This is a genomic window from Pseudomonas sp. 3HC3, from assembly GCF_044904505.1.
In the GTDB taxonomy this organism is placed as follows: Bacteria; Pseudomonadota; Gammaproteobacteria; order Pseudomonadales; family Pseudomonadaceae; genus Aquipseudomonas; species Aquipseudomonas putida_Y.
This window is the reverse complement of record NZ_JADDRH010000017.1, coordinates 1-57,671: the sequence shown is the minus strand read 5'-3', so window position 1 is coordinate 57,671 and position 57,671 is coordinate 1. Positions and strand designations below refer to the sequence as shown.

Below are 57,671 nucleotides of genomic sequence, written 5' to 3'. Positions count from 1 at the left end.
GCAACTACGTGCTCTACCTGATCGGTCTCAAGCTGCTTAGCCCGGGTACCGCGCAACTGGTGGTACAGATCGGCCCGGTGCTGTTGCTGGTGGCGAGCGTGTTCGTATTCCGCGAGCGCTTCAGTGTGGGGCAGGGCATGGGGCTGTTGGTGCTGCTGGCAGGGTTCGGCCTGTTCTTCAACCAGCGCCTGGAAGAGCTGCTGACTTCACTGGGTGCCTATACCACCGGCGTGTTGACCATCTTGCTGGCGACCAGCATCTGGGTGTTCTACGCCCTGAGCCAGAAGCAGTTGCTGACCGTGTGGCATTCGCAGCAGGTGATGATGGTGATCTACCTCAGCTGCGCTGGGTTGCTGACACCTTGGGTGTACCCGCTGGAGGCCTTGCAACTGACCCCGGTGCAAGGCTGGCTGCTGCTGGCCTGCTGCCTGAACACCCTGGTGGCGTACGGCGCGTTCGCCGAAGCGCTGGCGCACTGGGAGGCGTCGCGGGTAAGTGCCACGCTGGCGCTGACCCCGCTGGTGACCTTCGTTGCGGTGGCGCTGGCTGCATTGGTGTGGCCTGACTATGTGCATGCCGAGGACATCAACGCCCTGGGCTATGTGGGGGCGGTCACAGTGGTGTTCGGTTCGGCGCTGGTGGCGCTGGGGCCCTCGCTGGTGGCGGGTTGGCGGGCCCGCAGGGCGCGGTTGGCCTAGGTCTGTCGATTGCCTGTACCAGCCCTTTCGCGGGTGAACCCGCACCTACAATAGATCGCCTCTCGTCGTAGGAGCGGGTTCACCCGCGAAAGGGCCGGTACAGGCTACAGAGCAGTCAGCCCTTGCCCCCCGGCGCCAGCATGTTCTCCGGCCGCACCCACTGGTCGAACTGCTCATTGGTCAGGTACTTCAACGCCAAGGCCGCCTCGCGCAAGGTCTTGCCCTCGCTGTAAGCCTTCTTGGCAATTTCCGCCGCCTTGTCATAGCCAATATGCGGGTTCAGCGCCGTCACCAGCATCAACCCGCGCTCCAGGTGCGCGGCCATCTGCTCGGCATCCGGCTCGATACCCGCCACGCAATGCTGCTGGAAGTTGCGGCAACCATCGGCCAGCAACTCGATGGACTGCAGCAGGTTATGAATGATCACTGGCTTGAATACATTCAGTTGCAAATGCCCCTGGCTGGCGGCAAAGCCGATGGCCGCGTCGTTGCCCAGTACCTGGCAGGCCAGCATCGACAGCGCCTCGCACTGGGTGGGGTTGACCTTGCCCGGCATGATCGAGCTGCCCGGCTCGTTGGCGGGCAGGCGCACCTCGGCCAGCCCGGCGCGCGGACCGGATCCCAGCAGGCGCAAGTCGTTGGCGATTTTCATCAGTGCCACGGCCAGGGTCTTCAGGGCCCCCGCCAGGCTGGTCAGCGGTTCGTGGCCGGCGAGGGCGGCGAACTTGTTGGGCGCGGTGATGAGCGGCAGGCCGGACAGCGCCGCCAACTCGGCAGCGATGGCTTCAGCAAAACCCTGCGGGGCGTTGAGCCCGGTACCCACGGCAGTACCGCCCTGGGCCAGTTCGCACACCGCCGGCAGGGTGGCGCGTATGGCGCGCTGGGCGTAATCGAGCTGGGCGACGAAGGCCGACACTTCCTGGCCGAAGGTAATCGGCGTGGCGTCCATCATGTGCGTGCGGCCGGTTTTCACCAGCTTGTGGTGACGCATCGACAGCTCGGCCAGCCCCGAAGACAATTCGGTGACGGCCGGCAGCAGCTTTTCATGCACCGCCAGGGCTGCCGCAATGTGCATGGCGGTGGGGAAGCAGTCGTTGGAGCTCTGCGAGCGGTTGACGTGGTCATTGGGATGTACTGGCGCCTTGCCGCCACGGCCTTTGCCAGCCAGTTCGTTGGCGCGCCCGGCGATCACCTCGTTGACGTTCATGTTGCTCTGGGTGCCGCTGCCCGTCTGCCAGACGACGAGCGGGAACTGATCGTCGTGCTGGCCATCCAGCACTTCATCGGTGGCCTGTTCGATCAGCCGGGCGATGTCGGCCGGCAGGTCGCCATTGCGGTCGTTGACGCGCGCAGCGGCCTTCTTGATCAGTGCCAGGGCGTGCAATACCGCGAGGGGCATGCGTTCCTTGCCAATGGCGAAGTTGATCAGCGAACGCTGGGTCTGCGCACCCCAGTAGGCGTCCTCCGGAACTTCGACCGGGCCCAGGCTGTCTGTCTCGATACGGCTCATTCTGTACTCACTCCTGTGTAGTTCGAAATCGCAGTTTAGGCCCTGATTCGACCGAGCGGTTCCGTCGCTCGTCGTGCCACTTGAGCACATCGCCACCACGGCGCAGAATGCTCTACTCTGAGGTGCCCGCCTCCCTCTCTTTGAAGGAAATGCAATGACCCGTCTCCGTGTCCTTTGTGCCGCCGTCGCCCTGGTTTGCGCCAGCGGCCAGGTACTCGCTGCCACCGCCAGTCACAACGCTGCTGCCGAGAAATTCCTGACCCTGGCCAACGCCGACAAGCTGGGCACCCCGGTGTACATGCAAGTGCAGCAGATGTTCGCCCAGCGTTTCGCCCAGACCAAGGCCCCGTCCGCCAAGCAGCCCGTACTGGAAAGCTACCAGGCCAAGGCCAATGCCGCGCTGGACAACGCCATCGGCTGGAACAAGCTGAAGCCGAAGATGGTCGACCTGTACACCCGCACCTTCACCGAGCAGGAGCTGAAGGACCTGGTCAAGTTCTACGAATCGCCGCTGGGCAAGAAAGTGCTGCGTGAAATGCCCAAGGTCACTCAGCAGTCGGCACAGCTGACCCAGCAGAGCCTGGAGCCAGCCGTGCCGGTGGTGAACAAGCTGCTGGAAGACATGACCAAAGAGCTGGACCCGAACGCAGGCAAGGCCGCCGCCCCAGCGAAGAAGTGAGTACGCCGCAATGACCATGCAACATCGTATCGAACAGCAACTGGCCGCCCTGGCGCCGCAACACCTGGAAGTGCTCAACGAAAGTCACATGCACAGTCGTGGTCAGGAGACCCACTACAAGGCCGTGATCGTCAGCGAGCAGTTTGCCGGGCTGAACAGCGTCAAGCGCCACCAGAAGGTGTACGCCACCATGGGTGAGCTGATGGGCGAGATCCACGCCCTGGCCATCCACACCTACACCGCCGAAGAGTGGGCCAAAGTCGGCGTTGCACCGGCCTCGCCCGTGTGTGCGGGCGGCGGGCACTGAAACCGTTTTGTTGTTCTGGTAGAATCTGCATCACCCAAAGGGGGCCGCTTAGCGGCCCCCTGCTTTTTATGCAACTGTCAAACCCGGTCCGCCCCTTACGAGGGCAACCACCTGGAGATTCCGTTACATGTCTCAAGCCATCGTCGTCGCGGCGCTGTACAAGTTCGTCACCCTGGAAGACTACGTCGAGCTGCGCGAGCCGCTGCTCAAGGCCATGCTCGACAACAACGTCAAAGGCACCCTGCTGCTGGCCCAGGAGGGCATCAACGGCACCGTGTCAGGCACCCGGGAAGGCATTGATGGCCTGCTGGCCTGGTTGCGCAGCGACCCGCGTCTGGTCGATATCGACCACAAAGAATCGTACTGCGACGAACAGCCGTTCTACCGCACCAAGGTCAAGCTCAAGAAAGAAATCGTCACCCTCGGCGTGCCGGGCGTAGACCCCAACCAGGCCGTTGGCACCTATGTCGAGCCCAAGGACTGGAACGCCCTGATCAGCGACCCGGAAGTGCTGCTGATCGACACCCGTAACGACTACGAGGTGGCCATCGGTACGTTCAAGGGCGCCATCGACCCTAAGACCGAAACCTTCCGTGAGTTCCCGGAGTACATCAAGGCCAATTTCGACCCGAGCAAGCACAAGAAGGTCGCCATGTTCTGCACCGGCGGCATCCGTTGCGAAAAAGCCTCCAGCTACATGCTCGGTGAAGGCTTCGAGTCGGTCTATCATCTTAAGGGCGGCATCCTGAAATACTTCGAGGAAGTGCCTCAGGAAGAAAGCCTGTGGGACGGCGACTGCTTCGTCTTCGACAACCGGGTCACGGTGCGCCATGACCTGAGCGAAGGCGAGTACGACCAGTGCCACGCCTGCCGCCACCCGATCAATGCAGAGGAGCGCGCGTCCGAGCACTATTCGCCAGGTGTCAGCTGCCCGCATTGCTGGGACAGCCTGAGCGAGAAGACCCGGCGCAGTGCCATCGACCGGCAGAAGCAGATCGAGCTGGCCAAGGCCCGCAACCTGCCGCACCCGATCGGTTACAACTACAAAGCCGAGGCTTGAAGCATGTCTGCACGCCTGATCTATGTGATGGACCCGATGTGCTCCTGGTGCTGGGGTTTTGCGCCAGTGGCCGCGGCCCTGATCGCCCAGGCGCGTGAGGCAGGCGTGCCCACCCACTTGGTACCGGGCGGGCTGCGCACTGGCGGCAGCGCCCTGGACAGCTCCACTCGCAAGTACATCCTGGAACACTGGCAGGCGGTGGCTGATGCTACCGGCCAGCCGTTCCGCTTCGAGGGGGCCATGCCTGACGGCTTCGTCTACGACACCGAGCCGGCCTGCCGCGCCCTGGTCACGGCCTGCGAGCTGGATGCCGAGCGCGTCTGGCCGCTGCTGGCGTTGATCCAGCGTTCGTTCTACGAGCAGGGCGTCGATGTGACCACCGCGCCGCAGCTGGTCGAGCTAGCCTCGCAGTGTGGCTTCGACCGTGCCACGTTCGCCGAAACCTTCGCCCGTGCCGATACCCGCGCCGCCACCGCAGCCGACTTCGCCTGGGCCCAGGACCTGGGTATTGCCGGTTTCCCGACCCTGCTGGCCGAGCGCAATGGCCAACTGGCCTTGCTGACCAACGGCTATCAGCCGCTGGAGCGCCTGCAACCCTTGCTCGGCCGCTGGCTGCAGCAGGCCACCTGTGCTTGATGTGCCTGGGTCACCCGACCCGGTACCGGGCAAGCCTTACACTGCGGGCGATCGACTAAGCTGGGCGGAAATCCGCCGCCTGGCCCTGCATCACAAGAAAAACCTCTGGTCCGCCAACCTCATTGCGTTACTGGCGGCGTGTTGCAGCGTGCCCATTCCGCTGCTGCTGCCGCTGTTGGTGGACGAAGTGCTGCTCGGCCATGGTGACGCCGCACTGAAGTGGATGAACCACCTGCTGCCGTCCGGCTGGCAGGTGGCAGCCGGCTACATCGGCCTGATGCTGGCGCTCACCTTGTGCCTGCGCCTGGCTGCGCTGGCGTTCAACGTCATCCAGTCCAAGCTGTTCGCCGGGCTGGCCAAGGACATTGTCTACCGCCTGCGCATCCGCCTGATCGAGCGGCTCAAGCGTATTTCGCTGAAGGAATACGAAAGCCTGGGCAGCGGCACGGTGACCACCCACCTGGTCACCGACCTGGACACCCTCGACAAGTTCGTTGGCGAAACCCTCAGCCGCTTCCTGGTGGCCATGCTGACCTTGACCGGCACCGCGGCCATCCTGATCTGGATGCACTGGCAGCTGGCCTTGCTGATCTTGCTGTTCAACCCGCTGGTGATCTACTTCACGGTGCAGTTGGGCAAGCGCGTCAAACACCTGAAAAAGCTCGAAAACGACAGCACCGCGCGCTTTACCCAGGCGCTGGCGGAAACCCTCGATGCCATCCAGGAAATTCGCGCCGGTAACCGCCAGGGCTACTTCCTTGGCCGCCTGGGCCTGCGTGCCCGCGAGGTGCGCGATTACGCCGTGGACTCGCAATGGAAAAGCGATGCCAGTGGCCGTGCCAGTGGCCTGTTGTTCCAGTTCGGCATCGACATTTTCCGCGCGGCGGCCATGCTGACCGTGCTGTTTTCCGATCTGTCGATCGGCCAGATGCTGGCGGTGTTCAGCTACCTGTGGTTCATGATCGGCCCGGTGGAGCAACTGCTTAATCTGCAGTATGCGTACTACGCCGCAGGCGGTGCGCTGAGCCGCCTCAACGAACTGCTGGCGCGTGCCGACGAGCCGCAATACCCGGCCGCCAGCAACCCGTTCGCCGGGCGCGAAACGGTGAGTATTGAAGTGCGCGACCTGCGCTTTGCCTATGCCGACGAGCCGGTGCTCGATCACCTCGACCTGTCTATCGCTGCGGGTGAGAAGGTGGCGATTGTCGGTGCCAGCGGCGGTGGCAAAAGTACGTTGGTGCAGCTGTTGCTGGGCCTTTATAGCGCCCAGGCCGGGACCATTCGCTTTGGCGGTGCCAGCCTGCAGGAAATCGGCCTGGAAACCCTGCGCGAGAACGTCGCGGTGGTGTTGCAGCACCCGTCGCTGTTCAACGACAGCGTGCGTGCCAACCTGACCATGGGCCGTGACTGCAGCGATGATGCGTGCTGGCAGGCGCTGCGCATCGCCCAGCTGGATGCCACCATCGCCGCCTTGCCGCAGGGCCTGGACAGTGTGGTGGGGCGTTCAGGTGTGCGCTTGTCCGGTGGCCAGCGCCAGCGCCTGGCCATTGCCCGCATGGTGCTGGCTGAGCCCAAGGTGGTGATCCTCGACGAGGCCACTTCCGCCCTGGATGCTGCCACCGAGTACAACCTGCACCAGGCCTTGGCGCGCTTCCTCAGCGGCCGCACCACGCTGATCATCGCCCATCGGTTGTCGGCGGTGAAACAGGCCGACCGGGTGCTGGTGTTCGATGGCGGGCACGTGGCCGAAGACGGCGACCATCAGCAGCTGATTGCCGAGGGTGGGTTATATGCCAAGCTTTATGGGCATTTGCAGCAGAGCTGATTATCTGGCTGCCTTCACCGGGCTTGTGGGAGCAACTGTCTTGCTCAATTTCTAAAAGCTGGTGCGATCCCTGTGGGAGCGGGCTTGCCCGCGAACACGGGCGAAGCCCGTGCCATCCACCGCGGTGTCTTCTTCGCGGGTAAACCCGCTCCTACAATGGCCAGCGCATACGCTGTGCAAATTACCCGATTCTCTGTCATAAAAATCCCCTCCACAGCAATGGCAAATGGCCTACGCTGTGCTTGTCTGGGTCGATTTACGCCTTATCTGCTCTGTGACAGGGACTCCATGAAGGGAAATCGCACACTCGAAGCGCCAAAGTTGCTCGGCATCACATGGCCTTTCATCGCCGTAGTGGTCCTTCAGGTGGCGTTGGGCAGCCTCAGCCTTTACACGCTCTCGGCCGTGCGCGCCTATGTCGCGGGCGAAAGCCTGTGGTCCAAGGCACAGAAAGATGCCATCTACTACCTCAATCTGTACAGCGAGACGCGCGACGACAGCACCTACCAACGTTATCGCCAGGCCATTACCGTGCCTCAGGGTGACCATCGCCTGCGCGAGGTGCTCGACCACCCCAGCCCTGATCTGGACGCCGCGCGACAGGCGGTACTGCAAGGTGGCAACCACCCTGACGATGTCACGCGTATCATCTGGTTCTACCGCAACTTTCGCCATGTCAGCTATATGCAGACAGCCATCGATTACTGGGACATCGGCGACGACTATCTGGCCAAGCTAGATGTACTGGCCGGTGAAATGCGCCAGCGTTTTGCCAGTGGCCCGGTGGATGCCGACACCGTCAGCGAGTGGAAGGCCCGCATTGTCGCCATCAACGAAGGCGTGACCCCGGCGGCCAAGGCCTTCAGTGATGCCTTGGGCGAGGGCTCGCGCGTCGTGCTGCGGGTGCTGCTGATCACCAACCTGCTGACCGCGATGTTCCTGATAGCGATTGCCTGGGGCCGCTCCAGCAAGCTGTTGGCCCAGCGCCAGGCCTTTGCCAGCGCCCTGCAGCAAGAAAAAGAGCGTGCGCAGATTACCCTGCAGGCCATCGGGGATGCGGTGATCACCACCGATGTCGAGGGTAATATCGGCTATATGAACCCGGCCGCCGAACAATTGACCCACTGGCAATCCGGCCAGGCCCAGGGCCTGCCACTGTCGGCGCTGTTCAGCCTGGTGGATGAACACGCCGAGGATGACGGCCGCAGCCTGGTCGAACAGGTGTTCAGCGGCAGCCTCAAGGGCGGCTCCGAGCATGCCCGGCTGATCCAGCGCCTGGACGGCAGTACCGTGTCGATCAACCTGGTAGGCTCGCCGATTGTCAGTGATGGCCAGGTCAGTGGCATCGTGCTGGTGCTGCACGATATGACCCAGGAACGCCAGTACATCGCCAATCTGTCCTGGCAGGCGACCCACGATGCCCTGACCGGTCTGGCCAACCGCCGCGAGTTCGAATACCGCCTGGAGCAGGTGCTCAATGACCTGGCACGCCAGGCTGGGCGGCATTCGCTGATGTTCCTCGACCTCGACCAGTTCAAGCTAGTCAACGACACCTGTGGCCACGCGGCCGGCGATGAGTTGCTGCGACACATCTGTGCTGTGCTGCAATCCGGCCTGCGTGAGGGCGATACGCTGGCGCGGCTGGGCGGCGATGAATTTGGCGTGCTGCTGGAAAACTGCCCGCCCGACCAGGCCGAGCGCATTGCCGAACAACTGCGTCAGCTGGTGCAGAGCCTGCACTTCGTATGGAAAGGGCGGCCGTTCGTGACCACGGTCAGCATCGGCCTGGTGCACATGGCCCAGGCCCCTGGCACCCTGGAGGCCTCGCTGCGTGCCGCCGACATGGCCTGCTACATGGCCAAGGAAAAGGGCCGTAACCGGGTGCAGGTGTACCACGCCGACGACAGCGAACTGTCCATGCGGTTTGGCGAAATGGCCTGGATCCAGCGCTTGCATGTGGCCCTGGAAGAAAACCGCTTTTGCCTCTACGCCCAGGAAATCGCCCCGCTTAAAACCTTCGAGGGCCCGGGTCATATCGAAATTCTGTTGCGGCTGCACGACGAAAGCGGCCGCACCATCCTGCCCAGCAGCTTCATCCCGGCGGCCGAGCGCTACGGCCTGATGACCGCGCTGGATCGCTGGGTGGTGCGCAACGTGTTCATGGTCATACACCAGTGCCTGGAAGAAGGGCGTGAAGGTCCGTTGTCGACCTGTGCGATCAACCTGTCGGGGTCCAGCATTGGCGACGACAAGTTCCTTGAATACCTCCAACGGTTGTTCGTCGAATACGCCATTCCGCCGCGCATGATCTGTTTTGAAATTACCGAAACCAGCGCCATTGCCAACCTGGGCAGCGCTATTCGCTTCATCAACGAGCTGAAAGGGCTGGGGTGCCGTTTCTCGCTTGATGATTTTTGCGCCGGCATGTCGTCGTTCGCCTATCTCAAGCATTTGCCCGTGGACTACCTGAAGATTGACGGGAGTTTCGTCAAGGACATGCTCGACGACCCGGTCAATCGGGCCATGGTCGAGGTCATCAACCATATCGGCCATGTGATGGGTAAACGCACTATTGCCGAGTTCGTCGAAACACCCTTGATCGAGCAGGCCTTGCAGGAAATAGGCGTGGATTACGCCCAGGGCTACCTGATCGAACGCCCCCAGGTGTTCACCTGTGACAGTCTGCAGCGCCAACGGATAGCCGCCCGGCCTCTGTTGCAGCGAGCACCTGGCACGTTTCGCTAGTTGGAAATCACAAGGATCAAGGAGCTGAAAGTGATTGATGCATTCGTTCGTATCGGGCCTTTGATGGACCCCGCCAGTTACCCCCAATGGGCCCAGCAGCTGATTGAAGACTGCCGCGAGAGCAAGCGCCGGGTAGTTGAGCATGAGTTTTATGCTCGTCTACGCGATGGCCAGCTGAAGCAATCGACCATCCGTCAGTACCTGATCGGTGGCTGGCCGGTGGTGGAGCAGTTTTCGTTGTACATGGCGCATAACCTGACCAAAACCCGCTATGGCCGGCACCAGGGCGAGGACATGGCGCGGCGCTGGCTGATGCGCAACATCCGCGTCGAGCTCAACCATGCCGACTACTGGGTGAACTGGTGCCAGGCGCACGGTGTGCACCTGCACGAGTTGCAGGCGCAAGAAGTGCCGCCTGAGCTGAACGGCCTGAACGACTGGTGCTGGCGGGTGTGTGCCACCGAGAACCTGGCCATTTCGATGGCGGCGACCAACTACGCCATCGAAGGCGCGACCGGTGAATGGTCGGCGGTGGTGTGCTCGACCGACACCTATGCCCAGGGGTTCCCTGAAGAAGGGCGCAAGCGGGCGATGAAGTGGCTGAAGATGCATGCCCAGTATGACGATGCGCACCCGTGGGAGGCGCTGGAAATCATCTGTACCCTGGCCGGTGAGAACCCGACACTGGGCTTGCGGACCGAGCTGCGCAGGGCGATCTGCAAGAGTTACGACTGCATGTTCCTGTTCCTGGAGCGCTGCATGCAGTTGGAAGGGCGCCAGCAAGGCCGTATGCGGCCGGTGTTGGCAGCCGGCTGATCGTTCGCCTGTAGCGGCCTCTTCGCGGGCTTGCCCGCTCCCACAGGTATGGCTCAGTCCTTGAGGGCTGCGCAGTGCCTGTGGGAGCGGGCAAGCCCGCGAAGAGGCCAGTGCAGGTTTATTGGGCGTTGAACGCCTGCCCGTTCACCCCTGTGCTGTCCGGCCCCATCAGGTACAGGTACACCGGCATGATTTCCTCGGGTAGCGGGTTGTTCTGCGGGTTCTCGCCGGGGTAGGCCTGGGCCCGCATCGCCGTGCGCGTGGCGCCTGGGTTGATGCTGTTGGAGCGCACCGGCGCCACGCCTTCCAGTTCATCGGCCAAGGTCTGCATCAGGCCCTCGGTGGCGAACTTCGACACGCCATAGGCGCCCCAGTAAGCCCGGCCCTTGCGCCCGACGCTGCTGCTGGTGAACACCACCGAAGCGTCTTCTGACAGCTTCAGCAGTGGCAGCAGGGTGCTGGTGAGCATGAAGGTAGCATTGACGTTGATGTGCATCACGCGCATGAAATTGTCGCCTGACAGCTGTTCCAGCGGCGTGCGCGGGCCGATGATCGACGCGTTGTTGAGCAGGCCGTCGAGGCGGCCGAACTGGCCTTCGATCATCGCCGCCAGCTCGTCGTACTGGTTTGGCAGGGCGGTTTCCAGGTTGAAGGGGATGACCACCGGCTGCGGGTGACCGGCGGCTTCGATCTGGTCGTAGACCTCGTTCAGGTTGGCCTCGGTCTTACCCAGCAGCAGCACGGTGGCACCCAGTGCGGCATAGGCCTTGGCAGCCGCGGCACCAATGCCACGGCCGGCACCGGTAACCAGGATGACCCGGCCTTGCAGCAGGTCGGGGCGGGCGGTGTAGTCGAACATGGTTCTGTCCTTCGAGTTCGTGTGGGCGGCCTGGGCCTATTGTAGGGGCGGGTTTACCCGCGAATGCGTCCGATCAGGTGCCAGTGTTGTCTGGGCTGGCGCATTCGCGGGTAAACCCGCTTCTACAAGAGGCGGTGCCCGGTCATCGGTCTGGGTTCAGCAGCCGCACAGCGCGCTGTCGATCACTTTGCGCAGTTCCAGTGGGTGGTCCACCACCACGTCGGCACCCCAGTTGTTGGGGTTGTCCTCTGGATGAATATAGCCGTAGCGCACTGCCGCCGTGCGGGTGCCTGCGTCGCGGCCAGACTCGATGTCGCGCAGGTCGTCGCCGACGAACAGCACACTGGCCGGGTCCAGGTTCAGCGTCTTGCAGGCCAGGATCAGTGGCTCGGGGTCGGGTTTGCTGTTTTTCACGTGGTCCGGGCAGATCAACAGTGCCGAACGCTCGGCCAGGCCCAGCTGTTGCATGATCGGCTCGGCGAAGCGCACCGGCTTGTTGGTGACTACGCCCCACAGCAGGTTGCCTTTCTCGATGTCGGCCAGCAGCTCGGCCATGCCCTCGAACAGCTTGCTGTGCACCGCACAGTCGCGCTGGTAACGCTCGAGGAACTCCAGGCGCAGGGTCTCGAAGCCGTCAGCCTCCGGGTCCATGGCGAACGCAGTGGCAACCATGGCGCGGGCGCCACCCGAGATCACGCCACGGATCAGGTTGTCGTCAACGGCCGGCAGCCCGCGGTCGGCGAGCATGGCCTGGCAAATGGCGATGAAGTCTGGCGCCGTGTCCAGCAAGGTGCCGTCCATGTCGAAGAGTACTGCTCGCAAACGCATGCTTATTCCTCGCGCAGGGTCTGGATCATGTAGTTGACGTCGACGTCGCTGCTGAGCTTGTAGTGCTTGGTCAGCGGGTTGTAGGTGAGGCCGATGATGTCCTTCACCTGCAGGCCGGCATCGCGGCTCCAGGCGCCCAGCTCGGAGGGGCGGATGAACTTCTTGAAGTCATGGGTGCCGCGCGGCAGCATCTTCAGGATGTACTCGGCGCCGACGATGGCCAGCAGGTAGGCCTTGGGGTTGCGGTTGATGGTGGAGAAGAACACCTGGCCGCCAGGCTTGACCATGCGGTAGCAGGCGCGAATCACCGAAGATGGGTCGGGCACGTGCTCGAGCATTTCCAGGCAGGTGACCACGTCGAACTGTTCAGGCATTTCCTCGGCCAGGGCTTCGGCGGTGATCTGCCGGTATTCCACCTGCACGCCCGACTCCAGCTGGTGCAGTTGGGCCACCGCCAGTGGCGCCTCGCCCATGTCGATACCGGTGACCGTGGCGCCGCGCAGGGCCATGGCTTCGCTGAGGATGCCGCCACCGCAACCCACGTCCAGCACTTTCTTGCCGGCCAGGCTGGCGCGCTCGTCGATCCAGTTGACGCGCAGCGGGTTGATTTCGTGCAGCGGCTTGAACTCGCTTTCGCGGTCCCACCAGCGGTGGGCCAGCGCTTCGAACTTGGCGATTTCGGCGCGGTCGACGTTGCTCATTGAACAGTCCTCTGAAACTTCGCAAAATTGCGTCGGAGTATACCCGAGCGCTCGGCCCCGAGGGTCGCTATAATCGCCGGCTTTTGATATCCGAATGACGGGGAGAGGCAATGCGCGAGCGACTTTTGGCGGCGGAGAAGGTGACCGCGATCCGCTGGCAGGGCGGCGCCTTGCACCTGCTCGACCAGCGCCTGCTGCCGTCGGAGGAGCGTTGGCTGGCCTGCGACAATGTTGCGCAGGTGGCCGCAGCCATCCGCGACATGGCGGTGCGTGGCGCCTCGGCAATCGGTATTGCCGCAGCTTACGGCCTGGTACTGGCCCTTGAAGAGCGGCTCGCCGAAGGCGGCGATTGGGAAATGGACCTTGAAGACGACTTTCTCACCCTTGCCGAGGCGCGTCCTACCGCCGCCAACCTGTTCTGGGCGCTGAACCGCATGCGCGAGCGCCTGCAGCGCCTGCGTCCGGAAGAAGACGTTCTGGCAGCGATGGAGGCCGAAGCGGTGGCCATTCACGAAAGCGACCGTGAGGCCAACCTGACCATGGCCCAGCAGGGTATCGAACTGATCCGTCGTCATCAGGGCAATGCCCAGGCCCTGCTCACCTTCGGCAACGCTGGCGCCCTTGCCACTGGCGGCTTTGGCACTGCGCTGGGGGTGATCCGTGCCGGCTACCTGGAGGGCATGGTTGAGCGGGTTTATGCCGGTGAGACTCGCCCTTGGCTGCAGGGCTCGCGCCTGACCGGCTGGGAGCTGGCCAATGAGGGCATCCCGGTGACCCTTTGTGCCGACTCTGCGCTGGCCCACCTCATGAAGACCAAGGGCATCACCTGGGTGGTGGTGGGGGCGGACTGTATCGCTGCCAATGGCGACATGGCCGGCAAGATCGGCACCTATCAGCTGGCCGTCAGTGCCATGCACCATGGCGTGCGCTTCATGGTGGTGGCGCCGAGCACCAGCATCGACCTGAATCTGGCCACGGGCGAGGATATCCCGCTGGAGGAACGTGACGCCGACGAGTGGCTGGACTTCGGCGGTACCCGGGTGTCGCCGGGTGTCGAGGTATTCAACCCGGTGTTCGATGTGACCCCGGCCGACCTGATTGACGTTATCGTGACCGAGCGGGGTATTGTCGAGCGCCCGGATACCGCCAAACTGGCCCAGTTGATTTGCCGCAAGCGCCTGCACTGATTTTGTATCGCCTCACCGGCCTTTTCGCGGGCATGCCCGCTCCCACAGGGATATCGCATGGCCTTAGGGCTGTGGTGAACCTGTGGGAGCGGGCGAGCCCGCGAAGAGGCCGGTGCAGGCAATACAAAAACCAGGTTTCAAACGCGGCTGAGACCAACTGCCACCTCTCCCCACCGCCCCCGCGTTTGTGATAACATCCGGCAGTTTCCAAGACCGCCCATCACGGCGGCCTTCATTGCGCAGATCCATGGCACAACTCATTGATTTGTCGTAAGTCGTCGCACCCTTATGCGCTGCGGCGGCGAGCTTCGTTCGGCCCTTGATGGAGCTGCGAAGTTTCACCAGAAAAAGGAATCAGGCTTCTCATGGGCGAACTGGCCAAAGAAATCCTCCCGGTCAATATCGAAGACGAACTGAGACAGTCTTACCTCGACTACGCGATGAGCGTGATTGTCGGGCGAGCGCTGCCCGATGCGCGTGACGGCTTGAAGCCCGTGCATCGCCGCGTTCTCTATGCGATGAGCGAACTGGGCAACGACTGGAACAAACCATACAAGAAATCTGCCCGTGTGGTCGGTGACGTGATCGGTAAGTACCACCCGCACGGCGACACTGCGGTCTACGACACCATCGTGCGTATGGCCCAGCCGTTCTCGTTGCGCTACCTGCTGGTCGACGGTCAGGGCAACTTCGGTTCGGTGGACGGCGACAACGCTGCTGCCATGCGATACACCGAAGTGCGCATGACCAAACTGGCCCACGAACTGCTGGCCGACCTGCACAAGGAAACCGTCGACTGGGTGCCCAACTACGACGGCACCGAGCAGATCCCGGCGGTCATGCCGACGCGTATTCCCAACCTGCTGGTCAACGGTTCCAGCGGTATTGCCGTGGGCATGGCGACCAATATCCCGCCGCATAACCTCGGCGAGGTCATCGATGGCTGCCTGGCGCTCATCGACAACCCGGAAGTCACCATCGATGAGCTGATGCAGTTCATCCCTGGCCCGGACTTTCCGACTGCCGGCATCATCAACGGTCGCCAGGGCATCATCGAGGCCTATCGCACCGGCCGTGGCCGCATCTACATGCGCGCCCGCTCCGAGATCGAAGACATCGACAAGGTTGGCGGTCGCCAGCAGATCGTGATCACCGAGCTGCCGTACCAGCTGAACAAGGCGCGCCTGATCGAAAAGATCGCCGAGCTGGTCAAAGAGAAGAAGATCGAAGGCATCACCGAGCTGCGCGACGAGTCCGACAAGGACGGCATGCGCATCGTCATCGAGCTGCGTCGCGGCGAGGTGCCGGAGGTGGTGCTCAACAACCTCTACCAGCAAACCCAGCTGCAGAGCGTATTCGGCATCAACGTGGTGGCCCTGGTCGACGGCCGTCCGCGCCTGCTCAACCTCAAGGACCTGCTCGAAGCGTTCGTGCGTCACCGTCGTGAAGTGGTGACCCGTCGTACGGTATTCGAGCTGCGCAAGGCCCGTGAACGCGGCCATATCCTTGAAGGCCAGGCGGTCGCGCTGTCCAACATCGATCCGGTCATTGCCTTGATCAAGGCCTCGCCGACGCCGTCCGAAGCCAAGGAAGCCCTGGTTTCCACGCCGTGGGAATCCAGTGCCGTGCAGGTCATGGTCGAGCGCGCCGGCGCCGACTCCTGCCGTCCTGAGGACCTGCCGGAGCAGTACGGCCTGCATGACGGCAAGTATTTCCTGTCGCCGGAACAGGCCCAGGCCATTCTCGACCTGCGCCTGCACCGCCTGACCGGCCTGGAGCACGAGAAGCTGCTGGCCGAGTACCAGGAAATCCTCGAGCAGATCGGCGAGTTGATCCGCATCCTCAGCAGCGCCGAGCGCCTGATGGAAGTGATTCGCGAGGAGCTGGAGGCCATCCGTGCCGAGTACGGCGATGCCCGCCGCACCGAAATTCTCAACGCCAGCCACGACCTCAACTACGGCGACATGATCCCGGAAGAAGAGCGCGTGGTCACCATCTCCCATGGTGGTTATGCCAAGACCCAGCCATTGTCCGCCTACCAGGCCCAGCGCCGCGGCGGCAAAGGCAAGTCGGCGACCGGCGTGAAGGACGAGGACTACATCGAGCACCTGCTGGTCGCCAACAGCCACGCCACCCTGTTGCTGTTCTCCAGCAAGGGCAAGGTGTACTGGAAGAAGACCTACGAAATCCCCGAAGCGTCCCGCGCTGCCCGTGGGCGTCCGCTGGTCAACCTGCTGCCGCTGGAGGAGGGTGAGCGCATCACCGCCATGCTGCAGATCGACCTCGAAGCGCTGCAGCAGAACGCCGACCTCGACGAAGAACTGGAAGAAGCTGATGACACCGTGCTCGAGGGTGAGCTGGTAGAGGCCGAGGAAGTCGACGAAGAAGACGGCGACACCCCGGAGTGGGTTGCAGAGCCGACCGGCGCATACATCTTCATGGCGACCGCTTCCGGTACCGTCAAGAAGACCCCGCTGGTGCAGTTCGCCCGTCCGCGCTCCAACGGCCTGATCGCCCTGAAGCTGAAAGAAGGCGACACCCTGATTGCCGCGGCCATTACCGATGGTGCCAAGGAAGTCATGATGTTCTCCGACGCTGGCAAGGTCATCCGCTTTGCCGAGAGCGTCGTGCGTGAAATGGGTCGCAACGCCCGTGGTGTACGCGGCATGAAGCTGGGCAAAGGTCAGCAGATCATTTCGATGCTGATCCCGGAGTCCGGCTCGCAGATCCTCACCGCCTCCGAGCGTGGCTTTGGCAAGCGCACTCCGCTGTCCAAGTTCCCGCGTCGCGGCCGCGGTGGCCAGGGTGTGATCGCCATGGGTACCAAGGGGCGCAACGGTCTGCTGATCGGTGCTATCCAGGTGCAGGAAGGCGAGGAGATCATGCTGATTTCCGACCAGGGCACGCTGGTTCGCACCCGGGTTGGCGAGGTGTCCAGCCTGAGCCGCAACACCCAGGGTGTTACGCTGATCAAGCTGGCGGCCGATGAGACGCTGGTGGGCCTGGAGCGTATCCAGGAGCCGTCCGAGGACGAACTCGATGAAGTGATCGAGACGGACGAGGAGGGTGTCGAAGCCGAAGCGCCAGACGAAGCTGCAGGCGCCGAAGAGGCCCCGCAAGAGTAATCAAGCGTGAAACCCGAACGGGGCGACCAAGGTCGCCCCGTTTGACTGATAACAGCTGGCAAAGCCCGACCTTGTGGGAGCGGGCATGCCCGCGAAGCAGACACTGCGGTAGATGGCACCGGCTTTGCCGGTGTTCGCGGGCTCGCCCGCTCCCACAGGGTCGCTGCTAACCCATGTGATAGTTTTTGTTCTATTTGGCAGAGCGAGAGTGGATGTGAGCAAACGAGCCTTTAACTTCTGCGCAGGCCCTGCCGCGCTTCCTGACGCTGTCCTGCAGCGCGCACAGGCCGAGATGCTGGACTGGCGTGGCAAGGGCTTGTCGGTGATGGAAATGAGCCATCGCAGCGACGATTATGTGGCCATCGCCGAAAAGGCCGAGCAGGACTTGCGTGACCTGCTGTCCGTCCCCTCCAACTACAAGGTACTGTTCCTGCAAGGGGGCGCCAGCCAGCAGTTTGCTGAAATCCCGCTGAACCTGCTGCCGGAAAACGGCACTGCCGACTACATCGAAACCGGCATCTGGTCGAAAAAGGCCATCGAGGAAGCGCGCCGTTTCGGCAACGTCAACGTCGCCGCCACTGCCAAGCCTTACGACTACCTGGCCATCCCCGGCCAGAACGAGTGGAACCTGACCGAAAACGCTGCCTACGTGCACTATGCGTCCAACGAGACCATCGGTGGCCTGCAGTTTGACTGGGTGCCGCAGACCGGTGACGTGCCGTTGGTGGTCGATATGTCGTCCGACATCCTCTCGCGCCCGATCGATGTGTCGCAGTACGGCCTGATCTACGCCGGCGCGCAGAAGAATATCGGCCCAAGCGGCCTGGTGGTGGTGATCGTGCGCGAAGACCTGTTGGGCCATGCCCGCAGCAGTTGCCCGACCATGCTCGATTACAAGGTTTCGGCTGACAACGGGTCGATGTACAACACCCCGGCCACCTACTCCTGGTACCTCTCGGGTCTGGTCTTCGAGTGGCTGAAAGAGCAGGGTGGTGTTGATGCCATGGAGCAGCGCAACCGTGCCAAGAAAGATCGCCTTTACGGCTTCATCGACCGCAGCGAGTTCTACACCAACCCGATCAGCGTCAACGCCCGTTCGTGGATGAACGTACCGTTCCGCCTGGCTGACGAGCGCCTGGACAAGGCCTTCCTCGCGGGCGCCGACGCGCGTGGCCTGCTCAACCTCAAGGGCCACCGTTCGGTTGGCGGCATGCGCGCCTCCATCTACAACGCCCTGGGCCTGGAAGCGGTAGAAGCGCTGGTAGGCTACATGGCTGAATTCGAGAAGGAGCATGGCTGATATGTCCGAACAGGAGCTCAAGGCGCTGCGCGTGCGCATCGACAGCCTCGACGAGAAAATCCTCGAGCTGATCAGCGACCGCGCCCGCTGCGCCGAAGAAGTTGCCCGGGTCAAGACTGCCTCGCTGAAAGAAGGCGAGAAGCCGGTGTTCTACCGTCCCGAGCGTGAAGCTGCGGTGCTCAAGCGCGTGATGGAGCGCAACAAAGGCCCGCTGGGCAACGAAGAGATGGCGCGGTTGTTCCGCGAAATCATGTCGTCGTGCCTGGCCTTGGAAGAGCCGTTGAAAATCGCCTACCTCGGCCCTGAAGGCACATTCACCCAGGCTGCGGCCATGAAGCACTTCGGTCACGCGGTGATCAGTCGGCCGATGGCGGCCATCGACGAAGTGTTCCGTGAGGTGGCGGCCGGTGCCGTCAACTTCGGTGTGGTGCCGGTGGAAAACTCCACTGAAGGTGCGGTCAGCCACACCCTGGACAGCTTCCTCGAGCATGACATGGTGATTTGCGGTGAGGTCGAGCTGCGTATTCACCACCACCTGCTGGTGGGCGAGAACACCAAGACCGACAGCATCACCCGCATCTACTCCCACGCCCAGTCGCTGGCCCAGTGCCGCAAGTGGCTGGACGCGCACTATCCGAACGTGGAGCGCGTAGCCGTATCGAGCAATGCCGAAGCGGCCAAGCGGGTCAAGGGCGAGTGGAATTCGGCGGCGATCGCCGGTGACATGGCGGCCAACCTGTACGGCCTGACCCGTCTGGCCGAGAAGATCGAAGATCGCCCGGACAACTCCACGCGCTTCCTGATGATCGGCAACCAGGAAGTACCGCCGACCGGCGACGACAAGACCTCGATCATCGTTTCGATGAGCAACAAGCCAGGTGCCTTGCATGAGTTGCTGGTGCCGTTCTATCAGAACGGCATCGACCTGACCCGTATCGAGACCCGCCCGTCGCGCAGCGGCAAGTGGACCTACGTGTTCTTCATCGACTTCGTCGGCCACCACCGCGACCCGCTGATCAAGGCGGTGCTCGAGCAGATCAGCCAGGAGGCTGTGGCGCTGAAGGTGCTGGGCTCTTATCCGAAGGCGGTGCTTTGATTCAGGGGCCTTGGGGCTGCCTTGCAGCCCTTCGCGGGCATGCCCGCTCCCACAGTGAGCATGTGATGCCGATCTCTGTGGGAGCGGGCGAGCCCGCAAAGGGCCGCGCCGCGGCCCCAATGGCCCTCACAGGCTACCTAGATTTCTGAACAGGGTTCGCACCAGTGGTAAATGCAGCAAAAACCAAACCCGCACCCATCATCGACCGTCTGGTCGTGGTCGGCCTGGGCCTGATCGGTGGCTCGTTCGCCAAGGGCCTGCGTGAGAGCGGCCTGTGCCGTGAAGTGGTCGGTGTCGACCTGGATGCCCCCTCGCGCAAGCAGGCTGTGGCCTTGGGGGTGGTCGACCGCTGCGAAGAAGACCTCGCCGCCGCTTGCGTGGGGGCCGATGTCATCCAGCTGGCCGTACCGATCCTGGCCATGGAAAAAGTCCTGGCGCGCCTGGCCGTGCTCGACCTGGGTGATGCAATCATCACCGACGTCGGCAGTGCCAAGGGCAACGTCGTGCGTGAGGCACGCGCCGTCTTCGGTGCGCGCCTGCCGCGCTTCGTCCCGGGTCACCCCATCGCCGGTTCCGAACAGAGCGGGGTAGAGGCCTCCAACGCCACCTTGTTCCGCCGGCACAAGGTCATCCTCACGCCGCTGGCCGAAACCGACCCCGCCGCGCTGGCCATGGTTGACCGCCTGTGGCGTGCGCTGGATGCCGATGTGGAGCACATGTCGGTCGAGCGCCATGACGAAGTACTGGCCGCCACCAGCCATCTGCCACACCTGCTGGCCTTCGGCCTGGTCGACTCGCTGGCCAAACGCAATGAAAACCTCGAGATCTTCCGGTACGCTGCGGGTGGATTCCGCGATTTCACAAGAATCGCCGGCAGCGACCCGACCATGTGGCATGACATCTTCCTCGCCAACCGCGACGCTGTCCTGCGCACACTTGATACATATCGCAGCGATCTCGACGCCTTGCGCGACGCGATCGCTGAAGGGGATGGGCACCAGCTGCTGGGTGTATTCACCCGCGCACGGGCTGCCCGCGAGCATTTCAGTAAAATCCTGGCCCGCCGGGCCTATGTGGACGCTATGAACGCCAACGATCTGATTTTCCAGGCCCAACCGGGTGGCCGCCTGAACGGGCGGATCCGTGTACCGGGCGACAAGTCGATTTCCCATCGCTCGATCATGCTCGGCTCGCTGGCCGAAGGTACTACCGAGGTCGAAGGCTTCCTCGAAGGCGAAGACGCGCTGGCGACCCTGCAGGCATTCCGTGATATGGGTGTGGTCATCGAAGGCCCCAACCACGGTCTTGTGACCATTCACGGCGTGGGGCTGCATGGCCTCAAGCCGCCACCAGGGCCGCTGTACGTGGGTAACTCCGGTACCTCGATGCGCCTGCTGTCGGGCCTGTTGGCCGGTCAGTCGTTCGATGTGACCATGACCGGCGACGCCTCGCTGTCCAAGCGCCCGATGAACCGTGTGGCCAACCCGCTGCGCGAAATGGGGGCTGTGGTCGAGACCGGCCCGGACGGCCGCCCGCCGCTGACCATCCGTGGTGGCCACAAGCTCAAAGGGCTGACCTACACGCTGCCGATGGCTAGCGCCCAGGTCAAATCCTGCCTGCTGCTGGCCGGCCTGTACGCCGAAGGCAAGACCACTGTCACCGAGCCTGCGCCTACCCGTGACCACACCGAGCGGATGCTGCGCGGTTTTGGCTACTCGGTCGACAGCAATGGCCCGGTTGCCTCGCTACAGTCCGGTGGCAAGCTGACCGCTACCCGCATCGAAGTGCCGGCTGACATTTCCTCGGCAGCGTTCTTCCTGGTGGCAGCGTCTATCGCTGAAGGCTCCGAGCTGGTGCTGGAGCATGTCGGCATCAACCCGACCCGTACCGGCGTGATCGACATCCTGCGCCTGATGGGCGGCGACATCACCCTGGAAAACCAGCGTGAAGTGGGCGGTGAGCCAGTGGCCGACCTGCGTGTGCGCGGTGCCAAGCTGAAGGGTATCGACATTCCTGAAGCGTTGGTGCCGCTGGCCATCGACGAATTCCCGGTCTTGTTCGTGGCTGCTGCCTGCGCCGAAGGGCGTACCGTGCTGCGTGGCGCCGAAGAGCTGCGCGTGAAGGAGTCCGATCGCATCCAGGTGATGGCCGATGGCCTCATCACCTTGGGCATCAAGTGTGAGCCGACCCCGGACGGCATCATCATCGACGGCGGCCAGTTGGGCGGCGGCGAAGTGCATGGGCATGGTGACCACCGCATTGCCATGGCCTTCAGTGTGGCCTCGCTGCGCGCCAGTGCGCCGATCCGCATTCACGACTGCGCCAATGTCGCCACCTCGTTCCCCAACTTCCTGGCGCTGTGCGCCGAAGTGGGGATTCGCGTGGCAGAAGAGGGCAAGTCGTGAATTCAATGGCACCGGTTATCACTATCGACGGGCCAAGCGGCTCGGGCAAGGGCACGGTCGCCGGGCTGATGGCCCGCGAGCTGGGCTGGAAGCTGCTGGACTCCGGCGCGCTGTATCGCTTGCTGGCATTCAATGCGAGCAACCACGGCGTCGATCTGACCAACGAAGAGCTGCTGACCAAGCTTGCCGCCCATCTGGATGTGCAGTTCATCGCTGCCGAGCCCGGTAAGCTGCAACAGATCATCCTTGAGGGTGAGGACGTCAGCAACGTCATCCGTACCGAAACCGTCGGTGCCGGTGCATCGATGGTGGCCTCGCTGCCGGCGGTGCGTGATGCGCTGCTGGTGCGTCAGCGTGAGTTCCGCGAAGTGCCGGGGCTGATTGCTGACGGTCGCGACATGGGTACCGTGGTGTTCCCGGACGCGCCATTGAAGGTCTTCCTCACCGCCAGTGCGGAGGAGCGCGCACGTCGCCGCTACCTGCAGTTGAAGGGCAAGGGTGAAGATGTTAGTCTGTCGAGTCTGCTGGATGAGATTCGTGCACGTGATGAGCGTGACACCCAACGTGCAGTGGCCCCGCTGAAACCAGCGGCCGATGCCATTCAGTTGGACTCTACCGAGTTGTCCATCGAGCAGGTGTTGCAACGTATCAGAAGCGAGATCGCCCAGCGCGACCTTATCTGATAGCCAGGAAAGCAGGCAGGGGCACCAGTCAACGTCCTGCCGGCTTTCCTTTACTTAAAACGAACCCACATTGTCTGGAATGTGGTTATGGGCGTTTGTTTCGCCCGAATCTACAGGAATTAAAATGAGCGAAAGCTTTGCAGAACTCTTTGAAGAAAGCCTGAAAACCCTCAATCTTCAGCCGGGTGCGATCATCACCGGTATCGTTGTCGACATCGACGGCGACTGGGTTACCGTACACGCTGGCCTGAAGTCCGAGGGCGTCATCCCGCTCGAGCAGTTCTACAACGAAGCTGGCGAGCTGACCATCAAGGTCGGTGACGAAGTTCACGTTGCGCTGGACGCGGTCGAAGACGGCTTTGGCGAAACCAAACTGTCCCGTGAAAAAGCCAAGCGCGCCGAGTGCTGGATTGTTCTGGAAGCAGCTTTCGCCGCCGAAGAAGTGGTCAAGGGCGTTATCAACGGTAAGGTTAAGGGCGGCTTCACTGTCGACGTTAACGGCATCCGTGCGTTCCTGCCGGGCTCCCTGGTTGATGTCCGCCCAGTGCGCGACACCACCCACCTGGAAGGCAAAGAGCTGGAATTCAAGGTCATCAAGCTGGACCAGAAGCGCAACAACGTTGTCGTTTCCCGTCGCAGCGTGCTGGAAGCCGAGAACAGCGCCGAGCGCGAAGCCCTGCTGGAAACCCTGCAGGAAGGCCAGCAAGTCAAAGGTATCGTCAAGAACCTCACCGACTACGGCGCATTCGTGGACCTGGGCGGTATCGACGGCCTGCTGCACATCACCGACATGGCTTGGAAGCGCATCAAGCACCCATCGGAAATCGTTAACGTTGGCGACGAAGTCGACGTACGCGTTCTGAAGTTCGACCGTGAGCGCAACCGCGTTTCGCTGGGTCTGAAGCAGATGGGCGAAGATCCGTGGGTAGCTATCACTGCCCGTTACCCAGAAGGTACTCGCGTACAGGCTCGCGTTACCAACCTGACCGACTACGGCTGCTTCGCTGAGCTGGAAGAAGGCGTTGAAGGTCTGGTACACGTTTCCGAAATGGACTGGACCAACAAGAACATCCACCCGTCGAAAGTCGTTCAGGTTGGCGACGAAGTGGAAGTCATGGTTCTGGACATCGACGAAGAGCGTCGTCGTATCTCCCTGGGCATCAAGCAGTGCAAGTCCAACCCATGGGAAGACTTCTCCGGCCAGTTCAACAAGGGTGACAAGATCACCGGTACCATCAAGTCGATCACCGACTTCGGTATCTTCATTGGTCTGGACGGCGGCATCGACGGCCTGGTTCACCTGTCCGACATCTCCTGGAACGAAACCGGCGAAGAAGCCGTACGTCGTTTCAAGAAGGGCGACGAGCTGGAAACCGTCATCCTGTCGGTCGACCCAGAGCGCGAGCGCATCTCCTTGGGCATCAAGCAGCTGGAAGACGATCCGTTCTCCAACTTCGTTGCTGTCAATGACAAGGGCGCTATCGTCAAGGGCATCGTGAAAGAAGTTGACGCCAAAGGCGCCATCGTCACCCTGGCCGACGACATCGAAGCCACTCTGAAAGCTTCCGAAATCAGCCGTGACCGCGTTGAAGACGCGCGTAACGTTCTGAAGGAAGGCGAAGAGATCGAAGCCAAGATCATCAGCGTTGACCGCAAGTCCCGCGTTATCAGCCTGTCGATCAAATCGAAAGACGACGCTGAAGAGCGCGAAGCTATCCAGAGCCTGAAAAACGCTCCGGAAGCTGCTGCCGACACCACCATGGCTGCGCTGCTGCGCGAAGCAATGGCCAAGCAGAACTGAGTTCTGTTTGATCGGTAAAAAGGGCGACCCTCGGGTCGCCCTTTTTTATGCCTGCAATCAAGCGGCGCGGCGGTTGGCGCCGCTGGACCACGCCAGCTTCAGGCTGGCACAACCCGGTGTGCGTTGGATGACACCGGCATCGCCGGTGTTCGCGGGTAAGCCCGCGCCTACGCCGATGGCGCCGGACCGCGCTAACTTCAGGCTGACACCCCCCATTGTAGGAGCGGGTTAACCCGCGAATCAGGCGCCACGGTGGATGGCACCGGCATCGCCGGTGTTCGCGGGTAAGCCCGCGGCTGCACCGATGGCGCCGGACCACGCTAACTTCAGGCTGACACCCCCCATTGTAGGAGCGGGTTCACCCGCGAATCAGGCGCCACAGTGGATGGCACCGGCATCGCCGGTGTTCGCGGGTAAGCCCGCGCCTGCGCCGATGGCGCCGGACCACGCTAACTTCAGGCTGGCACCCCCCATTGTAGGAGCGGGTTCACCCGCGAATCAGGCGCCACAGTGGATGGCACCGGCATCGCCGGTGTTCGCGGGTAAACCCGCTCCTACACCGAGGGTGCCGGACCGCGCTAACTTCAGGCTGCCCCCCATTGGAGCGGGTTCACCCGCGAATCAGGCGCCACGGTGGATGGCACCGGCATCGCCGGTGTTCGCGGGTAAACCCGCGCCTACGCCGATGGCGCCGGACCACGCTAACTTCAGGCTGACCCCCCCATTGTAGGAGCGGGTTCACCCGCGAATCAGGCGCCACGGTGGATGGCACCGGCATCGCCGGTGTTCGCGGGTAAACCCGCGCCTGCGCCGATGGCGCCGGACCACGCTAACTTCAGGCTGACACCCCCCCATTGTAGGAGCGGGTTCACCCGCGAATCAGGCAGCGCTGGCCTGTCTAAGCGGTAGACCATTCTTGAATTACTTCAATCTTGAATTTTTTTATTAAGTCAAGATCCACCCTGTTCAAATCCTTCCCGGCGTGCTACAAACTGGTTAAGCAATGATCTAGCTGCTTGATAACGAAGGGAAAAATATGACGAAGTCGGAGCTGATCGAACGTATTGTCACCCATCAGGGGCTGCTCTCGTCCAAGGACGTGGAGCTGGCCATCAAGACCATGCTTGAGCAGATGTCACAATGCCTGGCTACCGGCGATCGCATCGAGATCCGCGGTTTTGGCAGCTTCTCGCTGCACTATCGCGCCCCACGCGTAGGCCGTAATCCCAAGACCGGCCAGTCGGTCAGCCTCGAAGGCAAGTTCGTGCCGCATTTCAAACCCGGCAAAGAGTTGCGCGACCGGGTCAATGAAGACGAGCATGAAGAGGTCCACACCTGATTTCCAAAGGAGCAATCTGATGCGTAACTTCAAGCGCGCCCTGGCGGCGGTCTTCGTGCTGCTATTGGCGGCTGTGGTGCTGTTCTTCGTGCTGGAGAACCAGCAAACCGTGTCATTGGTCCTGTTTGGTTGGGCTGCACCCGCCATGCCGGTTGCTGTCCTGGTATTGGCCGCTTTGGTCATTGGCTTGGCAGTCGGGCCGTTGCTGGGGGCCTGCGGCGTGCAGCGCAGCAAGCGCAAGATCAGGGCGTCTGCCCGTGAGGCGGCACTGAGCGGCAACTAAGGAAATTTCCTACGCCTAATAAAGAAAGGTTCACCTATGCATGCGTCGGTCGTCATGGAGTAATAGTCCACTTCATTTTCGGTCCAGGCGAGTGTGCGCAGCATGGAATATCCCAGCCTTTCCCATCACGGTGGTACCCGCGGCGTCACTGGCTCCTGCCATCAGTTGCACCTTGATCCCACCGTTAGCCTGCTGATCGATTGCGGCCTTGAGCAAGGGAATGAGGCGCCGCCGGATGCAGAGACCGCGGCGCTCGGCTTCGGTATCCAGGGCATTCAGGCACTGGTCATCACCCATGTCCATCTCGACCATGTTGGGCGCATCCCTGCGTTACTGGCAGCGGGTTACCGTGGCCCTATTCTGTGCAGCGAGCCCTCGGCCCGGCTGCTGCCGCTGGTGCTGGAAGACGCCTACAAGCTGAGCATCAGCAGCGAGCCTGCGCAGGTGGCGCGCTATCTCGAATTCATCCGTGACCTCATCGTGCCGCTGCCCTTCGAGCAGTGGCACACGGTGGTCGAGCGACCAGGCCTTGCCTGCCGTATTCGTCTGCAGCGTGCAGGGCATCTGCTGGGGTCCGCTTATGTCGAGTGCTCCTTGGAAGTGGGTGATGTAAGCCAGCGTTGGGTATTTTCAGGTGACCTAGGCAGTGGTCGCAACCCAATGTTGCGAGCCATTGAGCCGCCCCAGTACGCTGATTTGCTGGTGCTCGAAAGCACCTACGGTAATCGTCTGCACCCAGCTCGCATTGAACGACAGGTGCGGCTGGAGGCAGCCATTGACCGGGCGTTGGTGGATCAGGGCACTTTACTCATACCCGCCTTCAGTCTTGGTCGCACACAGGAGCTGCTTTATGAGCTTGAGGATATTTTTCATCGCAAGACGTTGCCGGGCGCAAACGTAGCAGAAAATAGCAATAGCCCGTTCGACTGGTCACAGATGCCGGTTATTCTTGATTCGCCATTGGCTCAGCGCATCACTGCCGCCTATCGTGAGTTGCATGCCTACTGGAGCGACGAGGCGGTGGCGCGCTTGAGCGAAGGGCGCAAACCGCTGGGTTTTGACCAATTGATTGCGGTCGACAGTCATGCTCGGCACCAACAGGTGGTCAATTACCTGAGGAGCACTGGCCGTCCTGCGATCGTAATTGCCGGAAACGGCATGTGTTCAGGTGGGCGTATCGTCAATTATCTGAAGGCGATGTTGGGTGACCCGCGACATGAAGTGCTTTTTGTCGGCTATCAGGCCAAAGGCACCCCGGGCGCGGTGATTCAAGCAAGTGAGGGTGCCCAAGAGTTTGTCCAGCTTGATCTGGACGGTCAGATGTATGAGATCCGCGCCAAGGTGTTGACGATAGATGGCTACTCAGGGCATGCCGACCAGGCAGGTTTGGTAGCTTTCGCGTCGCGGGGCAAGGAGGCCGTGAGGCGTGTGGTGCTGGTTCATGGTGACGATGACGCGAAAGCGGCGTTGGGCAAGGCTATCGAGGTGGCGTTCGGGGAGCAAGGTCGTTCGGTCGCGGTGACGGTGCCGTGAGGTAAGTGACGCCGGCGGCAGGGCAATGCTGCAGTTGGTCTAAGAACCTCGTGAGCACCTGCCTCATCCGATGGGTGGCAGCATTTTTTCAGCTTTTTGAGGAACTTGCTCATGGAGTAGGATAACTTATCGGAGGGTCGGCCCAGGGCTTGAACCGGGTCGCGAGGGGTAGTAGCTTGATGGCCGTGGTTCCAAATTGGGCGCGGAAACAATAGCAAGCTACATATTTAATTGATGGCCAAAGGATGGCGAAGTCTGGATAACTACAATAATATGCGCCAACATCGGAAAGTGTCTTGGGCAATGATAGCAGGGTGGCTGTCTTCTGGTATTCCGAGTTTTCAAGTGGCGACAGATCACTTGCCAAAGCGTAGTCGTCGGTACCCAACGGTTCAGTGCTTGCGACTTTTTAATGGGCGCGAGTTCCACCGAGTGGATCTATGGCATTCATGCAATACTGATATTGCCACACCCAGAAGGATAAGTCAGTGTGACGCAAGCACCTTTGAAAATTGCTGTGGTCAGCCAGTATTTCTTCCCCGAAAACTTTATCATCAATGATATCGTTCGGGAACTTAGCGCCTTGGGTGTGCATGTTGAAGTTTTCACTGGTAAGCCTAACTACCCAAGCGGTCAGATTTTTCCGGGTTATACAGCCCACAACGCCGTCGAAGATCGTTTTTCTGAAACGGTTGCAGTTCATCGGGCACCGTTGCGTCCGCGCCATAACGGCGGGGCAAAGAATCTTGTCCTCAATTATCTTTCATTCGTGGCTAATGGCGTCAGGTACTTTACCCGCCATGCAAAGCGCGGCAAATTCGATGTGTACTTCGTATTTGCGCCGTCGCCCATCATCTCGGTGATTCCTGCGCTGGCTATGAAGCGTGTTCATCGTGCACCGGTTTTCTTGTGGGTGCAGGATCTGTGGCCGGAGAGCCTTGCCGCGACGGGTTTCATCCGTAACAGGTTCCTGCTGTCAATTATCGGTCTGTTGGTACGCGGCCTGTACTGGGCCGTGGATGTTTTACTCGTGCAGTCGCGCGCGTTTATCGAGCCAGTCAAACGTTATGCGCGTGCCGACAAGATCATCTACTACCCTAACTCTTACTTGCAGCAAGATGAGCCAGGTGATGGATGCCCACTGCCAGAGTCGCTGACCGCCTTGTTGCGCGCTCACTTCTGCGTGGTATTCGCTGGCAATCTGGGCAGCGCACAAGGTTTGGCAACGGTTGTGGATGCCGCACGGATACTCCAGGCCGAACGGTCACAAGTGCGTATCGTGATGGTTGGTGCCGGCAGTAAGGCGGATTGGCTTGCAGAACAGAAAGACAAGTGGGGGCTGGACAATCTGGTCATCGCTGGCGCCTACCCGCGTGCGGCCATGGTTGAGCTGTTCGAGCTCAGTGCTGCATTGCTGGTTACACTCAAACGCGACGAGATTTTCAGTTTTACTATTCCGAGCAAGGTGCAGGCCTACCTCGCATCGGGCAGGCCAATTATAGGCAGCCTGGATGGCGAAGGTGCCCGAATCATCAACGATGCCGGTGCCGGTGTCACCTGCCCGGCTGAGGATGCAGTCGGGCTCGCGGCGTGCATCAGGACGATGCAGGCTATGCCGGATGGGCAACGTGAGCAGATGGGCGCTCAGTCAAGGGCCTACTTCTTGAAACACTTCGAGCTCAAGGCCCAGTGCAAGATACTGGTGCGCATGTTCGAACAACGGGTTGAACAGGACAAGGCGACGCAATGAACATATTGGTACTGGGCGTCTCAGGCATGCTGGGTAACGCAGTCTTCCGCTATTTTTCGGCCAATTCGCAACATCGGGTAATGGGTACGTTGCGCTCATCGTCCGGGCGCAAGTTCTTCTCAGCGGAACAAGCCGAGCAATTGCTGTGTGATGTAGATGTGCTTGATGCCGACGCGCTGATGGCAGCCTTCGCTGAGGCACGGCCGGATGTGGTCATCAACTGCGTGGGGCTGATTAAGCAACTGGCCGATGCCAAGGATCCGCTCACCGCGCTACCGATCAATGCAATGCTGCCGCATCGTTTGGCCAACCTCTGCCGTGTGGCAGGTGCACGTCTGATCCATGTCAGTACCGACTGCGTGTTTTCAGGTGCCAAGGGCATGTATCGTGAACAGGATGAGTCGGACTGCACCGACCTTTATGGGAAGTCCAAGTACATTGGTGAACTGCATGACCTGGACGATGCTGTGACCCTGCGTACATCGATCATTGGCCATGAACTGCAGAGCAACGCATCGCTGGTCGACTGGTTCCTGTCTCAGCAGGGCAGCGTAAAAGGTTTTACCAAGGCAATTTTCTCGGGGTTGCCAACTGCCGAGCTGGCCAGGGTCATGCTGGACTACGTGATTCCCAACCCTTCGCTGAAAGGGCTTTACCATGTGTCTGCCGAGCCTATCGACAAGTACGAACTGCTCAAGCAGGTGGCAAAGGTGTACGGCAGGGACATCCAGATCGTGGCGGATGACAAACTGGTGATCGATCGTTCGCTGGACTCTTCCCGCTTCCGTGCGGCTGCGGGCTACCAGCCACCGTCCTGGCCGGCGCTCATACAATTCATGCACGAACAGCGTCAATAACGAATTTCAAGGAGCGCACACGTGTTCGATAACAAGATTCTCATGATCACCGGCGGTACCGGTTCTTTCGGCAATACGGTACTCAAGCGTTTTCTCAATACCAACGTCAAGGAAATCCGCGTCTTCAGCCGTGACGAGAAAAAGCAGGAAGACATGCGTATTGCCTTGTCCAACGACAAGGTGAAGTTTTATATCGGCGATGTGCGTGATTATCAAAGCGTGGCAGAAGCGATGGTCGGGGTGGACTACATATTCCACGCTGCAGCGTTGAAGCAGGTACCGTCCTGCGAGTTCTACCCGATGGAAGCGGTGAAAACCAACGTCATTGGTACCGAGAATGTGCTAAACGCGGCCATCGCTAGTGGCGTCAAGCGAGTGGTGGTGCTGAGCACCGACAAGGCGGTTTATCCGATCAATGCTATGGGTATTTCCAAGGCCATGGCTGAAAAACTGATGGTGGCCAAGTCTAGGATGATTCCGCAGCAAGGGCCGGTGATTTGCGCCACCCGTTACGGTAACGTCATGGCGTCGCGTGGCTCGGTGATTCCGTTGTTCGTCGACCAACTCAAGGCCGGTAATGAGCTGACGGTGACTGATCCGAACATGACGCGCTTCCTGATGTCGCTGGAAGACTCCGTGGACCTGGTGTTGCACGCCTTCGAGAATGCCCAGCAGGGTGATATCTTCGTGCAGAAGGCGCCGGCGTCAACTGTGCAGGAGCTGGCAGAAGCACTGCGTCAACTGTTCCAGCGAGAAAACGCGATCAAGGTGATCGGTACTCGACATGGCGAAAAACTGTACGAGTCACTGATCTCTCGCGAGGAAATGGCCAAGGCCGACGACATGGGCCGTTACTACCGCATCCCCGCTGACAACCGCGATCTGAACTACAAGAAGTACTTTGTCGAAGGCGAGCAGCACATCTCCGAGCTCGATGACTACACCTCCCATAATACCGAGCGGCTCGACATCGAGGGCATCAAGGCCCTGTTGCTGAAACTCGACTACATCCAGGAACAACTTAATGCTTAAGGTCATGACCCTGGTCGGCACCCGACCCGAACTGATCAAGATGAGCCGCGTTATCGCCGAGCTCGATGAGCAGGCCAACCATGTGCTGGTGCACTCTGGCCAAAACTACGATTACGAGCTTAATCAGGTGTTCTTCGATGAGTTGGGCATCCGCAAGCCGGACCACTTCTTGGGCGCGGTGGGAGCCACGGCGGCGGGTACTATTGCCGAAATCATTGCCAAATCCGATGAAATTTTTGAGCTGGAAAAGCCCGATGCCCTGCTGCTATACGGTGACACCAATACCTGCCTGGCAGTGATCGCCGCAAAGCGTCGCAAGATCCCGGTGTTTCACATGGAGGCAGGGAACCGCTGCTTCGATCAGCGCGTGCCGGAAGAGCTCAACCGCAAAGTGCTCGACCACCTCAGTGACATCAACATGGTGTTGACCGAGCATGCCCGACGCTACTTGCTGGATGAGGGTATCCGTCCGGAGACCATCATCAAGACCGGTTCGCACATGCAGGAAGTGCTGGATTACTATCGGACGCGGATCGACGCCTCCACAGTGCTGGAGCGTGAGGGGCTTGAGGAGGGTAAGTACTTCATTGTCAGTACCCACCGTGAGGAAAACGTTGACACCCCGCAGAACCTACGTGACCTGCTGGCTTCGCTGCGCGGCTTGGCAGATGCCTACGGATATCCGATCATCGTGTCCACCCATCCGCGTACCCGCAAGCGCCTCGAAGATTTGGGTGAAAGCCTGGAGCACCCGCTGATTCGCTTCGTCAAACCTTATGGTTTGCTTGACTATATCCGCCTGCAAATGGGTGCCCTTTGCGTGCTCTCGGACAGCGGCACTATCACCGAGGAGGCCTCGCTGCTGAACCTCCCGGCTGTCACCATTCGCAACGCCCACGAGCGCCCGGAAGGCATGGACGAAGGTACGCTGATCATGTGCGGCCTGACTCCGGATCGCGTGCTGGATGCGGTACGCGTGGTTATCAACCAGCATGACCGGAACCAGCGCGTGATCCCGGTGGTGCAGGACTACCAGGGCGGCCCGGTTTCAAAGCAGGTGGTGCGGATTGTCTACAGCTACACCGATTATATAAACCGCACTGTCTGGTCCAAGTAACCCGTAAAAGGCTAATGCCTGTAGCCACGCTAATAGGCGCCGCTTTCGACCCGTTGCCGATGAGCCAGCTCTCACAACGACAGCGCAAGGCGCCAAGGTATTGCGCAGCACCTGTTGTAACTGGCTGGCCGGCGATGGGTTGCATAGCAGCCCTTGACGCTATCTGACACGCATCAGGCTGCGATTGAGGCCGCCTTGGCTGAAGGAGAAGTGAACAGCCTATGAACACGTTGGTGGTGATTGGAGGAAGCGGCTTTGTTGGCCGTCATTTCCTGGATGTTTGTGGTGAGCTGGGGGATACCGAGGTCATCTATGCCATCCATCGTACCGAACCTGACTGGTTGAGCAATTCCAACGTGCGTGCCGAACGCTTTGACGTGGATGACCCTTCAACACTTGCGGCAATTTTCGTGGCAGGTTGCACGGTGATCAACCTGTTACGGCCCGATGGAAGCGGCTGGTTCGAACCGGCCATTGTCAACGTGCTCAAAGCCTGCGATCAATCATCAATCAAGCGTTATGTGCACGTCTCGAGCATCGACGTATTTGGTGCTGCTCCGCAGGCGGTGGTCGATGCCAGCACGTGTATTGAGCCGAGAACCCCTTATGAATGTGAGCACGCTGCCGCTGAAACACTGGCGCGCTCGGTGCCGTCTACCCGCTTCGAGGTGGTGGTTTTGCGCCTGGGCGCAGTGTTTGGTGAGGGGGGGCTGAACATCGTTTCATTTGTGCGCGAAGTTGCCGGCTCTCCAGCCTGGAAGCTGGCATTGCGGCGGGTGCTGTACGGGCCGCGGCGGATGCACTTGGTCAGTGTAGAGAAAGTGGCGCAGACCTTGGCATTCGTTGTCCGCGTGCCTCAGGTACGCCAAGGAGAAGTGTTACTGGTGACTGATGACGCTGAGCCGGAAAATAACTTTGGCTACGTGCAGGATGCCCTTATGCAAGCGTTTGGTCGGCCCTCGATCAGCTACCTACCGCACCTGCCACATACCCTGCTTGCCTTGCTGTTGCGCCTGCGCGGCATTAGCAATGCTAATCCTGGTCGTCGATTCCGCGAGCAGCGCTTTGCTGAATGGCAACAGCCGGTCACGGCTGACTTCAAACAGCAGTTGCAGCGTTATATTGCGCTGTTGAGGGCGTCAGCATGAGGGTGCTGCTGGTCAACATATCGCTGGATGCCAAACTGGGTGGTGGTACGGCCGAGCGCACCCGACACTTGGCCGTTCACCTGGCTAAGGCCGGAAATGTTTGTGAAACCATAGCCATGACCGGTAACTCGTGGCAGAAGGAGTTCGATGAGTTTGGTGTAAAAAGCTACATTACCGGCCGTATTGGCCAGCGTTTTCCGATCCCGGTGCTTAATCCTTGGCGTGCCTGGCGCGCGGTGCGCAATGCAGAAGTGCTGCACATCATGGGCTACTGGAATCTGCTGAGTGTTGCTATGGGCTTGCTGGCCTTGATTGCTCGAAGGCCTTTTATCTTGTGTCCGGCGGGCGAGTTCGCCTCGGTAGGCACGCCAGAGCCGATCAAGAAGGTTTTTCACTTGCTGCTGGGGCGCTGGCTGATAAAGATGGCCTCGGGGTTTATCGCTATCACCGACTTGGAGCAGGGGAAGATCGCTCAGGTGGCGGGTGTGCCGGCTGCATCGATTCCGGTCATCGGCAATGCTGTGGGCGAGCCGAGGGTGGAGCAGCCGGCAAGTAACGTGCTATTGCCGGAACAGCCGTTCATCCTGTTCATGGGCCGGCTGGCACCGGTCAAGGGGCCAGACTTTCTGATTCAGGCCTATCTCGACACGCCCGCAGCGCAGCATTATCCGCTGGTCATGGCCGGCCCGGATTTCGGTATGCAGCAAGCGTTGCAGGCTCAGGTGGATGCCTCAGGGTTGAGTGGGCGTGTTCACTTCATCGGTTTTCTTGACGAGGCACAGCGAACTCAAGTGTATCGTCAGGCGATGATGCTGGTCATTCCTTCGCGCTCGGAGGCGATGTCCCTAGTTGCTCTGGAAGCCGGGGTGGTCGGCTTACCGGTTTTGCTTACCGACACCTGCGGCTTCGGCCAAGTCGAGCACGTAGGTGGTGGCATGGTCGTCCCGGCCAGTGCGGCGGGTATCGCGCAGGGTATGGAGCGCATGCTGGCCGATCCCGCCGAACTCATGGCCAAGGGCGACAGGCTGAAGGCGTTCATTCTCAAGCATTACACCTGGTCAGCAACTGTCTTGGTCATGTTGCGGCATTTCAAACGGCTGCTTCGTACCGGTTCGATGGCTGAATGAGAGTTATCGACGGGTTTGCAGAAGCTTTAGCTAGACCTTTGCGCCAGAGCGGTTGACTTGCGGCGCCCTGCCAAGGTCGAGCTGCAGATGAACATGGTGAACGCATAAGGCATCCACACGATCGGCCGCTGGTAGATGCTTAGGGCAAATAGGGCAAAGAACAGCAGTACCCACAACCGACGCTTGGCATTGTGAGTAATGGCCAGTGTAAGGCTGATCATGGCTAGCGCGAACAGCAAGGCGCCGATCAGACCAAAATCGGTGAGTATTCGCGTGGCCACCTGTGATACTCCACCATAGACCACGCTGGAGTCTGCACCCAAGCCGAACAGCAGGGTACGGCTATCGGCATCCAGGTAGCGAGCGAACAGCTTGTCCATTTCTGGGAGCGAGCGATTGTTGATGTATTCGGTCTGGCGTAGGTGCTGCTCGGGCTGCGGCGACTGCACGACGGTAGGTGCAGCTTGCCGAGTTGGGCTAGTGCTGCTCAATGGTTGCGTTGCTTGTGTTTCCAGAGGTGAAACGCGCTCCACCTGGACTGTCGCTGACTCATTCGGCTCGGAGGGGAGGGCGCTGGGCTTGATGATGCCCAATACCAGCAGCCCGAACAGCCCCAGCATGGCCAACGGCAGGAGAGTCATTGGCGACCGTGCCTGTATCAGGCGGAACAGGAAGCCCATGGATGCCATCACTATAAATGCCAGAGAAAATGACAGTAGGCCACCCACGAAAATCACCAGGAACGGGAGCGGCTTGAGTCTGAAACGGTTGCCTGCCAGTAAAAATGCCGACAGGGTGCCAACCATGCCAGGCTCGTCGTACATGGCACACAGCCGGTAAAGTTCACCGCCCCAAGGGAGTGACAGGTTGTTGCCGGACAGTAGGAGCGCACCCGGTGCATGCAGGTAGTATCCGCCAGCCTCTGCCATCGTTGGGTTGAGCAAAGGGATGTGGTCAAGTTTTATCGGCAGGCCCGCGACCTGGCTCAGGGAGACTGCGATGCCAGGAATAAGGCTGATCGCGAAGATCCAGCCGAACCATTGCAGCACCTTGCCACGGCGCTCGTCCGAGAACACCGCCAAGGCAAATATGGTTGGAAGGACGAAGTACCAACGGGTGGTGCTACCGTCGATCTTGGGCAGCATGCTGATATAGAGCACGAACAGGCAGATCAGGATGAACCCCGGCAATTCACGTTTTCTTGGGCGGTCGCCGAACAGGAGTGCAGCGACGGCTACGCATCCGGAAAGCAGCCCGGCGATTGCCATGTGGTGTAACGAGCCCCAGAGGAAATAGGGGTTCAAGGTAATCCAGGCACAAAGCGCAAACAGCGGCGCAAGTGCGGCATCGACGGGCGCGGTGGAGCTGTAAGTCCTGATAGCTAGTATCATCGTGAGGGTATCTGCCTCATCACACCTGCGTCATGCCTTACCCAGACGGCAGTGGCATGCACATGGTTTTTGGGGGTTGGGAATTCACTTCAATGTGACAAGTAACCATGGCAGGCGTGCAATTATCCACCTGCGTTTCGTCGGATATTTCTTATGAACGTATTTGCGCTCCTGAACGAGGAACGTTGTCTATCGCGCGGGCGTCAGTACCGTTTGGCTGGTCTTGGGCGCAGTCACGATCATGCGCACCAAATATAGCCCAACGATGAACCCCAGTAGCTCGATAAGGAAAAACATCTGCACCCGGGGAAAGTTGGTTTGGACTACCAAGTAGGCGAGGGCGACGCCGATGGTAGCGCGGGTGAAGATATTGCCGACTAGATGGCTGGCCAGCCGTTCGGCTAAAGTGCCGGCCAGGAACAGCAGTGCCAGGCCACCGGCCAACATTGCCAGATTGCCACTGTACAACAGGATGGCTAGCGGCCCGGGAATGGTCATGAAAGTGAAGTTCTCGAAGGCTTGGTACTGCGCATTCGACATACGTTGATAGATCGCCTCGGTCCCGCTTTCCGGGCGCTCTACCAGGCTGCGTATGAATAGCGGCCATCCGGTGTCTTCATGGCTCACCACCGCCAGTACGCCTTCCAGACCGACCCAGCGGTCCACTACCAGTTTGCTCAGTTCAAGCAGCATGCCTTTCCAGCGCGCGCGTTTGATTTCGGCGCTTTCTTGAGGGCCAGTGACGGGTAACGGCACCGCCCCGGCGGCGACTCGCAGTAGCGGCAAGGCTGGTGTCAGAACAACTGAGACGGCTTCAGCGGCATCGGCGGGAGCGATCACCAGGCTGGTCAGCGGCAAGCCAATGCTGCTGACCGGGCGCTCGTTCTCGCCTAACCGCAACTCGATGCTGGCAGCCGCCGTGGCTACGATCGGTCGAGCCTGGGCGAATGACTGCAATCGGTCAGCCGATACCATTAGCAGCGAAGCTACAAACAAGGCTGCGGTCACCAGGAGGATTCTTGCCCATTGTGCCAGACGCAACGTACTGACCAGTTCGCGGCTATGCACTAGGTAAACCACGAAAGGGGCGGCAACGTGCAAGATCATCTGCGCTCGGCTGCCCATAGATACAGCTGTTACCGCGCCTTCCAGAATGAGGATATAGAAGAGCGTTTCCAGCTTTATCTGGCGCGCTTGCACTAGCCAGTAGCCTAAGGTAGCGAGCAGAATCAGATTGCCCCAAGCAATCATGAACGATACCAGCACATAGACGATGCTAGGCAGTCTCAGGACCGGCTCGGTGCCAACCTTGAGGAAGGCGAACTTGAAGTTAAGGGCAAGCAGCAGGGCGGTGAGCAATATGGCCAGCCACAGGCACGGCTTGAGCAGCGAGCGTGGCCGGTCGATGTGGATGGTTGCAAGAGGCTGGAGTCTTGCGGCGATGGTCTGACAGACCAGTAATGTGGCGAAAGCGATGTTCAGTGCCAGCATGGCTGAATCCCATGCCTGTGGCGAGTCGTCGAAAGATCCTATGGGTTCGATGAACTGGGTATCGAGTATGAAGTGCAGCACCAGCTTTGCCCAGCAGCCGAGAATCAGGAATGCCAGAAGGAAGAACGAGAAGAAGCTGTTGCGATTGTTGAGTACGCTTCGCACCAGCAAACCGGCCAGAATGCCGTTGAGCAATAGCGGTGGCAGCGACGCTGGATAGTGCAAGGTGGCTGCCAGTGTGGCTACGGCAACCACCAGCAGTGCGGTGGCTTGCAGGTAACGATTACTTAGCAGGTGAGCTTGAACGGTCTGGCTCATCAAAGCGCTCCGAACATGGCAGAACTGACTGCAGTTTTTGTTGTTATTCTCAAAGTGGGGCTTTCGTTGTGCTCAAAAGCCAGAGCCTGACAAAACCGATAGCTGTCTCCCAGCACTCAGGCCTTGGACTTGGGTCTGATAATGGTCAACACATAACTGGCCATCTTGCGTGAAATGATCGAGGGCGGGTCAAGCAGTGCAGCCTTGCCCATGCGTACCAAGAACATTGCGTAGCGCCCGGAAAACCCATGCATGAAGCCGGATAGCATGTGTGCATTGGCAACCGCCTTGCGCTTCCAGCCAAGGATGGAGGGCGACAGGCCGTTGGTTTGGTAAAGGCTGTTGATGACCCGTAACGGTTCGTCGGAGCGTTCTGCGTTGCACGGGTTGTATGTGGTCGAGCCCGAGTGGATGCGGAAATCCGCCAACGGCTCGGCTACCCGGGTGAACGGCCCGTATTGGCATAGGCGCAGGAAGAAGTCCATGTCCGGGATGTTACGCAGGCTCGTGTTCCAGCCGCCTACCTTTTCCCATACTGAGCGTCGGAACAAAGCTCCTGGCCCAGGCAGGCACTGGAAGTTGGCGATCAGCAATCGTTCCTCGTAATCAGGTGTGTACACTGTGCGCACGTGTTTGGAGTTTTCGTCGATGACGCAGAAGTCCGGGTAGGCCAGTACCACTTCTGGTGCCTTGGCCATGGCTGCAACAATAGCCTCTAAGGCGCGTGGGTGCAGGCGGTCGTCGGCACTGAGGTAGCCCAGCAGCTCACCGCTGCTCTGCTGCCAGCCAAAATTCATCGCTGCACTTTGCCCGGCGTTGGCCTGGCGGAAGCGTATGAAATTTCCGGGGTGCTGCGCCAGAAGCGCTGGCGTTTCGTCGCTCGAACCGTCGTCGACGACGATCAGTTCCACGTTCGGATAGGTCTGCTGCAGCACACTGTCGATCGCATCCAGAACATAACGCCCGGTATTGTAGGTAGGGATGACGATCGAAACCTTGGGCATTATGTTGCTAGCGGCCATGAGATACCTTTCGACGGTAATAGTGGCACACGAACTTGCGCAATGACGCGTAGTTCGCTGTGGTGCTGAGGTTGAATATGCGTTTGACGCAATAGATTTGCGCCAGCGACTGGCAAACTCCGCCGAGGCTGTATACCACGGCCAAACCAATGATTCCATACAGCCACATGGCCAGTAGCCCGGCGGCGATCATGCAGACGCCGCTGATAACGGAAATGCGCATGGCAACATGCTGTTTTTGTAACATGATCAGTACGAAGCCGGCAGTCCCCGCGTACGTTTGCGCCAATTGTGACACGCCGATGATGGCAAAAATGTAGTACGCATTGGCATATTCACTAGACCATACGTGAGCCAGCACGAACTGGCCAAACAAAATGAATAGCAGATAGCCAGCTAGGCCAAGCACGGTCGCTGCGCCGGCACCTACCCCTAGGACACGCTGCAGGTAGCGTTTTTTACCGCGCACCCAGATTCGCCCGATAGAGGGCGCTACTACCGTGTTGATTACCGCCAGAGGTATCAGCACCAAGGCTGCGAGGCGTGATGCCAGGCCATAGACAGCCAGGCCTGCGGCGTCACCGAACCAGGCGATGATCCACAGATCGGCTTGCGACATGACGAACAGCACCAAGGTGGTGGTGAGGTTAGGGCGGGTTTCACGCAGCAGCGTCACATAGCCGATGCTGGTGCCCGGCTGGTTCTGGTGCTGTGCTCGGTACCAGCGATGCAGGCTCCAGGCGCCGAGCAAGGTGGTACAGCCTGCGCCCACCACGCCGGCCAGGATCAGTGTGCTGAGCTCAATGTGCAGTTCGCCGCGCCAAGCCAGGATTACCGTTGCTGCAGTAGCCAGGCTGGCGCCGGTAGTCAGAAAACTGGCCTGCACGAAATGTCCCAGCGCCCTGTGCTGCTCGGACAGGATGGTGCTGAGCGCCGCCAGGATCATGCTGAGCGATACCAGCGGGGCAATGCCGTGCAGCAGGCGCAGCAGGTCGGCACCCTCATAGCGCGAAAACACCAGCATGAAGAGGTTGAAACCAATGGCCAAGGCAACAGTCGACAGCACGGCCAGCAGCAAGGTGCGGCGCAGAATCTGCTGAATCTGCCCGGCATCGCGGTGCCCCTGGGCCGCAGAAATGCAAGCAGGTGCCGTAATGCTCAGGCCCAGCTGGCCTAGGGTGGCAAGTACTGCAATCAGCGACTGGGCCAGGAAAAACAACCCCACCGAAGTTTGTGGCATGGTCAGCGGAATTATGATGCCCGTCAGGGCGCCGGTGCCCAGCAGCAGAAAACGGCCAAATATGGCGGCGATACTTGCGGCGATGGGGGAGGAGAGCGCGTTGGTGACTTTCCCTGTGGACATGAGTTCTTATAGGTACCTAGAGGGGAGAGCGGATTCTGTTTTGTTTTGCATAGACTGTCCATGCTCTGACTGGATTGACATCGGGGCATTTTGATATCGGTCAGGGATATGAGCGCGGCGACCGGCAGCCGATTTGTGATTTCGCTCAGCTTTCATTAGGGTTTTGTGGTGTCACGCTGTTCATCCCTACGCAATAAGCTATTTTGTGTGTATGTCAGTCTGGGCTTTTGTCAGAAATTTCTGCACGTTACGTGCGTGTCTTCCGTTGTTATGCAAACTGTCCGATAGTAGCGATCAATAAACCAAGAAAGCGATCAGGTGAGAATGAGAGTAATTTTGACGGGCGCGTCCGGTTTTGTCGGGGGGGCAGTATTGAAGGCGCTCAGTCGCAATGCAAACGTCGAAACGGTCGTACCTTTGCGTTCACCTTTGCACGACATGCCAGCGGGGGTTGTCAGTTACCCTATTGGCGACCTCACCGATGACCAGAGCCTGCAGTTGTTGGTCCACCGCCCCGATGTGGTAGTGCACTGTGCGTCGCGCGTGCACATCATGAGCGATACGGCCAGTGACCCGTTGGCAGAGTTTCGTCGCATCAACGTCGATGGCACGCTGGCCTTCGCCCGTGCTGCCCGCGCGGCGGGTGCCCACCGTTTCATATTCGTCAGCTCGATAAAGGTCAATGGCGAGCAGACCTGCCTAGGCAAAGCTTACAGTGCCGACGACACACCGAAGCCGGTCGACCCTTATGGAATCTCCAAGCATGAGGCGGAGCAGGGATTGCTAGCGCTGGGGGCGCAGACCGGCATGGAAATCGTCATCATCCGCCCCGTACTGGTGTATGGCCCAGGGGTCAAGGCCAACTTCCTCAGCATGATGCGCTGGCTGGATCGTGGCGTACCGTTGCCCTTCGGGGCCATCCACAATCGCCGTAGTCTAGTAGCATTGGACAACCTGGTTGATCTGGTGCTGACCTGTATCGAGCATCCGGCTGCGGCCAATCAGGTATTCCTGGTCAGTGATGGCGAAGACCTTTCTACTACCGAGTTGCTGGCGCGCATGGCCAGGGCGCTGGGCAAGCCGGCGCGGCTACTACCGGTGCCGGCCTGGTTGCTGAGCACTAGCGCCAAGGCCTTGGGCAAAGGTGCGTTGTCCCAGCGCTTGTGTGGTTCGTTGCAAGTGGACATTAGCAAGACCCGGGAGTTGCTCGGCTGGCACCCCCCGGTACAGGTGGATGCGGCCCTTCTGGCTGCGGCCCGGCACTATCAGGAAAACAATAACCAATGATGCTTTTGTGGGCTTTACCCGCTGCACTGCTGCTGTCTTTGCTCATGACCGCTGGGCTTCGCCGCTATGCGCTGGCGCGCAGTGTCATCGACGTGCCCAACGCCCGTAGTTCGCACACCGTGCCCACGCCGCGTGGTGGCGGTGTAGCCATTGTGTTGACATACCTGTTGGCCACAGTCGGCCTCATGCTCATCGGGGCAGGCGACAGCCGCACACTGGTGGCTCTGGGCGGCGGTGGTGCGTTGATTGCCATCATTGGCTTCATGGACGACCACGGTCACATTCCGGCCCGCTGGCGCCTGGTGGGACATTTCATTGCGGCATTTTGGATGCTGGGATGGTTGGGCGGCTTGCCGCCGCTCACCCTGTTTGGTTGGGAAGTAGACCTAGGCTGGTTTGGAGGGGGGCTGGCGGCAGTGTACCTGGTGTGGCTGCTGAACCTTTATAACTTCATGGACGGCATTGATGGTATTGCCAGCATCGAGGCCATTACTGTGTGCCTGGGTGCGGCATCGTTATACTCTTTGGCGGGCCTGGCCAGCCATGCGGTCCTGCCAATGCTGCTGGCCGCTGCTGTTGCGGGGTTCCTGTTCTGGAATTTCCCCCCGGCCAAGATTTTCATGGGAGATGCCGGTAGCGGCTTCCTCGGAATCGTCCTTGGCGGCTTGTCGCTGCGGGCCGCCTGGGTGGCGCCAGAGCTGCTTTGGTGCTGGCTGATCCTGCTCGGCGTGTTTATTGTCGATGCAACCTATACCTTGGTTCGCCGCCTGCTGCGGGGTGACAAGGTATATGAGGCCCACCGCAGTCACGCCTATCAGTTCGCCTCGCGAAAGTTCGGCAGGCACTTGCCGGTCACATTGGCGGTTGCTGTACTGAACCTCTGCTGGCTGTTGCCTATAGCCTTTTGCGTTGCGCAGCTGGGCCTGGACGGCGCAGTGGGTGTGGTGCTGGCCTATATCCCGCTGGTACTGCTGGCGGTTCGCTTTCGCGCGGGCGAAATTGAAGATTGACACTAAGGTAATGTGAGCGACTCGATGTCAGGGAATTTCTGGAAGCGTTTCAGAGGAGCGATGGACAAGGTGCGCGCTAAACTGCTTGCTTTACCTCGTAGACATAAACGCTTGCTGCAGGTGTTGACCGATGTTTTGCTGATCTGGGTCGCTCTGTGGCTTGCTTTCATGGTGCGTCTTGGCATTGACGACATGGTCAATCCCATTCGTGATCACGCTTGGTTGTTCCTCACCGCGCCGGTGGTAAGCATCCCGCTGTTCATCCGCTTTGGTCTGTATCGTGCGGTAATGCGCTACTTCGGTACCGACGCGCTGATTGCCATCACCAAGGCCGTCACTCTATCGGCGCTCATCCTCGGCTTCATCATCTATTGGTCCAGCAACCACCAGAATGTTGTGCCACGGTCCATCACCTTCAATTACTGGTGGTTGAGCCTGATCATGATCGGCGGTCTTCGCCTGACCATGCGGCAGTATTTCTTGGGTGACTGGTTTGCCGCCGCTGTGCAGCACGTTCCTTTTGCCAGTAATGGCCGTGGCGACGGCCTGCCGCGAGTAGCCATCTATGGCGCCGGCGGTGCTGGCAATCAGCTTGCTGCCGCCCTGCGCTCTGACAAGGCCCTGCGCCCGGTTGCCTTCATCGACGATGACCCTAGCATCACCGACAGGGTCATTGCCGGCTTGCAGGTGTACCGTCCCGACCAGTTACAAGACATGATCGACGCCACCGGTGCGCAGGAAATTTTACTAGCCATACCGTCCTCTACCCGCACTCGCCGCCGCGAAATCCTCAATTTCCTCGAAGGCTACCCGCTGCACGTGCGCAGTATTCCGAGCTTCCTGGACTTGGCCAGCGGTAAAGTGAAGGTGGACGACATTCAGGAAGTAGATATTGCCGACCTGCTTGGCCGCGATGCTGTCCCGGCACAGGCTGACCTGCTTGAGCGCTGTATTGTCGAGCAGATCGTACTGGTAACCGGTGCCGGCGGCTCCATCGGCTCGGAACTGTGCCGGCAGATTCTGGGCCAAGCGCCAAAAACCCTGTTGTTGTTCGACCATAGCGAATTCAACCTCTACAGCATCCTCTCCGAACTGGAACAGCGCATTGCCCGCGAGTCGCTGTCGGTCAGCCTGGTACCCATCCTGGGCTCGGTGCGCAACCAGTCCCAGCTCCTCGACATCATGCGCACCTGGCACGTCGACACTGTCTATCACGCGGCTGCCTATAAGCACGTGCCGATGGTGGAGCACAACATCACCGAAGGCCTGATGAATAATGTCATCGGCACACTGCACACTGCCCAGGCCGCGTTGCAGGCCGGGGTTGCCAACTTCGTGCTGATTTCCACCGACAAGGCCGTGCGCCCGACCAATGTGATGGGCAGCACCAAGCGCCTGGCCGAAATGACCCTGCAAGCGCTTAGCCGCGAAGTGGCGCCGGTGCTGTTTGGCGACAGCAGCAACGTTTCGCAGGTGAACAAAACCCGCTTCACCATGGTGCGCTTCGGTAACGTGCTGGGTTCATCGGGGTCGGTGATCCCACTGTTCCACAAGCAGATCAAGGCGGGCGGCCCGCTTACCGTCACCCACCCCAAGATCACCCGCTACTTCATGACCATTCCCGAGGCCGCGCAGCTGGTAATTCAGGCCGGCTCCATGGGCAAGGGCGGCGACGTGTTCGTGCTGGACATGGGCGAACCGGTGAAAATTGTGGAACTGGCCGAGAAGATGATTCACCTGTCTGGCTTCAGTGTGCGCTCCGAGCGTAACCCGATGGGTGATATTGCAATCCAGTTCACCGGGTTGCGGCCGGGGGAGAAGCTGTATGAAGAGTTGCTGATCGGCGATAACGTCATTGCTACCCGTCACCCGATGATCATGAGTGCCAACGAAGACTTCCTGCCCTGGGATACGCTCAAGGAGTTCCTACGCCAACTGATGGCGGCAGCGGCGGTTGATGACTTTGTGCGGGTACGGCAGTTGCTGCGCGAAACCGTGAGCGGCTATTCGCCGGAAGGCGAGATTGTCGACTGGATTTACCAGCAGCGGCGCCTGGAGCCTTGAGCTTGCTTTGTAGGTAAACTCGCTTCCACAGGGCCGCGACGCGGCCCCTGTATCTCCGCCATTTCAGCCTGAATGTCACGTTGCCATCGTCTTCGCTCTCGAATCATCCGCCAACAGTCTAGAATCCTGAAAGTGGAAGAGCAGACCCTGACAACGGAAGCAGACAAACATGACCATTCTGGTAACCGGCGGTGCAGGTTTTATCGGGGCGAACTTCGTTTTGGACTGGCTGGCCGGCGATGACGAACCCGTGGTCAACCTGGACAAACTCACCTATGCAGGCAACCTGCAGACCCTGAGCAGCCTGCAGGGCGACAAGCGCCATATCTTCGTGCACGGCGACATTGCCGATAGCCGACTGGTCGCGGAATTACTGAATGCCCATCAGCCCCGCGCCATCATCAACTTTGCCGCCGAGTCTCATGTCGACCGCTCGATCCATGGCCCGCAAGCCTTCATCGAAACCAACGTCGTCGGCACGTTCCACCTGCTGGAAGCCGTGCGTGCATACTGGGGTGGCCTGAATGAGTCGGCGCGGCAGGCATTCCGCTTCCTGCATGTATCTACCGACGAAGTGTATGGCTCGCTGGCTGCCGACGAACCGGCTTTCACTGAAAGCCACCAGTACCAGCCCAACAGCCCGTACTCGGCCAGCAAGGCTGCCAGCGACCACTTGGTCCGTTCGTACTTCCACACCTATGGCCTGCCGGTGCTGACCACCAATTGCTCCAACAATTACGGCCCGTATCACTTCCCGGAAAAGCTCATCCCGCTGATGATCGTCAACGCCCTGGCCGGCAAGCCGCTGCCGGTGTATGGCGACGGTCAGCAGATTCGCGACTGGTTGTACGTAAAGGACCACTGCAGTGCCATCCGCCGTGTACTGGAGGCCGGCAAAGCCGGTGAGGTTTACAACGTCGGCGGCTGGAATGAAAAGCCCAACCTGGAAATCGTCAGCCGCGTATGCGCGCTGCTGGACGAACTGCGCCCACGCGCTGACGGCAAGCCCTACGCCGAACAGATCACCTACGTAAGCGACCGTCCCGGCCACGACCGCCGTTATGCCATCGATGCCCGCAAGCTGGAGCAGGAGCTTGGCTGGAAGCCTGCGGAAACGTTCGAAACCGGCATCCGCAAAACGGTGGCCTGGTACCTCGACAACCAGGACTGGGTGCAGAACGTGCAGTCTGGCAGCTACCGCGACTGGGTAGAAAAAAACTACGCAGGGCGTTCTGCATGAAGGTGCTGCTGCTGGGCAAGGACGGTCAGGTAGGCTGGGAACTGCAACGCAGCCTGGCCCCTCTGGGGCAGTTGCTGGCGCTGAACGCTCGCAGCCAGGCGTACTGTGGCGACCTGGCCAACCTGCCAGGCCTGGCCGAAACTGTCCGTGTCTACGCGCCCGATGTCATCGTCAATGCGGCAGCTTACACTGCCGTGGACAAGGCCGAGAGTGACCGTGAGCAAGCCTTCAAGGTAAACGCCGACGCCGTCGGCGTGCTGGCCCGCGCTGCCGCTGACAGTGGCGCACTGCTGGTGCATTACTCCACCGACTATGTGTTTCCGGGGCAGGGCACCCAGCCCTGGCGCGAAGACGACGCCGTTGACCCACTGAATACTTATGGCGCCAGCAAGCTGGCTGGCGAGCAAGCCATCCAGGCTGCCGGTTGCCAGCACCTGATTTTTCGCACCTGTTGGGTGTATGCCGCACGCGGCAACAACTTCGCCAAAACCATGCTGCGCCTGGCTGCGGAGCGTGAAAGCCTGGGCGTGATCGATGACCAGCATGGTGCCCCGACAGGCGCCGAACTGATTGCCGACATCACCGCCCACGCCATTGTCGCCACCCGCCGCAACCCATCCCTGGCTGGCCTGTACCATCTGGCCGCTGAGGGTGAAACCACCTGGTGCGGCTATGCCCGTTATGTACTTGAGCAAGCGGCGGTCCACGGTATGCCGCTGAAAGCTCATGCCGAAAACGTCACCCCATTGACCACAGAGGCCTACCCGACGCCGGCCACGCGGCCGGCCAACTCGCGTCTAGATACCCATAAACTGCAGAAGGCCTTTGCCCTGACCCTGCCAGACTGGCGCCTGGGTGTGGCTCGCATACTGACGGAAATCCACGAGAAAGGACCACTATGAAGCGTAAAGGCATCATTCTGGCAGGTGGGTCGGGTACCCGCCTGCACCCGGCGACCCTGGCAATTTCCAAGCAACTGCTGCCGGTGTACGACAAGCCGATGATCTATTACCCGCTGACCACGCTGATGCTGGCGGGCATTCACGACATTCTGATCATCTCCACCCCGCAGGACACCCCGCGCTTCGAGCAGCTGCTGGGCAACGGCCACCGCTGGGGCATCAACATCACCTACGCCGTGCAGCCATCTCCGGACGGCCTGGCCCAGGCGTTCCTGATTGGCGAAGACTTCATCGGCAACGCCCCCACCGCGCTGGTGCTGGGTGACAACATCTATTACGGCCACGACTTCCAGCAATTGCTGCGCAGCGCGATGGACCGCCAAGGCAGCGCCAGCGTGTTCGCCTATCACGTGCAAGACCCTGAACGTTATGGCGTGGTCGAATTCGACGGGCAGGGTAATGCCATCAGCCTGGAAGAGAAACCGGCCAAACCCAAGTCCAACTACGCCGTGACCGGGTTGTACTTCTACGACAACGACGTGATCGAGATTGCCAAAAGCATTCGGCCATCTGCGCGTGGTGAGCTGGAGATTACCGACGTGAACCGCGCGTACCTGGAGCAGCACCGTTTGTCGGTGGAAATCATGGGGCGCGGGTATGCCTGGCTGGATACCGGAACGCATGACTCGCTGCTTGAGGCAAGTGGGTATATCGCGACGATCGAGCGGCGGCAAGGGCTGAAGGTAGCATGCCCGGAAGAGGTGGCATTCCGGCAGGGGTGGATCGATGCCCAACAGTTGGAAACGCTGGCAGCACCGCTGGCCAAGAACGGTTATGGCCAGTATCTGCTGCGTTTGATTCAAGGCACGGTTTATTGAGGTAACAACCTAGGGGGCGGAACCGCCATTCCACGGGCGGTTCAACCCGCGAAAAGGCCGGGCTTGCTGGCCAATTTCCCAGGTCATTCACCGTCGCAGCCGCCACCGTATTCGCGGGTAAACCCGGCGGTGGCCCCCCATCGGAAGTCGAACACAGGCCGTCGTAGGAGCGGGTTCACCCGCGAAAGGGCCGCCCCTGCTGGCCAATCTCCCCCCGCCGTTCACCGTCGCCGCCACCACCGTATTCGCGGGTAAACCCGCTCCTACGCCAATCCGTGAACCATCCCTCACCCCAGGGTTTTCCCACCCCGGCAACCCGCGTATCATCCGCATACACAAATCTGAACATTCCCACGCTAGTCCCAGACCATGAGTCTTGCGCCCCCTGCGTGCATGGCAGTTTCAGGTACCCAGACAATCATCAGTGACATATAACGACTGGCCAGTTTCGTGGCCGGGCCAGGCATGCCGGCTGTCCGACGGATGGGACGGTGCCCGATGAGATTTGAAGGAATAGGTTTTGATCAAGCGTAGAAAGGTTGCAATCGTTGGTTGTGCGTACCGTTTTCCTGGCTCTTCCAATGCAGGCTTCTGGCAAAACCTGATGGAGGGCCGCGACCTGGTGACCCAGGTTGACCCGTCGCGTTGGAACAAACGCGAGTTCCTGCACCCGGACAAGGCCAGCCCTGCAACCAGCTACACCTTCGCCTCAGGCACCCTGGGGGATATCAGCGCTTTCGACGCTGGCTTCTTCAGCATCTCGCCGCGTGAAGCCGCGATGATGGACCCGCAGCAGCGCATGCTGCTGGAAATGTGCTGGGAAACCTTCGAAAACGCCGGGGTCAAGCCGTCCAGCCTGCGTGGCAGCAACTGCGGCGTGTACCTGGGCATCGCCGGGGTCGAGCAGTCCTACCGCCTGCTCGAGGACCTGTCGGCCATCGATGGCGCCACGGCGACCGGCAACACCATGAGCATCGCGGCCAACCGCCTGTCGTTCTTCTACGACCTGCGTGGCCCGAGCATGGCCATCGACACCGCCTGCTCGTCGTCGCTGGTGGCCTTCCACCAGGCGTGCCAGGCTATCCTCAGCGGTGATGTCGACCAAGCCGTAACGGGCGGTATCAGCCTGCACATGCACCCGTTCGGCTTCATGATCTTCGCCAAGGCGACCATGCTGTCGCGCACCGGGCGCTGCCAGTCGTTCGACGAAAACGGCGACGGTTACGCCCGCTCCGAAGGCGGCGGGTTGTTCCTGCTCAAGGACTACGACCAGGCAGTGGCCGATGGAAATACCATTTTGGCGGTGGTGGCGGCCAGTGCGGTGAACACCGACGGGCGCAAGTCCAGCCTGACCCTGCCCAATGCCGAGGCCCAGGCGGCGTTGCTCAAGCGCGCCTACAGCCAGGCCGGCATCGCCCCCGAGCAGCTGGACTACCTGGAGGCCCACGGCACCGGTACCGCCGTGGGGGACCCGATCGAAACCCGCGCCATCGGCGAGGCGCTGGGCCAGGCGCGCGGCGCCGGCAACCCGCTGCCAATCGGCTCGGTGAAAAGCAACCTCGGGCACCTTGAAGCCGCCTCTGGCGTGGCTGGCCTGATAAAGGCACTGAGCTGCCTGGCCGAGCGCACCGTGCCCGCTACCATTGGCGTGCAGGCGCTGAACCCGAACATCGCGTTCGCCGACCTCAACCTGCAAGTGGTCACCGAGCCCCTGCCGCTGAAGGCCGATGGCCAGTTGACCGTGGGGGTTAACTCGTTCGGCTTTGGCGGCGCCAACGCCCATGTCATCCTGCAAAGCCCCGAGCCACAGGCGCCGGCAGCGCAAGCGGCCAGCGCCCCGCGGGTGCCGTTGCTGCTCAGTGCCAAGAGCGAAGAAGGCCTGCGCGCAACCGCTGAACGCTTTGCCGCCTACCTGGCCGAGCAGCCCCAGGCCGACTATTACGATGTGGCCTACCAGGCGATGTATCGCCGCGATGCACACAGCCACCGCCTGCTGCTGGTCTGCGACAACGCAGCCGAAGCCGCCCAGGCGCTGGACGACTATGCCCAGGACCCGAGCCTCAGCGAACTGAGCGCAGTGCTGGAGGCCGGCCAGGCCCTGGACGGCGCCTCGGCACCGGTATTTGTCTATTCTGGCAACGGCTCGCAATGGCAGGGCATGGGCCGGACGATGCTCGACCAGCCGCTGTTCGCCGCCGCCGTGGATGAAGTGGACGCGTTGTTCCAGCCCCTGGCGGGCTACTCGCTGCGCGCCGAGCTGCTGGGTGACAACGGCGAAGGCCGCTATGCGCGCACCGAAATCGCCCAGCCTGCGCTGTTTGCCCTGCAAGTGGCGGTTACCAAAGTGCTGGCTGCCGAGGGCATCCACCCGGTGGCGGTGATCGGCCACAGTGTGGGTGAAGTGGCGGCGGCCTGGGCCAGCGGTGCGTTGAGCCTGGAGGACGCCACCCAGGTCATCTACCACCGCAGCCGCCTGCAGGGCCTGACCCGTGGTACCGGGAAGATGACGGCGGTCGGCCTCTCGGGTGAGGCCACGGCGCAACTGATTGCCGAACTGAAACTGGACGGCCGCCTGGTAGTGGCTGGCGAGAACAGCGCCCGCGGCGCCACTGTGGCCGGTGAGGTCGACGCCCTGGCACTGCTGGAGGCGGCCCTGGAAGAGCGCCAGGTATTCGCCCGTCGCCTGGACCTGGACTACGCCTTCCACTCGCCGGCAATGGACCCGATCGAGCAAGCGGTTATCGACGACCTCGCGCATATCCGCCCGCAGGCTACAAAAATTCCGTTCTACTCCACTGTCGTCGGTGGCCAGTTGGACGGCGAACGCCTGGACAGCCAGTACTGGTGGCAGAACATTCGCTTCCCGGTGCTGTTCCAGGGCGCGCTGGCTGCCCTGGTGCGCAATGGCCTTAACCTGTTCGTCGAGGTGGGCCCGCATGCGATCCTGCGCAGCTACGTCAACGATGTGCTGGCCGAGTGCGAACAACCGGGGCAGGTGATTGGCACCCTCAAGCGCAACGACCACAGCCCGCTGCTGCTGGAACGTACCGTAGCCCGCCTGCAGATTGCTGCCGTCGAGCCACAGTGGCAGGCGCGCTTCCCGGTGGCCGGGCGCCCGCTGCGCCTGCCTAACTACGCTTGGCAGCACGATCACTTCAGCTTGCCGGTCACTGCCGAGGCCTATGGCCCGCTGAGCCACGAGCGCGTGCACCCGTTGCTGGGTTACCCGGTAACAGATCAGGCGCTGACCTGGGAAAACCGCCTGGATACCCAGCAGTACCCGACCCTGGCCGACCACAAGGTGGGTGAGTCGGTACTGTTCCCGGGGGCAGGCTTTACCGAGCTGGCCCTGGCGGTGGCGCAACTGCACCAGCCGGGCGAGTTCGTCGATATCGAAGAGCTGGAAATCCACAACCCTCTGCTGCTGAGCAGCGAGGTCAGCAAGAAAGTGCGCGTGCAGGTCGAAGAGGCCGACGGCACGTTGCGCATCAGCTCGCGCACGTTGATGCAACGCGAAGACTGGGTACAGCATGTGGTCGCACGCTTGCCGGGCGAAGCTCGCGGTGTGCTGCTGGACGCCCGGGCACCGGCGTTGCCAGCCCGCCCGGCAGACTTCACCGGCGAGCAGCACCTGGCAATGACCTGCGCGGTTGGCCTGAACTACGGCCCGGCTTACCAGACCGTGGCCGCAGCCTGGCTGGAGGGTGAGCGCGTGTTGGCTCAGTTGGCCGTGCCTGCTGCCATCGAACACGAACTGGCAAGCCTGCACCTGCACCCGGCGTTGCTGGACGGTGCCTTCCAGCTGATTACCGAGCTGCTGGCCAGCCGCCAGGGGCATGACGATGGCCTGGCGTTCATCCCCGTCAAGCTTGGGCGCGTTGCCTTTACCAATGCTGGCGGTGTGCCGGTGCTGGCCGAGGTGCGCCAGCGCAAGCGCACCGCGCATTCGCTGCTGGTCGACTTCACCCTTTTCGATGCCAGCGGCGCTGCCGTGCTGGCGATCAAGGATGCGCGCATGCGTGCCGTGCGCCTGCAGTACGACCGCAGTGGCGATATCAAGCGTATGGGCCATGTAGGGCAGGCCGCGCCAGGCGCGGTTGTGCCTGTGCAGCGTAAAGCCGCGGCCTGCTCGCCGCTGGCCGAGGCCCTGCAGTGCCTGGCGGACGAGCCGGCGCAGGTGCGTTACCTGAATGAAGTGGAGCCACTGCTGGATGTGCTGTGCAGCAGCTTTGTCCTCGATGCGGTGGAACAGGCCGGCGGCTGCATCAGTGCCGAGCAAGTCGCGCAGTGGTCGCAGGGCCAGGGCGACTTCCTGGCGATGCTGTTGCGCCATGCCGAGCACGACGGCAGCCTGCAGCGTAGCGCTGACGGCGGCTGGCAACTGGTCGACCAGGGCGAGCGCCCGACCTCGCAGGCTATCTGGCAAGAGCTGTTCAGGAGCTACCCCGAGTACTTCCAGATTATCCATTCCGTTGGCCGTATCGGCCGTCATCTGTCGGCGTTGCTGGATGGCAGCCAGGCCTTCGACACCCTGCAACCGCGCGAAACCAGCGGCGCCAGCCTGGCGCGCCTGGTGCTGGGTGCGGCAGGGCAGCAGCACCTGCTCAGCGGCATTGGCCAGACCTTGGCCGCGCGCCTGGCGCAACTGCCGCCCGGCCAGCGCCTGCGCGTGCTGGAATTCGGCTTTGGTGGCGCTTCGTTTGCCGAGCTGTTGTACGCCGGTCTGGATTTCGATCGCCTCGATTATGCCTACTGCGTCGCCGAGCCCGAGCTTGAGCAGCGCCTGCGTGACGATTGCCCGGCGCTGGAGGTGCTTGGCCTGGAGCAACTGGCCGACGCCGGTACGTTCGACTGGGTACTGGTGCCGACCGACTTTGGCCCCCTTGGTACGCTGGGTGACGCCCTGCGCCTGGCCAGTGGCCGGCTCAACCCGCACGGCCAGTTGGCGCTGCTTGGGCAGTACCCGGCGCGCTGGGCCGATTTCGTCTTCGGTGCCCAGCCAGACTGGTGGCTGGCCGGCCCGCAGCAGGCGCTGTCGCGCCAGCAAGGCCCGGCGTTCTGGAGCCATGAGCTGCAGCGGCATGGCCTGACTACGCTGCGCACGCTCGAGGCGTTGCCGGGTAACGCCTGTGGTAGCTACCTGTTGCTGGCGGACAAGCCCGCCGGTGCTGACACTGCTGCACCTGTGGCCGTGCAGCGCTGGGCCGTACTCGCCGAAGCAGGCCAGGGCGCTGCCCTGCGCCTGGCAGAGCAGCTGCGCGCCCAGGGCCAGCAGGTTGACCTGTTGCAGCCGGGTGACGCCCAGGCGCTGGCGGCCCAGCTTGGCGCCTTTGCCCAGCCCCCTGAGCATGTGCTGCACCTGGCCGGTTTCGACAGCGGCACAGGCCTCGATGGCCAGGCCGAGCGCTGCATGCAAGCGGCCGCGCTGGTGCAGGCCTGTGAGTCGCTGACGATCGCGCCGCAGTGCTGGCTGTTCAGCCGTGGCGCTGCCGAGCACCTGCACAGCGCCGACACCGCCGCTGAGGTTGCGGCCATCGGCGACGCCGCCTTGTGGGGCTTTGGCCGTACCCTGGCCAACGAATCTCCGCACTGTCGTATTCGCCTGCTCGATCTGGCCCACGCGGCAGCGGTCGAGCTGGCGGTACCCGCGTTGTTGCACGCCGACAGCGAAACCGAGCTGGCCCTGGATGCCGAAGGCCGTCGCTACGTGCCGCGCCTGCGCGTGCTGGCCGACCAGCCGCGCCGCGCAGTGGACGATGCGCAGTGGGTGTGCCTGGGCTTTGACCTGCCGGGCCAGCTGCGCAACCTGCGCTGGGAAGTGCGCGAGCCGCGTCAACCGGCGGCGGATGAGCTGGACATTCAGGTGCGCGCGACGGGCCTTAACTTCCGTGACGTGATGTTCGCCCTCGGCCTGCTGTCGGATGAAGCCATCGAAAACGGCTTCTCCGGCCCTACCCTGGGCTTCGAATTTGCCGGTGTGGTGCAAGGCAAAGGCGCCGAGGCAGTGGGCGACTTCGCCCCGGGTGACCGTGTGGTGGGCTTTGGCCCCTGCAGCTTCGCCAACCGCCTGGTCACCAACGCCAACGCCGTTGCACGCATCCCTGAAGGGATGTCGTTCGAAGCGGCGGCGACCATTCCGAGTACCTTCTTCACCGTGTACTACGCGCTGCATCACCTGGCGCGCCTGGAGCCGGGCGAGAAGGTGCTGATCCACGGTGCTGCCGGTGGCGTGGGCATCGCTGCCATCCAGATCGCCAAATGGCTGGGCGCAGAAATTCACGCCACCGCAGGCAGCGACGAGAAGCGCGACTTCCTGCGCCTGCTGGGCGTCAGCCACATCTACGACTCCCGTTCGCTGGCTTATGCCGATCAGGTACTGGCAGCCACCGGTGGGCGTGGCGTGGACGTGGTGCTCAATTCGCTGGCCGGTGAGGCCATCAACCGCAACCTGCAAGTGTTGAAGCCGTTTGGTCGCTTCCTGGAGTTGGGCAAGCGCGACTTCTACCAGAACACCCGTATCGGCTTGCGCCCGTTCCGCAACAACATCAGCTATTTCGGTATCGACGCTGACCAATTGATGAGCGAGCGCCCAGCGCTCACCCGCCGCCTGTTCGCCGAAATGATGGAGCTGTTCGAGCAGGGCATTCTGCATCCGTTGCCGTTCCGCGAGTTCGACGCCAACCAGGTGGTCGAGGCCTACCGTTACATGCAGCAGGCGCGGCAGATTGGCAAGGTCGTGGTGACTTACGCCAACCCCATCCAGCAAACCGTCGACACCCGTGTGCAGCCGGTGCGGGCACTGCAGCTTGCCAACGATGCCAGCTACCTGGTCACTGGCGGCCTGGGTGGCTTTGGCTTGCGTACTGCGCAGTGGCTGATCGACAAAGGTGCCCGTCACCTGGTGTTGCTGGGCCGTCGTGGCCCGGCCAGTGAAGAGGCCCAGCCGCAACTGGCGTTGTGGCACGCCCAAGGTATCGATGTGCAGGCCGTGGCGTGCGACATCACCGACCGTGAGCAACTGCGCGGGGTGTTCGATCGCATCGCCGCCAGCCCATGGCCACTGCGTGGCCTGGTGCATGCCGCGACGGTGATTGACGATAGCCTGATCCGCAACCTTGACGGCGAGCAGTTGCGTCGCGTGCTGGAGCCAAAGGCCAAGGGCGCGCAGTACCTGCATGAGCTGGCCCAGGGCCTGGCGCTGGACTTCTTCGTGATGTTCTCCTCGGCCACCACCTTGTTCGGCAACCCCGGGCAGGCCAACTACGTGGCGGCCAACCACTGGCTTGAAGCCCTTGCGCGGCACCGTCGTGCTCAGGGCCAGGCAGCCACCGCCGTGCTGTGGGGCGCCATCGACGATGTCGGCTTCCTGGCGCGCAACAGCCAGATCAAGGACGCCCTGCAGAGCCGCATGGGGGGCTCGGCGCTGCGGGCCGAGGCTGCCTTGGCACAGCTTGAGGCCATGCTGTTGCAGGGTGATAACGGCCATGGCGTGCTGGAGCTGGACTTCAAGGCGCTGGCGCGCTTCCTGCCGAGCGCCACTACACCGCGCTTCAGCGAACTGGCCCGCGCCTATGGCGGCGACCATGAGGATGAAGGTGGTGGTGAAGACATCCAGCGCATGCTGGAGGAGCTTGACGATGGCGAACTGCTCGAACGCTTCGTAGACATGCTCAAGCACGAGGTGTGCGAGATTTTGCGCTTGCCGCCGGCACGCCTGGATGCCCAGCGCCCGCTGCAGGAAATGGGGCTCGACTCGTTGATGAGCGTCGAGTTGGTGGTGGCGCTGGAAGAGCGTTTCGGTATTCGCCTGCCGGTGATGGAGCTGAGTGACAGCTCCAGCATCGACAAGCTTGCCGCACGCTTGCTGGAGCTGCTGCGCGGTGAAGCGGGCAGCGGCGAAGAGCAACTGGCGCAGAATGTGCTTGCCCGCCATGGCAGCGAGCACAGTGCCGAAGAGTTGGCGCAGTTGAACGCAGCCTTGGCCGACAGCAACGCGGCACCCAACCGATTGATTGATTAAGAGTGCCAGATGACAGCCAGAACCCCGACCGGCCTTGGTGGCGATGCCAAGCAACGCCTGATCCAGCAAGCCCTCGCCCGGCGCCGCAATGCGGCCGAGGGCGAGCAGGGCGCTACCCTGGAGCAGGTGCAGCAGGCTGCCCTGAAGGTGCCCGAGGCGCACTATCGCTTTGATCAGCACCCGGGGTACCAGCAACTGCGGGTAATCCAGCAAAGCGCCATGCAACTGGGCGTGAGCAACCCGTTCTTCCGTATGCACCAGGGGACCGCCGGTGCCCAGACGCAGATTGGCGAGCGCGAGTTTCTCAACTTTGCCAGTTACAACTACCTGGGCTACTCCGGCCACCCGACCGTGGCCGAAGCGGCCAAGGCGGCGATCGACCGCTACGGCACCTCGGTGTCGGCCAGCCGCCCGGTTTCTGGCGACCGCCCGCTGCACCGCGAGCTCGAGCGCGAGCTGGCGCGCCTGTACGAGGTGGACGATGCGGTGGTGATGGTCAGCGGCCATGCCACCAACGTCACCACCATCGGCTACCTGTTCGGGCCACGCGACCTGGTGGTGCATGACGAGCTGATTCACAACAGCGTGTTGCAGGGTATTCAGCTGTCGGGTGCCCGCCGTCTGAGTTTTGCCCACAACGACTGGCAGGCGCTGGACCGCCTGCTGGGCGAGCAGCGCCAGCACTTCGAGCGGGTGCTGGTGGTGGTGGAAGGCATCTACAGCATGGACGGCGACTACCCCGAGCTACCCCGGTTCGTCGAGCTCAAGCATAAGCACAAGGTTTTCCTGATGGTGGATGAAGCTCATTCGCTGGGGGTGATGGGTGCGACGGGCAAAGGTATTCGCGAGCATTATGGGTTGGCTGGCGATGACGTCGACATCTGGATGGGGACCTTGAGCAAGACCCTGGCCAGTTGCGGCGGGTACATTGCGGGCCGCACGGCACTGATCGAGCACCTGAAGTTTCTGGCGCCGGGCTTCTTGTACAGTGTTGGCATGCCGCCGGCGGTCACGGCCTCTGCGTTGGCAGCGTTGAAGCTGCTGGCTGCAGACAGCGAGCGGGTAGCGCAAGTGCAGGCGCGAGGGGAGCTGTTCCTGCGCCTGGCGCGTGAAGCTGGGCTGGACACGGCGACCAGTACCGGGTTGGCGGTGATCCCGGTGATTACCGGCAGTTCATTCAAGGCCGGCCGCTTGTCCAGCGCCCTGTTCGAGCGTGGCATCAATGCCCAGCCGATTTTGTACCCGGCGGTGCCAGAGCATTCGGCGCGGGTGCGGTTTTTTGTGTCGTGCGAGCATACCGAAGAGCAGATCAGGCATACCGTTGCGGTGGTGGCGGAGGAGATGGCGCGGCTGGGGTGATGGCCACGCCTACAGCCAGATGGCATCCCAGTGTGGGTATTCGCCGACATTGGGTGCCAGGCCTGCCCTGACCGGGTTGGCAATGATGTAGCGAGCGGCGTTGAGCAGGTCATCATCCTTGCGCATGGCGCGATCGCAGTAGCCCGCCTGCCAGATGGGGTTGTCTGTTACACCGGCCTTGTGCAAGGCAAGGCTGGACCTTGATTTGAAGCGGCGCATCAACGTGGCCAGCGTCACCTGTTTCAGTTCTATCAGCCAATGCACATGGTCGGGCATGACCACCCACGCCAGCGTGGCGCAGCTGTTTTCCCGGTCTGCCTGGCGCAAGTGATTGACCACCAGCCTGGCCAGGTTGAAGTTGTGAAACAGTGGGCGACGCTGGTGGGTGACGGTTGTCAGCATGTATAGCCTGCCGGGGTGTGAAACCCGATGGCGGCGCAGATGGTGGGCATGGGCGTAGTGCATGTGGTCATCCTTGAAGGCTTCGATAGTTCGAGCCAGCGTAGACGCCCTCATGATGCCAGCAGCGATTCAACCATTGCAGAATGTGCCCACCGACCAGGGGGGACGGTGATTGGCCAGGGATATTGGCCCGCAGGCCAGGCCCTTTCGCGGGTAAACCCGCTCCTACGACGGCGTATGTCCGACCACCGATGCGTTTTCACCCTCCGTGTAGGAGCGGGTTCACCCGCGAATACGGTGGCGGCAGCAACGGTGACCGGCCAGGGATATTGGCCAGCAGGCCCGGCCCTTTCGCGGGTAAACCCGCTCCTATGTATGGACTCGCCCACACTGTCTAGCTGCTTTTTTGAACATAGGAACCCGGTTGCATCTATGTATCAGGCCTGTTCGAGGAAGCTTTTTGCTTCTGGCCAACAT

At 61.3% G+C, this 57,671-nt stretch carries 41 protein-coding genes (1 of these 41 running past the window's edge); 32 read left to right on the top strand and 9 right to left on the bottom strand.

The window, feature by feature from the left end; translation table 11 throughout:
* Positions 1 to 698, top strand: partial view of a DMT family transporter gene (locus INQ47_RS19800; RefSeq protein ID WP_404702396.1) — the 3' portion only. 256 nt of this gene lie to the left of the window's left edge; the window shows 698 of its 954 coding nt (coding positions 257-954); its start codon lies off the left edge, out of view; the stop codon is at positions 696 to 698.
* Positions 699 to 813: 115 nt separating this feature from the next.
* Here the strand turns inward: INQ47_RS19800 and INQ47_RS19795 are convergent, their stop codons facing one another.
* Positions 814 to 2,208: a class II fumarate hydratase gene (locus INQ47_RS19795; protein WP_404702395.1), complete on the bottom strand. Its 1,395-nt coding sequence runs from the start codon at positions 2,206 to 2,208 to the stop codon at positions 814 to 816.
* Between the two features lie 154 nt (positions 2,209 to 2,362).
* Here INQ47_RS19795 and INQ47_RS19790 point away from each other — a divergent pair, with 154 nt between their 5' ends.
* The 7 genes from INQ47_RS19790 (at position 2,363) to INQ47_RS19760 (ending at position 10,276) form a co-directional block, all read left to right on the top strand.
* Positions 2,363 to 2,887 carry a DUF2059 domain-containing protein gene (locus INQ47_RS19790; protein ID WP_252458375.1) on the top strand — a complete coding sequence of 175 codons (525 nt, stop codon included), beginning with the start codon at positions 2,363 to 2,365 and terminating at the stop codon, positions 2,885 to 2,887.
* A 10-nt stretch (positions 2,888 to 2,897) separates the two neighbouring features.
* Complete coding sequence (locus tag INQ47_RS19785) at positions 2,898 to 3,194, top strand: BolA family transcriptional regulator (RefSeq protein WP_252458376.1); 297 nt, start codon at positions 2,898 to 2,900, stop codon at positions 3,192 to 3,194.
* Positions 3,195 to 3,321: 127 nt separating this feature from the next.
* The gene (locus INQ47_RS19780; protein ID WP_252458377.1) at positions 3,322 to 4,254 is read left to right on the top strand and encodes a rhodanese-related sulfurtransferase; all 933 of its coding nucleotides are present in this window, start codon (positions 3,322 to 3,324) and stop codon (positions 4,252 to 4,254) included.
* Between the two features lie 3 nt (positions 4,255 to 4,257).
* Positions 4,258 to 4,890, top strand: coding sequence for a DsbA family protein (locus INQ47_RS19775; protein ID WP_404702394.1), 633 nt, complete (start codon positions 4,258 to 4,260; stop codon positions 4,888 to 4,890).
* Positions 4,883 to 6,715, top strand: coding sequence for an ABC transporter ATP-binding protein (locus INQ47_RS19770; RefSeq protein WP_404702393.1), 1,833 nt, complete (start codon positions 4,883 to 4,885; stop codon positions 6,713 to 6,715). The genes INQ47_RS19775 and INQ47_RS19770 overlap by 8 nt, the downstream gene beginning before the upstream one ends.
* 288 nt (positions 6,716 to 7,003) lie before the next feature.
* On the top strand, positions 7,004 to 9,460 hold the full coding sequence (locus tag INQ47_RS19765) for an EAL domain-containing protein (RefSeq protein ID WP_252458802.1): 2,457 nt from the start codon (positions 7,004 to 7,006) through the stop codon (positions 9,458 to 9,460).
* Between the two features lie 30 nt (positions 9,461 to 9,490).
* Positions 9,491 to 10,276: a TenA family transcriptional regulator gene (locus INQ47_RS19760; RefSeq protein WP_404702392.1), complete on the top strand. Its 786-nt coding sequence runs from the start codon at positions 9,491 to 9,493 to the stop codon at positions 10,274 to 10,276.
* 118 nt (positions 10,277 to 10,394) lie between these two features.
* Here INQ47_RS19760 and INQ47_RS19755 read toward each other — a convergent pair whose 3' ends face one another.
* The 3 genes from INQ47_RS19755 to ubiG form a co-directional block, all read right to left on the bottom strand.
* Positions 10,395 to 11,135 carry a YciK family oxidoreductase gene (locus INQ47_RS19755; RefSeq protein WP_404702391.1) on the bottom strand — a complete coding sequence of 247 codons (741 nt, stop codon included), beginning with the start codon at positions 11,133 to 11,135 and terminating at the stop codon, positions 10,395 to 10,397.
* A 156-nt stretch (positions 11,136 to 11,291) separates the two neighbouring features.
* Positions 11,292 to 11,963: an N-acetylmuramic acid 6-phosphate phosphatase MupP gene (mupP, locus tag INQ47_RS19750; RefSeq protein ID WP_252458803.1), complete on the bottom strand. Its 672-nt coding sequence runs from the start codon at positions 11,961 to 11,963 to the stop codon at positions 11,292 to 11,294.
* 2 nt (positions 11,964 to 11,965) lie between these two features.
* Positions 11,966 to 12,664: a bifunctional 2-polyprenyl-6-hydroxyphenol methylase/3-demethylubiquinol 3-O-methyltransferase UbiG gene (ubiG, locus tag INQ47_RS19745; protein ID WP_284355209.1), complete on the bottom strand. Its 699-nt coding sequence runs from the start codon at positions 12,662 to 12,664 to the stop codon at positions 11,966 to 11,968.
* 110 nt (positions 12,665 to 12,774) lie between these two features.
* Between ubiG and mtnA the strand changes: the two genes are divergently transcribed.
* The 16 genes from mtnA (at position 12,775) to INQ47_RS19665 (ending at position 34,447) form a co-directional block, all read left to right on the top strand.
* Positions 12,775 to 13,851: an S-methyl-5-thioribose-1-phosphate isomerase gene (mtnA, locus tag INQ47_RS19740; protein ID WP_404702390.1), complete on the top strand. Its 1,077-nt coding sequence runs from the start codon at positions 12,775 to 12,777 to the stop codon at positions 13,849 to 13,851.
* A gap of 365 nt (positions 13,852 to 14,216) precedes the next feature.
* Positions 14,217 to 16,976, top strand: a complete 2,760-nt coding sequence (gene gyrA, locus INQ47_RS19735) for a DNA gyrase subunit A (RefSeq protein ID WP_404702389.1) — start codon at positions 14,217 to 14,219, stop codon at positions 16,974 to 16,976.
* Positions 16,977 to 17,190: 214 nt separating this feature from the next.
* Positions 17,191 to 18,276, top strand: coding sequence for a 3-phosphoserine/phosphohydroxythreonine transaminase (serC, locus tag INQ47_RS19730; RefSeq protein WP_101195972.1), 1,086 nt, complete (start codon positions 17,191 to 17,193; stop codon positions 18,274 to 18,276).
* 1 nt (position 18,277) lies between these two features.
* The gene (gene pheA, locus INQ47_RS19725; RefSeq protein WP_003252669.1) at positions 18,278 to 19,372 is read left to right on the top strand and encodes a prephenate dehydratase; all 1,095 of its coding nucleotides are present in this window, start codon (positions 18,278 to 18,280) and stop codon (positions 19,370 to 19,372) included.
* Positions 19,373 to 19,569: 197 nt separating this feature from the next.
* A complete protein-coding gene (locus INQ47_RS19720) occupies positions 19,570 to 21,777 on the top strand; it encodes a bifunctional prephenate dehydrogenase/3-phosphoshikimate 1-carboxyvinyltransferase (RefSeq protein WP_404702422.1) in 2,208 nt (735 codons plus the stop codon).
* Positions 21,778 to 21,782: 5 nt separating this feature from the next.
* Positions 21,783 to 22,460, top strand: coding sequence for a (d)CMP kinase (gene cmk, locus INQ47_RS19715; RefSeq protein ID WP_218115529.1), 678 nt, complete (start codon positions 21,783 to 21,785; stop codon positions 22,458 to 22,460).
* 124 nt (positions 22,461 to 22,584) lie between these two features.
* Positions 22,585 to 24,261 carry a 30S ribosomal protein S1 gene (rpsA, locus tag INQ47_RS19710; protein WP_003252673.1) on the top strand — a complete coding sequence of 559 codons (1,677 nt, stop codon included), beginning with the start codon at positions 22,585 to 22,587 and terminating at the stop codon, positions 24,259 to 24,261.
* A gap of 1,036 nt (positions 24,262 to 25,297) precedes the next feature.
* A complete protein-coding gene (gene ihfB, locus INQ47_RS19705) occupies positions 25,298 to 25,600 on the top strand; it encodes an integration host factor subunit beta (protein WP_404702388.1) in 303 nt (100 codons plus the stop codon).
* 19 nt (positions 25,601 to 25,619) lie between these two features.
* Positions 25,620 to 25,883 carry a lipopolysaccharide assembly protein LapA domain-containing protein gene (locus tag INQ47_RS19700; RefSeq protein ID WP_404702387.1) on the top strand — a complete coding sequence of 88 codons (264 nt, stop codon included), beginning with the start codon at positions 25,620 to 25,622 and terminating at the stop codon, positions 25,881 to 25,883.
* A gap of 102 nt (positions 25,884 to 25,985) precedes the next feature.
* A complete protein-coding gene (locus INQ47_RS19695; protein ID WP_404702386.1) occupies positions 25,986 to 27,416 on the top strand; it encodes an MBL fold metallo-hydrolase RNA specificity domain-containing protein in 1,431 nt (476 codons plus the stop codon).
* Between the two features lie 490 nt (positions 27,417 to 27,906).
* Positions 27,907 to 29,166: a glycosyltransferase family 4 protein gene (locus INQ47_RS19690; protein ID WP_404702385.1), complete on the top strand. Its 1,260-nt coding sequence runs from the start codon at positions 27,907 to 27,909 to the stop codon at positions 29,164 to 29,166.
* Positions 29,163 to 30,023, top strand: a complete 861-nt coding sequence (locus tag INQ47_RS19685; protein WP_339444610.1) for an SDR family oxidoreductase — start codon at positions 29,163 to 29,165, stop codon at positions 30,021 to 30,023. Before INQ47_RS19690 ends, INQ47_RS19685 begins: the two co-directional genes overlap by 4 nt.
* Positions 30,024 to 30,044: 21 nt before the next feature.
* The gene (locus tag INQ47_RS19680) at positions 30,045 to 31,055 is read left to right on the top strand and encodes a polysaccharide biosynthesis protein (protein ID WP_404702384.1); all 1,011 of its coding nucleotides are present in this window, start codon (positions 30,045 to 30,047) and stop codon (positions 31,053 to 31,055) included.
* Complete coding sequence (gene wecB, locus INQ47_RS19675; protein ID WP_339444608.1) at positions 31,048 to 32,172, top strand: non-hydrolyzing UDP-N-acetylglucosamine 2-epimerase; 1,125 nt, start codon at positions 31,048 to 31,050, stop codon at positions 32,170 to 32,172. Before INQ47_RS19680 ends, wecB begins: the two co-directional genes overlap by 8 nt.
* 221 nt (positions 32,173 to 32,393) lie before the next feature.
* Entirely contained in the window at positions 32,394 to 33,320 is a 927-nt protein-coding gene (locus tag INQ47_RS19670) for an NAD-dependent epimerase/dehydratase family protein (RefSeq protein WP_404702383.1), read from the top strand.
* Positions 33,317 to 34,447, top strand: a complete 1,131-nt coding sequence (locus tag INQ47_RS19665; RefSeq protein ID WP_404702382.1) for a glycosyltransferase family 4 protein — start codon at positions 33,317 to 33,319, stop codon at positions 34,445 to 34,447. Before INQ47_RS19670 ends, INQ47_RS19665 begins: the two co-directional genes overlap by 4 nt.
* A gap of 26 nt (positions 34,448 to 34,473) precedes the next feature.
* Here the strand turns inward: INQ47_RS19665 and INQ47_RS19660 are convergent, their stop codons facing one another.
* From INQ47_RS19660 to INQ47_RS19645, 4 genes are all read right to left on the bottom strand, one after another.
* Complete coding sequence (locus tag INQ47_RS19660) at positions 34,474 to 35,838, bottom strand: hypothetical protein (RefSeq protein WP_404702381.1); 1,365 nt, start codon at positions 35,836 to 35,838, stop codon at positions 34,474 to 34,476.
* Between the two features lie 189 nt (positions 35,839 to 36,027).
* Positions 36,028 to 37,647, bottom strand: a complete 1,620-nt coding sequence (locus INQ47_RS19655) for a hypothetical protein (RefSeq protein ID WP_404702380.1) — start codon at positions 37,645 to 37,647, stop codon at positions 36,028 to 36,030.
* Positions 37,648 to 37,763: 116 nt separating this feature from the next.
* Positions 37,764 to 38,669 carry a glycosyltransferase gene (locus INQ47_RS19650; protein WP_401100914.1) on the bottom strand — a complete coding sequence of 302 codons (906 nt, stop codon included), beginning with the start codon at positions 38,667 to 38,669 and terminating at the stop codon, positions 37,764 to 37,766.
* Complete coding sequence (locus INQ47_RS19645; protein ID WP_404702379.1) at positions 38,659 to 40,032, bottom strand: lipopolysaccharide biosynthesis protein; 1,374 nt, start codon at positions 40,030 to 40,032, stop codon at positions 38,659 to 38,661. Before INQ47_RS19645 ends, INQ47_RS19650 begins: the two co-directional genes overlap by 11 nt.
* 324 nt (positions 40,033 to 40,356) lie before the next feature.
* Between INQ47_RS19645 and INQ47_RS19640 the strand changes: the two genes are divergently transcribed.
* The 8 genes from INQ47_RS19640 to INQ47_RS19605 all read left to right on the top strand — a co-directional run bounded on the left by INQ47_RS19640 (position 40,357) and on the right by INQ47_RS19605 (position 56,792).
* Positions 40,357 to 41,319 (top strand): SDR family oxidoreductase, encoded by a 963-nt coding sequence (locus tag INQ47_RS19640; RefSeq protein ID WP_339444601.1) that lies wholly within the window; start codon positions 40,357 to 40,359, stop codon positions 41,317 to 41,319.
* The gene (locus INQ47_RS19635; RefSeq protein ID WP_401100908.1) at positions 41,316 to 42,329 is read left to right on the top strand and encodes a glycosyltransferase family 4 protein; all 1,014 of its coding nucleotides are present in this window, start codon (positions 41,316 to 41,318) and stop codon (positions 42,327 to 42,329) included. Before INQ47_RS19640 ends, INQ47_RS19635 begins: the two co-directional genes overlap by 4 nt.
* Positions 42,330 to 42,389: 60 nt before the next feature.
* Entirely contained in the window at positions 42,390 to 44,393 is a 2,004-nt protein-coding gene (locus tag INQ47_RS19630) for a polysaccharide biosynthesis protein (RefSeq protein WP_404702378.1), read from the top strand.
* A 169-nt stretch (positions 44,394 to 44,562) separates the two neighbouring features.
* Positions 44,563 to 45,633, top strand: coding sequence for a dTDP-glucose 4,6-dehydratase (rfbB, locus tag INQ47_RS19625; RefSeq protein WP_404702377.1), 1,071 nt, complete (start codon positions 44,563 to 44,565; stop codon positions 45,631 to 45,633).
* Entirely contained in the window at positions 45,630 to 46,535 is a 906-nt protein-coding gene (gene rfbD / locus INQ47_RS19620; protein WP_135192828.1) for a dTDP-4-dehydrorhamnose reductase, read from the top strand. Before rfbB ends, rfbD begins: the two co-directional genes overlap by 4 nt.
* Positions 46,532 to 47,413, top strand: a complete 882-nt coding sequence (gene rfbA, locus INQ47_RS19615) for a glucose-1-phosphate thymidylyltransferase RfbA (protein WP_176685070.1) — start codon at positions 46,532 to 46,534, stop codon at positions 47,411 to 47,413. Before rfbD ends, rfbA begins: the two co-directional genes overlap by 4 nt.
* 520 nt (positions 47,414 to 47,933) lie before the next feature.
* Positions 47,934 to 55,433 (top strand): SDR family NAD(P)-dependent oxidoreductase, encoded by a 7,500-nt coding sequence (locus INQ47_RS19610; RefSeq protein WP_404702376.1) that lies wholly within the window; start codon positions 47,934 to 47,936, stop codon positions 55,431 to 55,433.
* 9 nt (positions 55,434 to 55,442) lie between these two features.
* Positions 55,443 to 56,792: an aminotransferase class I/II-fold pyridoxal phosphate-dependent enzyme gene (locus INQ47_RS19605; protein WP_404702375.1), complete on the top strand. Its 1,350-nt coding sequence runs from the start codon at positions 55,443 to 55,445 to the stop codon at positions 56,790 to 56,792.
* A gap of 9 nt (positions 56,793 to 56,801) precedes the next feature.
* Here INQ47_RS19605 and INQ47_RS19600 read toward each other — a convergent pair whose 3' ends face one another.
* Positions 56,802 to 57,257, bottom strand: coding sequence for an REP-associated tyrosine transposase (locus INQ47_RS19600; RefSeq protein ID WP_404702374.1), 456 nt, complete (start codon positions 57,255 to 57,257; stop codon positions 56,802 to 56,804).
* Positions 57,258 to 57,671: the final 414 nt, after the last annotated feature.

What these genes read in the sequence shown, in the direction of transcription:
- wecB (WP_339444608.1), top strand. Translation starts at nt 31,048, where the DNA reads ATGCTTAAGGTCATGACCCTGGTCGGCACCCGACCCGAACTGATCAAG.
- INQ47_RS19670 (WP_404702383.1), top strand. Translation starts at nt 32,394, where the DNA reads ATGAACACGTTGGTGGTGATTGGAGGAAGCGGCTTTGTTGGCCGTCAT.
- cmk (WP_218115529.1), top strand. Translation starts at nt 21,783, where the DNA reads ATGGCACCGGTTATCACTATCGACGGGCCAAGCGGCTCGGGCAAGGGC.
- INQ47_RS19775 (WP_404702394.1), top strand. Translation starts at nt 4,258, where the DNA reads ATGTCTGCACGCCTGATCTATGTGATGGACCCGATGTGCTCCTGGTGC.
- INQ47_RS19700 (WP_404702387.1), top strand. Translation starts at nt 25,620, where the DNA reads ATGCGTAACTTCAAGCGCGCCCTGGCGGCGGTCTTCGTGCTGCTATTG.
- INQ47_RS19645 (WP_404702379.1), bottom strand. Translation starts at nt 40,032, where the DNA reads ATGTCCACAGGGAAAGTCACCAACGCGCTCTCCTCCCCCATCGCCGCA.
- INQ47_RS19755 (WP_404702391.1), bottom strand. Translation starts at nt 11,135, where the DNA reads ATGTTCGACTACACCGCCCGCCCCGACCTGCTGCAAGGCCGGGTCATC.
- INQ47_RS19685 (WP_339444610.1), top strand. Translation starts at nt 29,163, where the DNA reads ATGAACATATTGGTACTGGGCGTCTCAGGCATGCTGGGTAACGCAGTC.
- gyrA (WP_404702389.1), top strand. Translation starts at nt 14,217, where the DNA reads ATGGGCGAACTGGCCAAAGAAATCCTCCCGGTCAATATCGAAGACGAA.
- pheA (WP_003252669.1), top strand. Translation starts at nt 18,278, where the DNA reads ATGTCCGAACAGGAGCTCAAGGCGCTGCGCGTGCGCATCGACAGCCTC.
- INQ47_RS19660 (WP_404702381.1), bottom strand. Translation starts at nt 35,838, where the DNA reads ATGATACTAGCTATCAGGACTTACAGCTCCACCGCGCCCGTCGATGCC.
- INQ47_RS19785 (WP_252458376.1), top strand. Translation starts at nt 2,898, where the DNA reads ATGACCATGCAACATCGTATCGAACAGCAACTGGCCGCCCTGGCGCCG.
- rfbA (WP_176685070.1), top strand. Translation starts at nt 46,532, where the DNA reads ATGAAGCGTAAAGGCATCATTCTGGCAGGTGGGTCGGGTACCCGCCTG.
- INQ47_RS19795 (WP_404702395.1), bottom strand. Translation starts at nt 2,208, where the DNA reads ATGAGCCGTATCGAGACAGACAGCCTGGGCCCGGTCGAAGTTCCGGAG.
- ubiG (WP_284355209.1), bottom strand. Translation starts at nt 12,664, where the DNA reads ATGAGCAACGTCGACCGCGCCGAAATCGCCAAGTTCGAAGCGCTGGCC.
- INQ47_RS19640 (WP_339444601.1), top strand. Translation starts at nt 40,357, where the DNA reads ATGAGAGTAATTTTGACGGGCGCGTCCGGTTTTGTCGGGGGGGCAGTA.
- rpsA (WP_003252673.1), top strand. Translation starts at nt 22,585, where the DNA reads ATGAGCGAAAGCTTTGCAGAACTCTTTGAAGAAAGCCTGAAAACCCTC.
- INQ47_RS19605 (WP_404702375.1), top strand. Translation starts at nt 55,443, where the DNA reads ATGACAGCCAGAACCCCGACCGGCCTTGGTGGCGATGCCAAGCAACGC.
- INQ47_RS19665 (WP_404702382.1), top strand. Translation starts at nt 33,317, where the DNA reads ATGAGGGTGCTGCTGGTCAACATATCGCTGGATGCCAAACTGGGTGGT.
- INQ47_RS19780 (WP_252458377.1), top strand. Translation starts at nt 3,322, where the DNA reads ATGTCTCAAGCCATCGTCGTCGCGGCGCTGTACAAGTTCGTCACCCTG.
- mupP (WP_252458803.1), bottom strand. Translation starts at nt 11,963, where the DNA reads ATGCGTTTGCGAGCAGTACTCTTCGACATGGACGGCACCTTGCTGGAC.
- INQ47_RS19655 (WP_404702380.1), bottom strand. Translation starts at nt 37,647, where the DNA reads ATGAGCCAGACCGTTCAAGCTCACCTGCTAAGTAATCGTTACCTGCAA.
- INQ47_RS19650 (WP_401100914.1), bottom strand. Translation starts at nt 38,669, where the DNA reads ATGGCCGCTAGCAACATAATGCCCAAGGTTTCGATCGTCATCCCTACC.
- INQ47_RS19635 (WP_401100908.1), top strand. Translation starts at nt 41,316, where the DNA reads ATGATGCTTTTGTGGGCTTTACCCGCTGCACTGCTGCTGTCTTTGCTC.
- INQ47_RS19790 (WP_252458375.1), top strand. Translation starts at nt 2,363, where the DNA reads ATGACCCGTCTCCGTGTCCTTTGTGCCGCCGTCGCCCTGGTTTGCGCC.
- mtnA (WP_404702390.1), top strand. Translation starts at nt 12,775, where the DNA reads ATGCGCGAGCGACTTTTGGCGGCGGAGAAGGTGACCGCGATCCGCTGG.
- INQ47_RS19695 (WP_404702386.1), top strand. Translation starts at nt 25,986, where the DNA reads ATGGAATATCCCAGCCTTTCCCATCACGGTGGTACCCGCGGCGTCACT.
- INQ47_RS19765 (WP_252458802.1), top strand. Translation starts at nt 7,004, where the DNA reads ATGAAGGGAAATCGCACACTCGAAGCGCCAAAGTTGCTCGGCATCACA.
- rfbB (WP_404702377.1), top strand. Translation starts at nt 44,563, where the DNA reads ATGACCATTCTGGTAACCGGCGGTGCAGGTTTTATCGGGGCGAACTTC.
- INQ47_RS19630 (WP_404702378.1), top strand. Translation starts at nt 42,390, where the DNA reads ATGGACAAGGTGCGCGCTAAACTGCTTGCTTTACCTCGTAGACATAAA.
- rfbD (WP_135192828.1), top strand. Translation starts at nt 45,630, where the DNA reads ATGAAGGTGCTGCTGCTGGGCAAGGACGGTCAGGTAGGCTGGGAACTG.
- ihfB (WP_404702388.1), top strand. Translation starts at nt 25,298, where the DNA reads ATGACGAAGTCGGAGCTGATCGAACGTATTGTCACCCATCAGGGGCTG.
- INQ47_RS19600 (WP_404702374.1), bottom strand. Translation starts at nt 57,257, where the DNA reads ATGCACTACGCCCATGCCCACCATCTGCGCCGCCATCGGGTTTCACAC.